Raw genomic sequence first — 50,995 nt, forward strand, 5'->3', positions numbered from 1 at the left:
TTATTATATCATTGGAGTGCACTCCAATGTCAATATATAACTTAAAAATATTAACAGAATTATTATTATAGTTTAATTTATTATAATATTATATCAAATACTTATGTATTATATATTTATATAATTAAAAAGTATTAAATATATATAGTAATTTATTAATTTTTATGCATATTTGATATATTATTAATAGTTGACTTTATAGTATAATTTAGTATAATTTAATATAAAGATTAAACTATGATTTTTATATTAGGAAAGCTATGTCGGGTTTATGTTTTAAAGTATTAGATTGGGATTTCTTTGCCCATAATATAGACAAAAAATTTATATTAGATAATTTAAATGAAAATATAAATATTTCTTACGGAGAAACTAATCCTGATTTGGATTTTATACCAAGAGCACAAAAGAGAAGACTTAGTCAAATAACTAAATTATCATTTGAGGCTGTGAAAGATATCTTAAAAGAAAATGATCAAATTCCTATATTTTTTGTATCAAAATACGGCGAAATAAAACAGCAGTACAATATATCTAAAAAAATAGTTACAGAACATGAAGTTTCTCCTGCCAATTTTAGTTTTTCTGTTTTTAATACAGCAGCAGCACAGCTTACAATATTCTATCATAACCATGAAAGAGCAATTGCTGTTACATGTTATGATAATTTTATTGATACAGCTCTTTTACAGGCTATTTCTTTTTTAAAAACTTCTGAGCATAATAAGGCACTTATAATTATAGCCGATGAAAAACTGCCTGATAGTTATGAAACAATATCAAAAGATACAAACTATTCTTTTGCATTTTCATGTATTATTTCTACGGAGGATGCTAATATAAATATTAATATCATTGACAGCAATATTAAAAAAGATGAAAATTCAATTATAGATTTTATTAAATTTATATCAACAGATACTCCTAATTTAAAATTGGGAAAAATCGAATTAATAAAAGAGTGATTCTATATTTTTATAGATTTATATAAAATAAATTTAAAGGAGATTTATAAAATGAGTATTGAAGAGCAAATAAAACAAATAGTAATAGAGGCGGCAAATTTAGAAGGCATGACAATAGATGATATAGATACTGATGCTCCTTTATTCGGTGATGAATTAGGTCTTGATTCTATAGATGCTTTAGAGATAGGGGTTGCTATAAGAAAGAAATTCAATATAAGTTTTTCGGATATAGAAGAAAATAATAAACAGCATTTTTATTCTGTGGCAACATTGGCTAAATACATAAGAGAAAATTCAGAGCATAAATAATATATGAGAAAATTAAGCAATACAAATTTTTATTTATTAAAAGATTCAGAAGATATTTTTCTTATTCATAAAGAAAATAAAGATTCTGTAAAATATAAAGATTTTATTAATGATATAGTAAGAAGTTTAGAATATATATCTAAATTCAAAGAGGATACCATTACTATATTTATAGAGGATGCCTATAGATTTATTGCAGTTACAGCTGCAGGTTTTATTCTTAAAAAGAAAGTAAATGTACTTAATAATAATAGTCCCAAATATGTTGAAAGCATATTGGATAATTCTATGGTATATATATCTGATGCCAATAAATCAGCTGTAAACTTGGATGAGATGTTTTCAAGCGAATGCAATGATAAATGGTTTGATCTGCTTAAAGAAACAACTATAGATGAAAATATTAATATTAATTTTTATACATCAGGCTCTACTGGATATCCTAAACTTATAGAAAAAACATTAAAACAATTTGAAGCTGAGGCTTTGAAGATAGTTAATCAATTTAAAGATGAGATAGCAGACTCTATATTTTTGTATACAGTTCCTCATTATCATAGTTATGGTTTTGTTTTTGCTATGTTAGTTCCTTATATGCTTGAATTGAAATCTTTAGATAATAGAATTAATTATTTAGAAACTATTAATAATTTTTCTGAGTATAAAAAGATCACTATAGTTACCACTCCTGCTTTTTTAAAGAGAATAGATAAGTCTTCATTAAAAATAAAAGCAGATTGGCATTTATTTTCATCTACTGGATTATTAGAGAAGAAGGTTAATGATCTTGCAAAAGATGTATTCGGTGTTGATGTTACTGAGATTTACGGAAGTACTGAAGCTGGTGCTATGGCTTATAGAAGAAGAAGCGAAAATGAGTTATGGACTAGACTTAGTGTAGTTGAATTAAAAGTTGATGAACAGGGAAGTATAGAATGCTGTTCTGGCTATACTGGGGATAATGTTTGGATTCATGTCGGCGATGTTGTTAATATGAAAAATGAAAATGAATTTGAGCTTATAGGCAGAGAAGATTCTATAGTGAAGATAGAGGGAAAAAGAATAAGCGTACAGCAGATAGACAGGCAAATACTTCAGGATAAGCATTTTAAAGACAGCTATACTATATACTGCAAATCTGACAAAAGAGAATATATAGCATCTTTTATAGTTCTCAGTAATAATGAAAGAAATGCAGAGCATATGAAAAGATATGTTATAGAGTATTTAAAAGGATATTTTGAGAATGTTGTTTTACCCAAAAAGATATATTTTGTAGAGAGTATTCCAAGAACAGAGATTGGAAAAATAGACAGAAAAGCACTTGATGCTGTAATGCAAGGAAATTAAGTTGGATAATTATAAGGACTATGAGATAGAAGAAAAAACTTCCGATATGTTTAGAGTAAAAGTTTTTATAGATGAAAGAATGCCTTATTTTGAGGGGCATTTTGAAAATTTTAAACTTTTACCTGCTATAGCTCAGGTGAAAATTACTCTTGATATATATAGAAGTATTTTTAGCAGAGATCATTCTGTTAAAAAACTTTTAAAATTAAAATTTGTTAATATGATTTTTCCTAATTCTAATATTATTATTGAAGGTACATACTTAAATAATATACTTTCATTTAAAATATATGATGAAGATAAGAAATATTCAGATGGTAAAATTTATTTTGCTTAGAGGTTTTATCTTATGAGTCATTGGAGTGAGGAAAAAGAAATAGGCAATAGGTGGAAAGCATTATTTTCTGCCTTTGTTTACAGAGTATTAGGAAGAACTTTTATTATAATATATTTGATTCCTATTAGTATTGTTTATTTCTTTTATTCTAAAAATAGAATGAAGGCTTCAAGAGAATACCTTAAAAGAATGTCAAAATATAATAAGAAAGTAAAGTCTAATTTAATCTGTTCTTATAAACATCTGCTTTCATTTGTTGTTTCTATTGCTGAGAAGATAGCTGCTTGGAATGGAGATATACCTATAAAAGATTTGATAGTAAAAACTAAAGAAGATTATGATGAAGTTGTTAATTTGCTTAATGATAAAAACGGAATGATAATTTTGTTTTCACATATAGGCAATATTGAACTTTTAAAGGCATTGGCGGTTATAAATGAAGGAAACCCAATTAAGAATTATAAAATAAATATAATAATAGATTCCAGAGTTAATAAAAATGTTAATATATTTATGGGTAAGGGTAAAAATAATTCTTTTATAGATTTTATAGATGCATCAAATATAGGTCCTCAAACTATTATCAGTATAGAAGATAAATTAAATAATGGTGAAATAGTTGCAATAGCAGGAGATAGAACATCAAACAAAACTGATAAAGTTAATTATATAAATTTTTTAGGAGAAGAAGCCCCTTTTCCATGCGGTGCTTTTTTGATACCTATTTTGCTTAAATATCCTGTTTATTATTTTTTTGCTTTAAGAGAAAAAGACAGAATACTTTCAAAGAAATATAATTTTTATATACATTCTTCTAAAATAAAATTAGATAATGAAGAGCTTAAAAACAGAAAGAGAAAGAATGAAATTATATTGGAATTAACAAGAGAATTTGCCTCTATTATTGAACAAAAGGCTATAGAATATCCTTATCAGTGGTATAATTTCCATGATTTTTGGTATAAGGGGAATTAGTTTATGAATAAAAATCCAAACAGCAAGAAAATTTATTTAGAGAATGATTATTATATAAAGCCTTCTTTTTATGATTTAGATCCTATGGGTGTTGTTTGGCATGGCAATTATATAAAGTTTATGGAGCAGGCTAGGGAGGCTATGCTTTCTATTATAGATTATGATTATGATATTATGACTGCCAAAGGTGTTATGTGGCCTATAGTAAAACTGGAAATAAAATATATTAACTCTATTAAATTGAATCAAAAGGTGAGAATACATACGGCTATTACAGAATATTTAAATGGAATGAAAACAGAATATACTTTTTATGATGAAAATAATAAAATAATATCCAAGTCTTCTACATTGCAGATGCCTATAGATTCAGAAACTAGAAAAGGTTTTTTAAATAGTCCTAAAGATTTTATTGAAAGGATAGAAAAGCTTAATAAATTTTAAAACTATTTATATAGATTTTTTACAATTTGAATATTTTTTGTATTTTATATATAAATAGTAATAATTGGATAATACAGCATGAAAAGAATTTATTTGTTTATAATATTAAATTTATTTGTTTATTCTCTTTTATTCAGTCAGATAAATGAAGAATATAAAAATGCTAAACTATTGAAAGGCACATATACTCAAATAGTTACGCAGAAAGGAAGAAATTTTGAATCATCAGGCGATTTTATAATTGCGGGCGGATATGGAATATGCTGGCTTACAAAAGAGCCTAAAGAGTCTATTACAGTTATGGGAGAAAAGAGTGTTGTGCAGATACTTCCTAATGGAAAAAAGAAAGTTATGGCAGATTCAAACAATGCTATGTTTTCTCAAATAGCTAATATAATAAAATCTATATTTACTTATGATGAAAAAACTATAAAAGAATCTTTCAGCCAAAGTATTGAAAATAATATAATTGTTTATACTCCGAAAACTGATGAGCTAAAAAAAATTATGTCTAAAATAGAAGTATCTTTTGCTAAAGAAGGATATATAGAAAAAATAAAGATATATTCTAAAAATTCAAGTACAACAGAATATATAATGAAAGTTTTATCCAAATCAGATACTTTGACTTCTGAGGAGATAAAATATTTTGAGTAATAGAAAGCCTCTTATATTTTTGTGGCTGTTTTTTCATATATTTGCTGTTGTTGTATTTGTAATAAGACATGAGAATATTGCCAAAATAGATACTAATTTTTTATCTATAACTCCAAAATTTCTTGAAGATAAAGATTTTCAAAAACCTTTAGAGGATTTCTTTTTAAAAAATTCAAGCACTGTAAAAATATTTGTAGAAAGTGAAGATTTTGACATTGCTAAAGATAATGCTTTGAAATTAGAAGAATATATAAATGAATTGGATACTAATGTTCAAGTTAATTTGTATTCTAAAAATTATGATGATGTTTTAAACATGATTGTAAAATATAAATATCAGCTTCTTCCAAATGAAATAAGAAATTATTTACTTAATGATGAAGCTTATATTGTATCAGAAAATTCTCTTGCCAATTTTTATTCTCCGTTTTTCATACCTATAGTTGATAATGTAGAAGATGATCCTTTCTTTGTAGTGAATTCCAAAATAAATGAAATTTTAGTATCAGAAAATAATATGGAATCAAGAGACGGCATACAGTTTATTAATTATGATAATAAATATAATGTTTTGCTTAATATAGATATGCCTAAAAAGATAGACAGCGATAATTTTTTTAATAATCTTACATCTTTTTTAAGCACTTTGGAAACTAATGAAAATATAAAAACATATATATCAGGTGTTCCTATTCATACATATTATAGTCAAAAGAGTGCCCAAAGAGAAATTACCATTATATCTATTGTATCTTTAATAGTTATTTGTCTTATGTTTATATTCGTATTTAAATCTGTAAAGCCGTATATTATTTCTATGTGTACAATATTTTTGGCAGGTGCTTCGGCATTTTTATTGTCATCAGTATTTTTCAGCTCTATTCATATATTTACATTTGTATTCGGAACTAGTTTGATAGGTATATCGATAGATCATTCAATACATTTTATAACTGAATGGTACAATGAAAAAGATAAAAAAGAAGTATTAAAAAAAATATTTCCAAGCATGCTTTTAGGTTTTATAACTACAATAATAAGTTATTTATCATTATCTTTAACTTCTCTTACATTATTAAAACAAATAGCATTATTTTCAATATTCGGACTTGTCAGTTCATTTTTAACAGTAAACATAATGTATCCTATTATATTTAAAAATGATAAGAGGGTAATAAAAGATTCTGTTATTAATTTAAGTAAAAATATATTAGTCAGATATGTTAAATTAATTAATACTAAAATAATAGCAGTATTTTTTATAATAGTTATTCTAGTTTCTATATTAACTATACCAAGAATTAAGGTTAATTTTTCTGCTAATCAGCTTTATAGTACACCTGATTTTCTACTTGAAAGCGAAACAGAAGTTTATAAAAGATTAAATACATCTCTTGCAAAAAATATTATCATATCAAGAGGTGATACTTTATCTAAAGCATTACAGGCAGAGGAGAGTATAGGAAACTCTTTTACAAATAATTATATGGCAATATCTAGGGTACTGTATTCAGAGGAAATGCAAAGAGATAATATGAAACTTGTAGAAAAGAAATTAATGCCGCTTTTAAGGACTCAGATAAATTCACTAGATTTAAATGAAAGTTCTTATAATAAGATAATGACAGAGTTCAGCAATGTAAAAAATGAAATTCTTGATATAAACGCAATAATAGATGAACCTAGCTTTAGCGATCTTAAAAAAATTATTGTTACAAATAATAATAAATATTTTCTCATAGCAACAAGCGATTATAATACAAATAATATAGTAAAGTCTGCGAATAAAGATGTTAAAATATTCAATATTAATGAAGAAATAAATGATGCTTTGGATAGTACGGCAAAAACTGCTTTAAAGATGGCAATAATCGCTTATATTTTAATATTTATAGCCATAATGATTTACTTTAATAAAAAACAGGCTTTAGCTATAATTTTGGTTCAAATGATGTCAATACTTATAAATTTGTCTTTGCATTCTATATTTTCAATAAATATAAATATATTTTCAATATTTGCTTTAATACTTTCAATAGGAATATCAATAGATTATGCCATATTTTTCTCTAATAGTGCTGCTGATAAAGAGATAACATTTTTGGCTGTATTTTTGTCTATGATGACAACTGTTTTATCATTTGGAACATTAGCATTCAGCGGATTTATACCGGTAAAATCTTTTGGTTTATTTTTATTTATAGGAGTTTTATCATCATTTATAATTTCTCCTATATTGTTTAAATTTAATAAATTGATAAAGAATGTTTAAATATAGTATATTTCTTATATATTAAGAACTATTTGACATTTTTATTATAGAATTATATACTGAATTCTGAGGTGCATTTATGAGTAATTTTTTATTGGATTTTGGAATTATTAATTGTTTAGCTAGGAACAAAGATGAACTCTACAGCAGATATTTTTTAAATGGAGAATATGGTTTAAAAGAGAATAATGATTATACTAAAAAATTTTTTCTTGGTAAAATAGATAATGACTTTTTTAATTTTGAGCTTGATAACCCTTATAATAATAAAATAAATAAAATGGCTTTGCATGCTTGCAATCAATTGAAGCCTATTATAGATGAAGCTAAAAAAAGATACGGAAAAAATAGAATATCTGTTATAGTGGGAACATGTGAAAATGGAAGCGATGAAACAAAAGATTATATATTAAAAGGCACTGTTTCAGATGAAAAAAGAATACTTGTTATGCAAAGTTTGAATATATGCTGTGATTTTTTACAAAAGTATTTTGATGTAAGCGGCATATCATTTACAATATCAACAGCCTGTACATCCAGTGCTAATGCCATTATTACTGCTGATGAACTTATAAGAAGCAATGTAATAGATGCAGCAATAGTAGGAGGAGCAGATGTTGTAACTGATACTGTTGTTTACGGATTTGATTCGCTTGAGGTAGTTGATTATAATAAGACAAATTCTTTTTCAAAAAATAGAAGCGGAATTAATTTGGGTGAGGGAGCTGCTTTTACAGTACTTGCAAGAGAGAATTTTATTGATTCTAAAGATGCTCTATATCTTAAAGGTTATAACAGCAATTCAGATTCTCATCATATGACTAGTCCTGATATAGAAGGAAATACTACAAGCAAATGTATTAATGATGCATTGAAAAAGGCTGATATGAATATAAATGCTATAGATTATATTAACCTTCATGGTACTGGAACTTTGATAAATGATAAAATGGAAAGTACAACTCTTAATAGAGTCAATGCTTCTAATATATACTGCAGTTCAAGTAAAACATCATTCGGACATACTATAGGTGCTGCCGGTGCAATGGAGCTTGGAGTATGTTTTATTACACTTTCAAGCATGAATAAAGAAAAAATACTTCCTCCTCATATATATGACGGGGAGTATGACGATGGTTTAGATAAAATAAATTTGGTTAATGGAAAAATTAAAGCTGACAGACTCGAAAACTGTATGAGTGTTTCATTTGGTTTCGGCGGAAGCAATACTTGTTTAATAGTTGGTAAATAATTTTGTATGAAAAATAAATATAATTTAAATATACCTCATAAAGGAAAAATGCTTTTAATAGACGGCATTATTGATATTAATTTTGATGATAATGAAATACTTACTTTTTCTGATATAAAAAAAGATAATATTTTTTATGATGATTCAGAGATTGAAGGTATAGATTCATATATATTTACTGAGTATGCCGCACAAACCTCAGCTGCTTATAATGGTGCTTTATCTAATAATACGGATGATAAAAGAGTTGGATTTATTTTAAATATAAAAAAAGCTGATTGTTATATTGATAAAGTAAAATCTAATAATAGAGTTTATATATTTGTAAAAGAAACTTTAAAAGATAATAATATAGCTTATTATGACGGAGAAGTAATTATTTATAATGATGACATTAATAATTTAGAAGAATATAAAACTGTAATTAATAAAGCAGAAAAAGTTATGAACTGTTCTATTATGGCTATGGAAAGTTCAGCAGATAATTTAATAAATGGATAAATTGATGGGAAATAAAAACAAATCTATTTTAATAACAGGTGCTTCCGGAAGTATAGGGCTTGCCATATCAAAAAAGATTATAGCCAATGGTTATGATGCTGTAATGTGCTATAATAAAAATGATTCTTTTATAGATGATATTAAGAATTATGCTAAAGATTATAATGTTAACATAAGATTTCTGAAAATAGATGTTTCAAACAGAGAAGAGTCTAAAAATATTTTATTAAAGGATATTGAGGAAAATTCATCCTATTATGGTATAGTTCTTTCATCCGGCATAACAATGGATAATGCTTTTCCGGCTATGACAGGAGAAGAATGGGACAGAGTTATTGATATAAACCTTAAAAGTTTTTACAACATAGTAAATCCTGTTATAATGCCTATGATAAGAAATAAAAACGGCGGACGCATTATAGCTATAAGCTCTATATCAGGAATTGTAGGAAATAGGGGGCAGGTTAATTATTCCGCTTCAAAGGCCGGACTTATTGGAGCTGTAAAATCTTTGGCCATAGAATTAGGTAAAAGAAACATCACAGTAAACTGCATAGCACCTGGTGTTATAGAAAGTGAAATGATAAATGATGAAATAATAGAACATGCTAAAAACATGATAGCTTTAAAAAGAATCGGCAAACCGGAAGATATTGCTAATGCTGTAAGCTTTTTATTATCAGAAGAGGCAAATTATATTACTAAACAGGTTATCAGTGTAGACGGCGGAATGTTTTAACTTGTATATTTTTTTATAAAGTTATTAATAGTGTCCCAATATAGATTTTCATCAGATAATACTGCTTTTATATGTTCTCCGTTTTTAATTATTAATTTTTCTTTATCTGAACAGCATGCATCATATAATTTATTAACCATATTAGGATTAACTAATGAATCTTTATCCCCATGTATAAAAAGTATAGGCACTTTGGATTTTGACACGGCATTTATTACATTAATATCATTAAATGAAAATCCAAGTCTAATTTTTGTCATAAATGAAGTAAGAGGTATTATAGGAAAAAACGGCAGTTTATATGATATATCAAGCCTTTCTTTAAGCTGCTCTTTAGCACTTGTAAAACCGGCATCTTCTATTATAGCTTTAACATTATCTTCTATATTTTCACAACTGCACATCATAACAGAATTTGCTCCCATTGAAATACCGTATAAAATTATTTGAGAATTTTCATAATTATTTTTTATATATTCAATCCAAGAAAGTATATCCAATCTCTCCAAATATCCAAGCGAGTATATTCTTCCTTCACTGTCTCCATGAGTTCTCAAATCAATCAGTATTATATTAAATCCCATATTATAATATTTTTCTGCAAAATATTTCATATAAGAGCCTCTGCCTTCATAAGGATGAGCTATTATTACATATATATTGCTTTTATCATTTTCTATAATATGAGCATGCAGTTTCATATTATCGCTTGATATTGTATATATATCTTTTTGGCTGTTTTCAAACCATTTTCTTCTGTTTTCTTTAATTTGTTTTTGTTCTTCTGTTTCTTTTTTGTCTTTTTCTTTTCTTTCAAAAAGTTTTTTATTAGTTTTTATAAATATTTTATTTACAAAATGATTTGGTATTATAAAGAATAATACTGCTATTATAATAAATATAATAATACATAAAATAAACATAATAAATAGTTTTGAAATTAAAAGAAATTATATATCTTTATTCATTTTCTTTAGAATCTGTAGCTATGCTTAATCTTGTAAATCCGGCATTTTTAACACTGTCTATAACAGATATTAATACCTGTGTTTTAACATCTTCATCGGATCTTATTTCTACAGGTTTTTCTAATTCACCCTCTGTTTTTGCTAAATCTGCCAAATTAACATCTAAATCTTCAACTAAATACCCATTAATATATTTTTGTCCGTCTTTAGATATTGTTATAACTATATTTTCATTTTTTTCAGCACCTACAGCAGAACTTGATTTTGGAAGGCTTATTTCTATTTGAGGAGTTTCAACAATAGTGGAACCCACCATGAAAAAAATTAGTAAGTTAAATACTATATCTATCATGGGGGTTAAATCTATTCCGCTTTTTATTTCAAATCTTCTTCTGAATTTCATTTATATTCCGCTATTGTTTTTATATAAATTATTGAACATTTATAGTTCTTACATTACTTAGGAAATGCTGACCTTTATATAGAATAGAAATTTTATATTCTCCTTTTCCATATTCTGCCTTAAATGTTCTTCCTAATATACCGTTTCCCATATCTTTTACATCATATATAATATTTCCTATATATGTTTTTCCGTCATCACCTGCTATGCGTGCCTCTTTATCAGCCATTTCAACAGAAATTTTAAAATCAGTGAAAGCAGCTTTATTTAATATTCTATATTTTATAGTTATATCATCTCCATATTTTGCAGTATCTGAGAAGTCTACAGATTCTGCTACTATATCAGCAAATGTTACAGTAACATATACACCTACGCCTCTTTTCACAGCACCAACTCCTATAGAATTAAAATTCTTATTTAAGATATTTTTTTTGCTGTCAGGAGTACTCATCAAATTTTTTACTATAGTTTCAGCAGCTTTTTTATCTGTAAAAGGTATAACATCTAATTTGCCTAAACTTTCGCTTATATTTCCTACCATTTCAGGATATAATTTAACTTGTCTTGCTTTTGAATCTAATCCGTCTAAATCTGTATTACTGAAAAACTTGTTTTTTGCCATATTATCTGCATGATATAATGCTAAAGAATGCAGTCTTTGATTATTTGGCAAAGGAGGAAGCGATACCCTACTTCTTTCTAAATTGATTAATCTCAATACTTCATCTTCAATAGTATTGGCACTTAATATTAGAGTTGATAAAAATATTAATATGATTACAAAATTCAACTTTTTCATTGAAAATCTCCAAATGTTTTATTATTGCTATATAAAAGCATATTTTATAACATATTGTAAAAAAATAAAATAGTAAAACTTTATTTTTAAAGTAATTATTGTAAATAAAAAATTAATTGATAAATCTGTTTAGTATGATATAATCGACTTAATTTAATTATAAATTATGGAGTTATTTTATGAACGTTTTAGTAATCAATTCAGGCAGTTCAAGTATTAAATACCAATTATTTGCTATGCCTGAAGCTAAAGTTTTAGCCAAAGGTTTATTAGAGAAAATAGGAGAAGAGATAAGTGCTTTAAAGCATACAGCAGTAGAAAAAGGAAAAGAAAAGAAATTAGAGCAAAAAGTTCCAGATCATAAAGCAGGTATGTCTTTAATTTTCTCACTTTTAACAGATAAAGAAGTTGGAGTTATATCTGATATGAAAGAAATATCCGGAGTAGGACACAGAGTTGTACATGGAGGAGAATCTTTCAGCAACAGTACATTAATTACAGAAGAAGCTATAAAAGCTATTGAAGATTGCTGCGATATAGCACCTCTTCATAACCCAGCAGGTTTACAAGGTATAAGAGCTTGTCAGGAAATATTAAAAGATGTAAAAATGGTTGCAGTTTTTGATACAAGCTTCCATCAAACAATACCTGAGCATGCTTATATGTATGCAGTTCCTCATGAATGGTATGAAAAATATAAAGTACGCCGTTATGGTTTCCATGGTACTTCACATAAATATGTTTACGGAGAATTCTGTAAAGTTAATAACAAACCTAATGCTAATGTTATAGTTTGTCACTTAGGTAACGGTGCAAGCGTAACAGCAGTTAAAGAAGGCAAATCAGTTGATACTAGTATGGGTTTAACTCCATTAGAAGGTTTAGTAATGGGTACTAGATCCGGAGATATGGATCCTGCAGTTGCTACTTTTATGATGGCTAAAGAAAATAAGTCTGCTAAAGAAATGGATAATATTTTAAACAAAAAAAGCGGTCTTTTAGGTGTTTCAGGTGTAAGTAATGATATGAGAAACTTGGAAGAGGCTTCTAAAACTAATCATAAAGCAGCTTTAGCTATAGATATGTTCTGCTACAGAGTAAAAAAATACATAGGTTCTTATATGGCTGTACTAGGTCATCTTGACGGTATAGTATTTACAGGCGGTATAGGTGAAAATAGTGCATTTATAAGAGGTAAAATTCTTGAAGGTTTAGATGAACTTGGTATTAAATGCGATGCTGATAAAAACTCTAAAGCTAGAGGATGTGCTAACTTTGAAAAAGATGGTGCTGCTATTAAACTCTATGTTATAGCTACTGATGAAGAAAAAGCTATAGCAATGGATACTTATAATATTGCTTTAAAATAATTTAATATAACATTTATAAATAGGGTATCTTTATATTTAAGATGCCCTATTTTTATAACTAAAGGTTCTTATTAATGATATTAAATTTAGATAGTTTGAAAGATTCAATTAATGCTTTAGATAGATCTATTAAAGTTTATAATAAAATTCAAAATGATGATAATGATTTGATTCTGACTGTTAGAGCTGGAGTAATACAAAATTTTGAAATAGCATTTGAACAAAGTTGGAAATTTATTCAACGTTGGCTAAGTCCTGATATAACTAGCGGTATCACTAAAAAAGAATTGTTCAGACTTGCTGCTAAGCATTTACTTATAGATGATGTTGAAAAATGGATTAAATTTAAAGATGCTGGAAATTCTGCTTCTCATATTTATTCTAATGATTTATCCCAAGAAGTATTTAATGAGGCTTTAAAGTTTTTACCTTATGCTGAGAATTTATTAAAGCGTTTAGAGGATAATAATGAATGATCAACTTATCTGAAAATGAAATAAATATAATAAAAGATATTTTGAAAAATCATATATATGAAGGCGAGGTTTATATATTCGGTTCTAGAGTAAGGGGAAATAATAAAAAATTTTCTGATATAGATTTAGCGGTTAATATTAATAGAAAATTATCATTAAGTGAGATTTCAGCAATTAAAGATGATTTCGATGAAAGCGATTTAATTTATACGGCCGATATAATAGATTACAATTCTATAAGTGAAGAATTCAAAAATATAATAGATTCAAATAAAAAAATAATATATAAATCTAATTAATAATTTTGATTATACAATTATATTTTTTTTTCGATACTTAATACAATACTATAATTTTTTAGAGAAGTCTATGAACAAGAATATATTAATTTTTTTATTATTATTAGTTTTTTTAATATCATGCAGCCATGAGCCTAAAGATATATTAAATGAAATTACAATTTCTGTAGGACCAGAACCGCAAACTATTGATCCTACAATAAATTCTGCTATAGACGGCATGATATATACAACACATTTATTTGAAAATTTAACAATAAAAGATGAAAACGGCAATATAATTCCAGGTGCTGCAGAGAGCTGGATATCTTCAAATAATAATACAGTTTATATATTTAATATAAGAAGCAATGCAAAATGGTGCGACGGTGTTCCTGTAACTGCTAATGATTTTGTTTATGCTTGGAGTAGAATAGTGGATCCTAAATCCGGATCATCTTATGCTGTATTTTTGGATGTTGTGAAGAATGCTGATGATATTATGTCCGGAGATAAGGATAAAAATACATTAGGAGTAAAGGCATTAGATGATAAGACTTTGTATGTAGAATTGGAATATCCTGTTCCGTATTTTTTAGAAATGGTTGCACATACTGCATATACTCCTTTACGTGAAGATATAGTAAGTAAAAATGAAGACGGATGGACTTTGAAGCCTGAAACTATGATTGGCAACGGAGCTTTTCAAATTGTACGCTGGGATCATAATTCAAGATTGGTTGTACGTAAAAATACAGATTATTGGAATTATAAAGAGATTAAACCAGATATAATTAATTTTGAGTTTATAGAAGATGCTAATACCGCTATGGCTGCTGTTCTTAATGAAGATATATATTTTTACCATATTACTCCTCCAAATGACAGAGAGAGATTAATTAATGAAGGCATAGCAAGGGTAATACCTAATATATCTCTTTATTTTTATGAGGTAGATCATAAAAAAGCCCCTTTCAATGATGCAAGGGTAAGAAGAGCAATTTCGCTTGCAATAGATAGACAATATATAGTAGAAAATATAATGAAAGCAGGAGAGAGACCTGCTGCTGCTATTGTACCTTATAATGTTAAAGATGTTTATGGAAGCAATGATTTTAGGGATAAAAAAGAAGAATATTTCTCTACAAAGACTAATGATTATCAAAAAAATATAGAAGAGGCAAGAGAATTATTAGCTGAGGCTGGTTATCCTAATGGAGAGGGTTTTCCTGTGTTTGAATTCATAACTAACCCTGGTTTTCATATAACAGTTGCAGAAAGCATACAGGCTATGCTTAAAGATGCTTTAAATATTAATATGGTTATAGTTCAGGAAGAATGGGCTGTACTTTTACAAACTAGAAGAGAAGGTAATTTTGATATGGCAAGACAGGGATGGGTAGGAGGATATAATAATCCTGCTGCATTTTTATCATTGGTAAAGACAGGATATGTTCTTAATGAAGGAAAATACAGCAATCCTGATTTTGATAAAACTTTAATGGATGCTTATATTTCTGAAAGCGATGAAGACAGAAGTATGTATTTGCATAAGGCAGAAGATATAGCTATGAATGATATGGCAATAATACCTATATTTTATTATGCAGGAACAGTTATGCAAAGCCCTAAACTTACTAATGTTATGTATGATGTATTTGGAATACATAATTTTAGTAAAGCAGAAATAATAAAAGATTAATATACAATTATTATATTTGACAAAATAAAATTATATTATATAATATATTTCGTTAAAAGCTCGGGTGGTGGAATAGGTAGACACAACAGCTTGAGGTGCTGTCGGGTAACACCGTGCTGGTTCAAGTCCAGTCTCGAGCAAATTTTAATAATTTTCTTAAATTTATTTTTTAATTATATATAATATTTTTCTCTAAATTTGTCTCTTAATTTCCTGATAGGAATATACCAACCAAATTTTTTTACAAATTTATTTCTTTTATTTGTAAATTTTATAGCTCTTTTTAATCTGCCATATAAAATATCATCATATTTATCTAAATAAATATCTGAAGTTAATGCGGTAGAAACTAAAAATAAATATTTATCAAAATAATAGTTATTAGAAACGTACTCTAATATATTGAAGTCTTTTTTCTTAATTATTTCTATAGTTATAAAATCTTGCTCTTTACCTTCTCTTTGAATCTGAGAAATTTCACAAGTAATTTCACCTATGTCTCCAATAATATCATTAATATTTATTTTAATGTCTTTATTCCATAAAATGGCATTATTATTTTCTACATCTACATTAAATTGATGTAAACCAAGATATTTTTCAAATTGTGCTTCATTTCTATGATGTTTTAAAATAATTTTTCCATTTATTTTAACTACATGTAAAAAGTTGAAAATGGAATTCATAGGTAAAAAAGAATGATCTAAAGCATTTTGCATATGAACTTCATCAAAAAAATTTGCTTTATATTTTTCATAGAGTCTTTCAGATAAACAAAATTCTGTTTCTACTATAGGTGTTTTATTGTATTTATTTAATAAAAATCTATAATATTCTGCTAATGGATCGCATGCATAAATAATAACATCTTTATTAGGGTTTAATACAGTTATAGGTCCACTTCCAACATCTAAAATTTTTTTTGCATCACTAGAATGTTCTATCTTACTTTGTTCTATTTTATTACCAACATAATAATTCCAGTAATCATTTGACATAGCCCATTCCCAGAATCCTACTTCACTTCCTATACCATCTAACCATCTATAAAGAAATTTTTTAAAGTTATCTTCATTTATATCAAACATTTATGTACTCCATTATTTAAAATAAGAAAAAGCAAAAAAATATTTAGCCTTATAGGATTAAGGTTAATATAATAATTGTATTTAGCGATAATGTTATTTAAATTTGCGATGCGATGCGATGCGATGCGATGCGATGCGATGCGATGCGATGCGATGCGATTTATATAACATATGAATTACCTCTTTATGATATTCAATTTAGTATATATATAAAAGTTATATTTGTCAATCATATTTTATATGATTGAAATTATAGATTATTTTCATTTGTTTCTATTTTATTTACTATTACTTTATCTATTCTAGCACCGTCCATATCAACAATTTCTAAATTTAAATTTTTCCATTCAATAGATTCACCTTCTGATGGAACATGCTGCATAAGTTCAAGTATTAATCCGCTTATTGTATTATATGTATTGGATGCATTTTCATCTTCTATTTCAAAATATTCTAAGAAATCGTATATAGGACATTGTCCGTCTACAAACCATCCTCCGTTTTTTCTTTTCTTTATATCTTTGCTTTCTTTACCTTCTGATACAGAACCAACTAATGCTGAGAATATGTCGCTTTGAGTTACCATACCGTCTATATTTCCAAACTCATCCGATATAAGACCTATTTTAGTTTTATTCTTTTTCATCTCTTCAAGCACTAAATATACTTCCATATTGTTATGGAAATAATTAGCTTTTTTAACAAATTTTTCTATTTTTGCCTTTGCTGTATTTAATTTGTCAAATATATCTGTTACTCTAACAACTCCTATAATATTGTCCAAATTATTATCTACAACGGGATAAGCTGAGAATGAATGCTTGGATACAATTTTTTTAATTTCATCATTGCTCATATTAATATCTAAGAATACTATATCGCTTCTATGAGTCATTATTGATTCAATTTTTCTGTCTCCCAAAAAGAATGCTCTTTCTATAATATCCTGTTCTATATCTTTTACTTCTCCGCCTTGTCTTCCTTCTTCTATCATTGATTTTATTTCTTCTTCTGTTACAGGGCTTTTATCATCTTTTATTCCTAAAACTCTTGAAACTATAGATGCACTTTTTGATAATATCCAAACAAACGGACCGCCTATTTTTGAAAGTATAGTCATTGGACTTGCAACAACTTTTGCTATTTTTTCAGGCATAACCATTCCTATTCTTTTAGGTACAAGTTCTCCGAATATTAAAGTTAAATATGTTACTAATGCTACTACTATTACTTGTGCTATTATAGGTGCATACGTTTGCGGTATATGAATTTTTGTAAGTATATTTGAAAGTTCTTTTGCTACAGTATCTCCTGAATATATACCTGTTAATATACCTATAAGAGTTATTCCTATTTGTATTGTGGATAGAAATTTATCAGGGTCATTTGCAAGAGATAATGCTGCATCTGCTCCTTTATTTCCTTCTTTACTGTCTTTCATTAATGATGTTTTTCTTGCTGAAATTACTGCTATTTCGGACATGGCAAATATGCCGTTTAAAAGTATTAACACTATTATTATTATTATATCCATTATATTTTATCCTTATATATAAAAATTTTATTTAAAATGCTTCTTATTAATGATTGTATTTTATGTTTTCTTATATAATAAAATAGAGATGTATATTTTTTTAGATGTATCTTTATATAAAAATGACAAGTATCGAAAGTATTATCTCCTAATAAAAACTAGGAGTTTTAAATAATTAAACCGCTGCATAAGATATTTATTTAAATCCTATTAATGTTTGTGTATATAGTTATAATATAATACAAATATTTAAAAATTACAAGATATAATATAAATATTTTTTACAATTTAGATTAATAGTAAAATATGTTTAATTAATAGTGATCTTTTTTATTAATCCTGTAGGAAGTTCCGGTATATATATAGTATCATTAGTTACATCTATATCAGCAGCACCTCTTAATGAACCTTCTATTTTTTCTAATTGTTCTTTTGTATTTAAATCAAATGAATATATTGATGCATTAGTTCCGCCTTCTCCCCAATCTGAAACATATAGTTTATTATTATATACAGCTGCACCGTCTAATCCGCCTGCACCTATTATAAAATCAACCCATTTATCTAAACCGCTTCCGTCTGCATTAAAAGTATATATATATCCGGTATTTTCTGCTCCCATAAATCCATTCGATACAACATACAGAATACCATTGTCAAATGCTATGCCGTTAGCACCATAAACATTATCTACAGTGTTTATAATAGAAAGTGATGAATTATTTTCTATTTTTATTATATATACTTTGCTGCTTCCTGTATCTGTAACTGCTATGGTTTCATTATCTATTGCTGCTATATCATTTAATAATTTAGCATCTTCTATAGTGAATCTTGTTATTATTGTATTATCTTTAACATTTGCAAGAACTATATTTCCAGGCAATCCGTTATCTCCGTCCTGATCGGCGATTGCAATAATATCATCTGTTATAAAATAAAATCCTCTAGGAGCATCCAATTCTCCTTCAAAAAGTTTTATAGGATTAGAACCATCTTCATTAACACATAAGAAAAATCCGTCTCTTGTTTTATCAGCTTCTCCAATATTTGAAATATATAATTTGCCGTTTCTTAGTCTAATGCTTTCAGGAGCAGATGTACCTTCAGCATTTATTGTTACAGCTTCCTTTTTATTGGCATTATATTCAGAAACTTCTTCTGTATTATTATTTGAACATGAAATAATAAGAATAGAAAATAATAATGCGATAATTTTATTCATAATTAAACTCCTTAGTCTTAATTTATATTATTTTTGGTATATATCAATATAAAAAATTAAAATTATTTTATTTTTGACATTTAATTTATATAAAAAAGAAAAAGACTTTCAATTAAATAATCGAAAGTCTTAATCTTATATTATATATTGGAGGCTAAAATTTATGTATGTCTATGTTTTTCTCTAATCTCTCCAATTCATCTTTTAAAAACTCTTTCCATTTATCCGGTCTGAAAATAGGGGAGGTTATGAATATATCCTTATCACCTCTTCCGGACATATTAACTATTATAACATCATCCTTACTATAATTTTTTGCATATTCAATAGCTTTAGCGCCAGCATGAGCACTTTCTAAAGCAAATATAACTCCTTCATTCCTTGCAAATTCTTTTACAGCATTAATTGCTTCTTTATCAGTAGCATAAGTAAACTCTATCCTTCCTGATTCTCCTAAATATGCAAGCTGAGGTCCAACTCCAGGATAATCCAGTCCTGCAGATATAGACATAGTTTCAGATATCTCTCCATTTTCTTTTAAAATGAATTTACTCATATAACCCTGAGCAGCAACATCTTTAGCATAAGGATTTTGCATTCTAATAGCATTTTCTCCTAAATTCATGCTTATTCCGCCGGCTTCTACTGCTATTAATTTAGGACTTTCTTTTTCAATAAAAGGTTCAAAGAAACCTATAGCATTAGAACCTCCTCCTACGCATGCTATCATAGCTTTAACATTCAAATTCTTTTCCTGTATTTGCTTTTCTAATTCCCTTCCTATTACAGATTGGAAAGTTCTTACAATATCCGGATACGGACTAGGTCCTACAGCACTTCCAAGAAGATAATGCGTATCTTTCAAATCTTTAACCCAATCTTCTAAAGCTACATCAACAGCATCTTTAAGGCCTCTTCCTCCTCTTGTAACCGATATTACATTTGCCCCATATAATTCCATAGATGCTACATTAGGCTGCTGTCTTTTTACGTCAATTTCACCCATATAAATTGAGCATTCCATTCCTAATTTAGCACATGCTGCAGCGGTGGCAAGCCCATGCTGTCCTGCCCCTGTTTCTGCTATAATCTTTTTCTTACCCATTTTTTTAGCGAGTAATGCCTGTCCTATAGAATTATTGATTTTGTGTGCCCCTGTATGTGCAAGCCCTTCCAGCTTCACATAGATTTTTGCCCCGCCTATTTTTTCAGATAAATTTTTTGCATACATTAAAGGTGTAGGTCTTCCTATAAAATCGGCTCTTAGTTCTGCAAGTTCTTCTAAAAATTCTTTATCATTGATATAGTGTAAAAATGCGTTTTCTAATTCAATTAATAATTTTTCTAATTCTGCAGGTACAAATCTTCCCCCGAATTTACCAAAAAAACCCTTATCGCTATTTTTCATTTTATTAATCCTCATTAAAGTTATTTTTGTTAGTAGCATTACTTTATATAGTAATATTACCATATAATTATAATTTGTCAACAATATTTTTAAGTTTTTTATTTTCATTATTAAAAAATAGTTTATAATAAAATCAGCATATATCGGAGTGATAATTAATGATAAAAGATAGAATAGACAGTATGTTTGTTCAAGCTAGGTTTTATTTTAATTTAGAGAAATATTCATCTGCTTTAAGAATATACTCTAAAATAATTAATTATTTTGAGAATTATGATAAAGTATTAGACAGTAATTATAGAGATAGATATTTTGCCCGTGTATGTTATAAAAAGGCTTTAACTTTATATTATCTAAATAGATATGAAGAGTCTGTAGAATATTATAATAAGGCTATAAATATTAATCCAATATATGAAAAAGCTTTTATTAATAAAGGCATTATATTGGCAAAGTTAATGGTATTTGATGCGGCATTAGAAGCATTTAATGCTGCAATAGAAATCAATGAAAGATCTGAGATATCTTATTTTAATATAGGTATAATATATTCCAAACTTGAGAGATATGAAGATGCATTATATTCTTTTAATAAAGCGGCAGAATTAGGATATGATTATGCATATTTGAATGTTGCTATTATTTTAGAGAGACTTGGAAGAATAGATGAGGCATTTAATATTTATGATAAAGCAATTAGTATAAATAAATCATTAGAAGTAATTTATTTAAATAAGGCCGGATTGCTTGTAAATATTGGAAAATATCAGGAGGCTATAAAATATCTTGATAAAGCATTATCAATATTGAATAATAAAAATTCTAAAGGTGATACCATTATTAAAAATAAAGAACATATAGAATATATGGAAATGGGCATAATAGAAGATGATACTATATATGATAGAATATACTTTTTAAAATCTGATGCATTAATAAATTTATCTCAATATGATTATGCTTTAACTTTACTTTTAAATATTAAGGAATCAAGTTCTGTTAATATATTTTATATAATATCAAGATTTATAGAATATATACCAATAGAAAAACTTATTAACATAATACTTGGAGAAGATAGTTTTTGGGTTGAAGAGAAAGAGGAATATTTTAATTTTATAGTAAGAGATATTGAAAATAAGGATAGAATAAAATTAAAAAAATTGTGGATACTTCAGTATATATTTTTATATTTAATATCTGTGAAGGATTATGATAAAATTAATGAAATATCTCATTATACAAGTATAGAAGTATTTAATGAAATGGCATTTGATAGAAGATATGATAATATAAAAGAGTTTTATCAAGATGATAATAATATAAGTCTTAAAAAAAATAAATTAAGAATGACTAGTGTAAAAAATGCCAATGATCCTAAAGAGGGTAAAATATTAATGCAATTGCTTAGAAATAATAACGTAAATTCTAAATATGCAAATATTAATAACTTTATAGCATTGCAGACATCATTCAGCAGATGCAAAGACTCTCTGACTATGTACAGGCTGTATGGTAAATACGATAATAAAGAAGGAACAGGATGCTGTTTAGTTTTTGATAAATCTTTTTTTGACACTTCTTTTAATAACAGAGGATCCGGAATACTTTTTTCATTTTCTTATGATAAAAATAATTATTCAAATATTGAGCTTTATGATGAGCAAACATTGCCTTTATATTTTGTTTTATATTATAATTTCAAAAGAAATGAAATAGTTTTTAATCCATGCGAGTCCGATTATGATAATTTAATTATTGATTTAAATAAAAATTATAGTGTTTGGAATCATGGGGATAAATTTTATGATAAATTAAAAAATAATATAGGATATGTATTTTGTTCAATATTTAATACTATCAAAACTTTTAATGCAGAAGAAATATCATTATCTTATCAGCTGCTTATGAATATACAATATTTAATAAAGGATTCTTCTTTTATAGAGGAGCAGGAAATGCGTATTATACAGTTAGTTGAATACGGAAGCAATCCTCTTCATATTGATAATGAAATGAAGCGTTCATATAAGAATTATCTTTATATATTTGATAATAAAGCATTAAAAGAAGTAATACTTGCTCCTAAAGTAAAAGATGCAGATTTCTTAGTTGAAAAGTTTAATGACAGACTTGCCAAAGCAACAAGCATATATAATTCAAAAAATATTAAAAATAAATATAAGATAAATGTGTATATTTCAACTTCTCCTATATCTTGACAAATACTTATTAATAATTATAATTTTGCAAAAAAATATATAGGATATGTATTATGAAAAAAATTATTTTTGTTTTATGCTTAATTTTATCAATATTTGCTGTTTCATGCGAAAAGGATAAAAAAGCTATTGATAAATTAACTGATAAGGTTAATGAAACAATAGACGATGCTTCTAAAGCAGCACAGGATGCTGTAGAAAAAGCAGGAGATACTACAGGAGATGTTTTAGATGATGCTTCTAAAGCTGTTGAAGATGGAATTCAGGATGCTTCTAAGGCTGTTGAAGGAGGAATGCAGGATGCTTCTAAAGCTATAGAAGAAGGCGTTGATAAGGCTAAAGAAGAAATATCAAATGCTGTAAATTAATAGTAAGTTCTATAATAGAAAATTATTGGCATGTTGCATTTTATTTATTAAATTGTAGTTGCCAATAGTTTTCATCATATATTGTAAGAAATTAATATTTTGGATTTATAATTTTATGTCAAAGAAAATTGCTTTAGTTGTATGGAGTAAAACCGGTAATACTAGATTAATGGGTAAAGCTATAAAAGAAGGTGCTGAGTCTAATGGGGCAGAGGTTGAAACTTTTAAGGCTTATAATTTTGATATTGATGCAGTTAAAAATTATGAATGCATAGCTTTAGGATGTCCTGCTATGGGAGCAGAAATTTTGGAAGATACGGAATTTCTGCCTATGTATGAAAATGTTAAACCATATTTGAAAGATAAAAAAGTATTTATATTCGGTTCTTACGGATGGGGTGACGGAAAATGGATGAGAGATTGGCAAGAAGATGCAGTAAACAATGGTATTACATTGTTTAGAGATCCTATTATAGCTAAAGAAAAACCAACAGATGATATATTAAATGAGCTTAAAAAAGTAGGCGTGGATTTAGCTAAATCTTAATTTATTTTCCTCTGCTGAAGAATGATTTAATCATAAGAAATGCCCCCATAGCAGCCAGTACTATATTCGGGAACCACATTGCTATAACAGGAGGTATAGTCTTTCCTCCAGCTATTATTTCTGCTGCTGTTATAAGTATATAATATATAACTACTACTATAACTGATAATCCGAATCCAAATCCTTTTCCGCTTCTTTTACCTACAATACCTAAAGGTGCTCCTATTATAACCATAAAAAGACATGCTGCTGGTATTGATAAGAATTTATGAAATTCTATATAATAAAAATATGGAACAGCCTCTTCTATAGCTTTTTGACGTATAGAATTTATTTCTGTTTTATTTGTGGTTATATAAGCATTAGAGAATGTTATTAAAGACATACTGTTAGTGTCAATATTTTGATATGCATTGTTAATAATTCCGTTTATTTGCTGATCCACGGATTTATTAGCTTCGATTTTTGCTTTTTTCATTTTAGAACGTATTTCCCATGAAGGCATTTCTCTTAGTCCTCTTTCATGAGAAGTTAATGTGCTTACATTTCTTACAATATTAATATCCATAGAATCAAATACTGTATAATCATTTGTTACAAAACCATAATTAGGCATTTCCTGCACTATACCGTCATATAATGTTAAAGTAACAACTCTTGAATTGGCTTCATTATTTTTCCACAATCCATATTTAGCAGTTATAACCCTTTTATTATCACTTGATCCGTCATATATAACTACATTTGATATACTTTTATCATCGGCATATTTAGCACCTATTGACAGATTCATATCGCTTATCTTTGAAAATTCTAATTTACCTACAGCAATAGAAGGACTTATATTAACCATATATGATATTAATGCCCTATATCTATAATTAGATTCACTCATAACAACATTGTTAAAAAATAATGAGAAAAGAAATGTTATAACTCCAAGTATTATTATAGGTACATATATTCTCATATGCGGGAAACCTAAAGCACGCATTACTATTATTTCATTATCTGAGGATAGTCTACCATAACTTATTATGCTTGCCATTAGTATTGACATAGGTATAGTTATAGCTATATTAAATGGAAGCATGTATACAAATACTTCCAATGACATAAATAAAGGAGCTCCATTATTCATAATAAGCCTTATCAATTCAGGCAGTAATTGTATTACAAATATGAATGTAAAAAATAATATCCCAGCTAAGAAAGGACCTATAGTTTCTTTAATTACGTATTTATTAATTTTTTTCATGTTTATATATAGCTAATAATAGTTCCAAATAATAATATTGCCAATGATATATAAATTAAATAATCACATACTATAGGAGTAATTAAAACCAACAATGCTTTAAATGAACTTTCTATATTAAATGAATATTTAATATTATTAAACATCATAATAATATAATATAATCCTAATATAAAAAACATTATAAACTGTATAAAGTAAAGAGAAGAAAACCTTCCGCATAATAAAGTTATAGGCAATATAAATATAAATATACCGTATAAACCAAAACAGTTATTTATGAATGTTTTAGTATTATTGCTGTCAGCATTCTTAAAAAATACTGATACTGTTAAGTTAATAATAGATATTTTTACTATATTTGATATTGCTATATATGCTGCTATACCAAAAGTAAATATAAATAGATTTAGTATATTGGATCTATTATTAATTGAATATATTGCAGATATTGATATGCTTAGAGAAGCTAATAAATATATTAATATTGAATATTCAAAATTAATAGATTTTTTTATAGCTTCTTTAGGTTTTAATAAGTAATAATATATAGCTTCATATATTTTCATTAATTTTCTCCAATATAATTTGGAATATAAATATACATAGGCACACCTATATATTTAGTATTCATTATTTCTTCATAAGGTATAGGCAATGAAGATTTAGGTTTTACTATATCAGAAACATTAGCAAGAAATAAATTTAATACATTGTTTTTTGTTTCCGGCTTTTTTATTATATAAGGTTCTTCATCTTCTATACCGCCAATTTCGGCAGCATCTTTTATAGCATCCTGTAATGTACCTATTGAATCTATAAGTCCTATTTCTAATGCTCTTTTACCGCTGAATACTCTTCCGTCAAATATATTATCTCTGTCTCCTTTTATTTTATCTCCTCTTGATTGTTCAACAACATTGGTAAATTGAGCAACAAATTCTTCTGTCATGCCCTGCCAATATTCCAATTCATCCTCTCTAGGCTCTCTGAAAGGGGAAAGAGAATCTTTATTTCTTCCGCTTTTTATAGTGTACATTTTAACGCCGTATTTATCCATTAGTCCGGAAACATTGAAGAATTGGGATATTACCCCTATGCTTCCTGTTAAAGTAGATTCATTAGCGTAGATTTTATCAGCTATCATTGATATATAATATCCTCCGCTTGCTGCCATGCTTCTAAATGATGCAACTATTGGTTTAGGATATTTTTCTTTTAGATTCTGCAAATATTTCAATGCCTCTTCGCATGAAGTTAATGAACCTCCTGGACTGTCTACTTGAAGAACTATAGCTTTTACTTTATCGTTTTTCATATAGTAGTCGAAATCATCCATTAATTCTTCTGTTACAGATGGAAATTCTATGCCAAGATTTGTTTTTCTTTTTACATGAGTTATTATGCCTGTTAAATCAATTACAGCTATACCGTCTTTTAATGATGTTTTATTAGGCAGTGTACTGGAAGATATTATTACTGATTTATTTTCAGGCTTTAAAAATATACTGAGCATTCCGGTAATTATTGAAATAATTATAAGTGCAAAAAATATTAACTCTCTTTTACTTTTTTCTTTTTTTGTTTTACTCTCTTTACTGATGATATTTTCTTCACTGCTTTCTTCTTTATAGTTTTCTTTTTCTTCTTCGTATGACATTGATTTTTTTCCTCCATTATAGTTAAATTATTTATATTATCCAGTGCTTCTGTTTTTTTATTTTCTTGATTATCGCTTTCTATTGTTTCTACATAAACATTATCTATATATAAACATACGAATATTACAGGTTCTCTTCCTATAATTTGAATAAACTTCTTTCTTAAAGCTTCTCTTACTTCATATTTGATTGTAGACGGAGTTCTTTTATTTCTATCAAGAAGTTTTCTTACAGCTTCTGTAGCAGATTTTGTGCCTTCTTCTATAAGCTGTTCATTTTTATTTATTAATCCTTCTTTTTCTCCTCCGTTATATGTGAAGCCTTTGCTTTCTAAATCTATTTTTATATCATAATGTCCTGTTTTATTTTTCTTTGCTACAACATTAGCTACAACAACACCATTTAAAGACAATTGCTCTCTGTCATGGAATATGCTTTCTTCCAAATCTCCTACACCCTTGCCATCAACATATATATTTCTTATTTCTATAGGTTCAGCTAATTTCGCTTCAAGGGTTTCATCTATTTCCAGTACATCTCCGTTATATAATAAAAATCCTTTAGTATCAAGTCCGTTTAAGTTTTCAACAAGCTTTATATGAGTTATTAAATGTCTCTTTTCTCCATGAATAGGTATGAAATATTTAGGTTTTACTAATCTGTACATTAATTTTAAATCTTCGCTTGAAGCATGCCCGGATACATGAAGAAGTTTTTTATCTTCTCCAACCATTTTTGCCCCAAGGTCAAATAAATTATTAATCATTCTTGTAACAGCCATTTCATTGCCAGGTATTACACTTGATGAAAATATAACCATATCTCCGTCTTCTACTTTTATATGCTTATGAGCTTCTGCTGCTATCAACGATAATGAAGAATAAGGTTCTCCCTGTGTTCCTGTGGTAATGCATACTACTTTTTCTCTAGGATATCTATTTATTTTATCTATTGGTATTACTATATCATAAAGGTTTAAATATCCCATTTCTTCAGCTATTTTTGTATATTTGATTAAGCTTCTGCCGGAAAATGCAACATATTTATTATTTACTTTTGCTGCTGTTACTAAATCCTGTATTCTTTCTATACTGCTTGCAAATACTGCAACAATAATCATTCCGTCTTCATAAGCAAATAACGGCGTCATTGTATTTTGAACAACACTTTCGCTCATAGAAAAACCATCTTTTTGACAGTTTGTTGAATCGGCAAGCATTAAAAGCACACCGTTTTCCCCATATTCAGCAAATTTATATAAATCTATGAATCTGTCAGTAGTAGGGTTTAAATCTATTTTGAAATCTCCTGTATGTATTATTACGCCAAGAGGTGTTGTGATTGCTACGCCTACACCATCAGGTATACTGTGATTTACTCTTATAAACTCTATATCAAAATTCATTCCTAATTGTATTTTATTTCTAGGCTCAATTTCAAATATTTTGATATCTTTATATTCATTTTTATAATCGTTAAATTTAGCTCTTAAAAATGCTATAGTTAATCTAGTACCATATATTGGAATATCTGGAAATTTTCTTGAAAAATGAGGTATAGCTCCAATATGATCCTCATGTCCATGAGTAAGAATTAATCCTATAACATTTTTATCTTCTAAATATGAAGTATCCGGTATCACATAATCTATTCCAAGCATGTGATATCTTGGAAACATAAAACCGCAATCAACTATTAATACTTCATTTCCATATTCTATTAGAGTCATATTCATACCAATTTCCTGAACTCCGCCAAGAGGTATGATTCTTATTTTATCTTTATTACTATTATCCATTAAATACTACTTTATTATTCTAAAACAAAAATTACATTAATATCATTTTATTTTAACTATAAAAAAGTATTAAGTCAAGTTATAATTTATATCTATATTACTATATATGGTTTTAAAAAGGTAATCAGATTACTTATCCATTTATTTGATTATTATTTTCTTCTTTTTGACTGCTTATATTTTTCAATATACTTTTTATTTCAAAAGGTGTTAGATTTTTATTTTTTTCTTTTAGTAAAGCAACTATTCCTGATATATGAGGAGCAGCAAAGCTATTTCCTATCATCATCATATATGAATTATTAATCCAAGGTACTTTTATATATATTCCTCTGGCTAAAAATTCTATACAGTTGCTGTATCTATAATAAAATTCATATTGATCATCGCTTTCTATTGCTTCTACTGCTATTACAGGAGATAATATAGAAGGTATGCTTGGTATAGGGTCATTATTGGCAGCAGCTATTAATGTTCTGTTTTCATAGTATGCTCTGTCTAATAAAGTATAGAAATTACTTATATATGTTTTATTGGTAGTTCCTAAACTCAAATTTATTATATCCATTTTGTTTTCTATAGCCCATTCCAATCCTTTTAAAAATACGTCAACTTGTCCTGATAATTTATTGCCCAAAACCTGTATACTGTAAAGTTCTGCATCTTTTGCAATAGAATGTATTATGCCTGCACAAGCTGTACCATGTCCGTATTGATCAAAACCTTTATAATCTTTTAATACAACTTCATCGTTTTCATATTCTATAACAACTCCTCCTTTTACAGCATCGCTTCCTTTAAATACGTCATGAGATGCTTCTATACCGCTGTCTATTATTCCAATCTTTACTCCCTTGCCTGTCAAATCTTTCAGCATATCTTCTTTATCTATATTAAAAATATTAGAACTCATAAATTATTTCCTTGATAGTTTTTTTTCTAAATGAGATAGATAATTGCTTAAAAATAGTTTGCAGAAATTTAACTCTCTCATCTATATCACCTATCTTATTTAATATTTCAGATATTTTTAAATTTTCCTTTAATAATGGGTTATTTGTATATGATGATAGATCTTGTTTTATTTCTTCTTTTTGTTCATCTGATATATTTTTTATGGCAGAAACAAAAATTTCTCTAATGTTTCTATCTGTATAACTATCTTCAATTACAATAGAAGCTATTTTTGCAAAAGAATATAAATGATGCATATCAAGCTGTGAAAAATGAGTATCATCTTTTTTATTTATAACTTCTAAAACGCCGATAACATCATCTTTTATTTTTATTGGAACTATTGCTATATCGTCTATTTGTATATTAACAGTATCTTCTGTGTCATGCAAAGCAGCACTTACAGATTTGTACATTTCTTTATTTTTAGATACATCGGCAATATTTAAAGCCTGTCCAGATATAAATACGTTTCCTGTGATACCTTTTCCTATAGGTACTTTAAAGCTATTTACTTTTTCATTATTAAAAGTTTTATATGCTTTTAATTCTAAATATTCTCTGCTTTTATCAAGCAGCAATAAATGTCCTGCCTTTGAATCTGTGATAGAAACAGCGGTCTCTATTATTTTATTAAAACATTCCTCCTCTTGTTTTGAAGAAGTAAGCAAAAGTGCAAAATCTATTTGCTTAATCAAAGAAAAAAAATCTGACTTTTCCATTTTTTATTATACCTTTATTATTAAAAATATAAATTAATATTATACTATGATTTATTTTTATATATAATATATATTATCATTATTAAAATTAAAACTATAAAGTTTATGTATTTGAATGTAAATATCAATTTAGATGTATTTAGTCATAATAATTTGTTCTTGCAATATCATATTTGTAGTTAGGTTTGCGTTTATATTAAAATATTTTCAGCTATTTATTTGTTGTTTTAATACTGAATATTTGGAATGTATTGAGTATTTTCTAAGTCAGAGATTGTAGGCAGTTTTTCCCATCTATAAAAACTTTTTCTAAGTTTCAAGAGATTACAAAACTATTTATACGATTTATTATTTTCGTCTAAATGTATATATCTTATAATTATATATGATTTATTTATTTGTCATTGATACCCCAAAAATATTAATAAATATAATAGGAAACTATATGATTTTATTACTTAATTTGGTTATGCAGTCTTTTATTTTATTGTTATAAACGGATCTTATTTTTTCTAAAGTATGATCTGATATATTATGTTTTGTTTTTATATCTTTTATTTTTATTTCTTTATTCAAAAAAGAAAAAACATATTCTTTATATATTGGGAAGCTATCTTCTATATCTTCTCCGTTTTTATTTTTTACTTTTATTATATTTGATAGTCTTTGATTACACATATTACATTTTTCACATACAATATTCATACTTTGTTTTACAATTGCATCAATAAATAAGAATAGTCCTTCTTTATATTCTTTATACAAGTCATTTATATCATTATCAGTAATTGGTATATCAAATAATTCATCTATAAATTCTTTTGATTCATATTTTGTATTTACTTTATTATTTTTCTTTCTAAAAAAATCTGTGACTCTTGAATTTATCATTATAAATATATATCCATCTAACTGATCATATCCATTTTTATCAAAGCCATTTTCTATTTTATTCAATAGCTCCATATATATATCCTGCATTATATCATTAGCGTCTTCAAAATTTCCTACTTTAGAATATATTTTATATATGTATGATTGGTGATTTCTATCTATAGAATCAATTAAATCTAATATTTTCCACATAATTTAATAACTTTTACCTATTTTTATATTTTATAAATGAGTTTAATTTTTTCTTTTTAATAAGAAATAAATCTCTTATTTTATCAAGAAGTCTATAATTAAGAATAAAGCTTCCTGATATGTTTATATTTTTATATAAATTTAAGACATATATGGTGATTGGATGATTCATAAAATAACCCTTATAAATACATAATTCTTTTTTTAAAAATCAGATTTTTTTAGCAGAAAAATCCAATCTTTTTCATAAAAAAAATCTTCAATCTTTAAATTCGAACAAAAAATACCATTAAATGTGCACAATTTTAATTTTTCTTTGTTTGTTAAATTAACCATAAATAAATCTGAAGTAATATTTTCCATACATTCTATATTTCCTGTAACATATAAATTTGGATTATCAAAAGTTAAATATACAGGCAGATCAGAATCTATGTAATTTAATTTAATAGAGAAATTTTTACTGAAACCTACAACTTTACTATTTTCTTCAAAATGTTCATCTTCTTCAACTCTTTCATGTAATACAAAATTATTAGTAGGTATGGAAAAGCATATTATATCGTTTATTTTTAGATGTTTTTTTAGATAATTATAAGTTATATCTTTTATGATAGAAAATTTATTATCCGCAATAAAGTCATTGGATTTATCATTATTAGAAGAATCTATTATGATTTTATCGAACATAGTTAAATTATTCTTGTCTGTATGTTTTTGTTTGAAAATATTGCTAAAATATTTCATTATTTCCTCTATAGTCTTTTTATTGTCTTCCATAGTACCTTCTATTTAATATAATATACGTAAATTTATTATTGTTATTTGTTTTTTTATTATAAAAAAATATACTTTTATTGAAAAAAATATTTAAAAAACTTATTTTCTTCGTTTATATATTATTTTTTATTCTTTTTCAATATTATTCGCTTTAGTTTATTTTATTAATTAACTTATAAATTAACAAAATAAATAAGATTATATTAGTTTTATGTATATATGCATTATAATAGAAAATAGAAATAAAAAAATATTAAATATCTAATTTTAATTTTATTTATAGTATAATAAAATTGTAATAAAAAAGGTATTGTTTATGAATATAGATTATATTATTGATGAGTATATAAAAGAGGCATTAAAAAATAATGATATTGATGCCGTAGTTTTATCCGGTTCTAAAACAAGTTTGATTAATGATAATATGTCTGATTATGATATATATGTTTATTCTAAAAATAGAGTTGATATAAATACCAGAAATAAAATTGCTGAAAAATATTCATCTTGTTATGATATAGGAAATGATTATTTTGAGCATGGAGATGAATTAATATTAAAAGAAAATGGTATATGTTTGGATTTTATGTATAGGGATTTATCTTGGATAGAAGGAGAACTTAATTATGTATGGAGAAATTTTAATTCTAAAATAGGATATACTACTGCTTTTTTATACAATATTAAGCATTCTAAAATACTTTATGATAAGAATAGATGCTTTCAGTCTTTTCAGGAAGAATTAAATAAAGAATATCCTGATAGATTAAAAGAGAATATAATAAATAAAAATTATAATGTTATGTATGCTAAAAAAACATCATCTTTTTATGAACAATTAGAAAAAGCTGTTATGCGTAATGATATTATAAGTATTAATCATAGAATTACTGCTATATTATCATCATATTTTGATATTTTATTTGCATTAAATAAGGAATTTCATCCCGGAGAGAAGAAGCTTGTAGAATATGTATTAAAATTATGCGATAATATACCGGATAATTTTGAAGAAAATATAAAAAGTATACTATTTAATGATTATAATAAAGATAGTAAAAATATTTTAGAAAAAGCAAAAATTCTTATTGAAAATATCGCAAAAATTTGTAAATTATAAGCTATATAATATTGATTAATAATTATCTTGAAAATAATTTTATGATGTATTATAATATAAAAGTTAATTTTAACAATAGGAATAATTAATGGAGAATCTAGAGGAACTTCATAATACATTAAAGAATAGCATAGAAAATGCTAATACCCAATCAGATATAGATGATATAAGGGTTAATTACTTAGGACGTAAAGGTAAAATTACAGAGCTTTTGAAAAATCTTTCATCTATAGAAGATTTAGAGCAGAAAAAAGAATTTGGTAAAAAAATTAATGAGATAAAAAACTATTGTGAAAATTTTTTAGCTGAAAAGAAAAATATAATATTAGAAAGAGAATTTCTAGTTTCTTTAGAAAAAAACAAAATAGACATAACTATGCCTGGAAGGAGACCAAAGGCAGCCAGTGTTAATTTATTAACAAGTGTGGAAGAAGAAATAGTATCTATTTTAACAGAAATAGGTTTTAGAGTTGTAGAGGGTAATGAAATAGAGGATGATTTTCATAATTTTGAAGCTTTAAATATACCTTATTATCATCCTTCAAGAGACAGCCATGATTCTTTCTTTATTTCTAAGGAGCATGTACTTAGAACTCATACATCAGGTATGCAGATAAGGACTATGCTTGAAACTCCTCCTCCTATAGCTGTAGTTTCTCCTGGTAAATGTGCTAGAAGAGATGCCATAGATTCAAAACATTCTCCAGTATTCCACCAAGTTGAAGGACTTATGGTTGATAGCGGAATAAGTTTTAATGATTTAAAAGGTGTATTAGAATTATTCTGTAAAAAGATGTTTGGGGATAAAACTCAAATAAGATTAAGACCGGATTATTTTCCATTTGTAGAGCCAGGTGCTGATTTAAGTGCTACATGTGTAATATGCGGAGGAAGCGGATGTAAAACTTGCGGAGGCGAGGGATGGCTTGAACTTATGGGAGCAGGTATGATTCATCCTAATGTATTTAAACATGTAGGTTATGATATTAATAAATATACTGGTTTTGCTTTCGGTATGGGTATAGAACGTGTTGCTATGATAAAATACGGTATAACTGATATTAGAATGTTCTATGAGAATGATATAGATTTCTTGAAACAGTGGTAATCATATTAAAATAAGTTTTTTATATTAAGTTGAGGATATAATAATGAGAGTTCCATTAAGTTGGCTTAAAGAATTTGTTAATTTAGATGGTTTTAGTGTAGAAGAAATTGCACAAAAAATAACACTTGCAGGAAGTGAAATTTCATCAATAGAGACAACAGGAGGAGATATACCTGGGGTTATCATTGGTAAAATAACATCTGTTCATAAACATCCTGATGCTGATAAACTTAGCGTATGTAAAGTTGATGTCGGCGATGATGTATTATCAATTGTTTGCGGAGCTTCTAATGTAAGAGAAGGCATATATGTTCCTGTAGCTATGATAGGTGCTAAACTTCCTAATGGACTCACTATAAAGAAAGCTTCTATAAGAGGTTTTGAAAGTAATGGTATGATTTGTTCAAGAACTGAGCTTGGATATGATGAAATAGAAGGTGTATATGGAATTTGGATATTAGATGATGGTATAGATAAAGTACATGCTGATAAAGAAAATATTTTAGGAAATTCTTTATCCACTATAGTAGGAAGTACAGATCATATATTTAATGTTGAAATTACAGCAAACAGAGGTGATTTAGTTAGTATAATAGGTTTTGCCCGCGAATGTTCTTTAGTATTGGAAAGAAGAGTAAGCATACCGCCTGTTAATAGTTATGATGCTGCTGGAGGAAATATAGATATTACTATAGAAAATCAAGATAGCTGTTCTAAATATATTGGAAGACTTATTAAAGATGTAACTGTAGGACCTTCTCCTGATTGGATGCAGAAAAGACTTAAAATGTGCGGAATTAATCCTATAAATAATATAGTTGATGTTACAAATTATGTTATGCTTGAATATGGTCAGCCTCTGCATGCTTATGATTTTGATAAAATAAAAGATGGTAAAATCATAGTTAGAAATGCTAAAAATGGAGAAAAAGTAAAGCTGTTGGACGGAAGAGAAGTTGAGCTTACAGATGAAGTTTTAGTAATAGCTGACAGTGAAAAGCCTGTAGGTGTTGCCGGTGTTATGGGCGGTGATAGTACAAAAATTGAGCCTGAAACTAAAAATATATTAATAGAAAGTGCATATTTTGATCATATAGCAGTAAAAAAATCTACTATTGCTATAAATACAAAAACGGATGCTTCATACAGATTTGAAAGAGAAATAGATCATACTTTAACTCTTGCTGCTTTAAATAGAGTTGTTGATTTAATAGTTACTTTTGATAATTCATGTAAAATAGCTTCAAGAGCCAAAGAGGTTAATGTTAAACAGCTTGAAGCTAATAGAATAGTGTTTGACTGCGGACTTGTAAAAAGATATTTAGGTCTTAATATGAATAGAATGGAAATATCTTCTATATTTAAAAGGTATGGTTTTAAGGCAGCAGCACTTGGCGAGAATAATTTGAAGGTAGATATACCTTTTTACAGACATGATTTATCTATAGCTGAGGATTTAATAGAAGAGATTGCAAGAGTTTACGGTTATAATAATATAGAATCAAATGTACCTCATATAAAATGTAATCCTATAAATACGGATTATAAAGAGCTAAGTTTTATAAAACATAGAATGGCTTCTTATGGTCTTTATGAAACTAAGCAGTATTCTATGGGTGATAGTAATATATTTAAGGCTATTGGTATTGATGAGGGAAAATTAATAAAAGTTGTTAATCCTCTTACTAGTGAAATGGATGTTTTAAGACCTACTACTTTAGCCTCTCTTCTTAACAGTGTTGTTTATAATCAAAATCATAGACATAAAAATGGTGCTTTATTTGAAGTTGGAAATATATTCTATAAAGAGGGAGAATCTTTTGTAGAAGAGAAGCATCTTTCTGCTGTTATGTTTGGACTTTATCAGGAAAAATTATGGAATAAAGAGCCTAGAGTTTATGACTTCTTTGATATGAGCGGTGTTGTAGAAGAGCTTTTGATTAAGGATTTAAAATGTTCTGATTATAATTTAATTCCTAAAGAACATAATTGGTTCATACCTACTATGTCTGCTGAAATAGTTATATTCGGAGAGAAAATAGGAATTATTGGAAAGATTCATCCTAAATTATTAAAAATATTTGATATTGATTCTGATGTATATTTCTTGGATATTGATATTAGAAAAACATTGAAGCTTATTAAAGAGAGAGTTAAAAAGCCTAAATTAAAAGATATAGGAAAATATCCGGCAGTATTTAGGGATTTAGCTTTAGTTTGCAGTAGAGATATAGAATTCAGTAAAGTTATTAAATCTATAAGTAAATTCGACAGTATAGTGCAGAATGTTAGTGTTGTAGATAGATATATAGGCGAGCAGGTTGAAGAGGGAAAGCAGTCAATAGCTATATCTATTACTTATTATGATCCTAATAGAACTTTAAGAGAGGATGATATTAATTCTACAGAAGCATCATTGCTTGAAATGTTGAAAAATAGATTTGATATAACTTTGCGTTCTTAAAAAATAATTATTGGATTGATATTATGGAATATGATGTAGTTTCTTGGGCAGATATAGATGATGCTGTTGAAAGTTTAGCTAAACAGATAGAAGAGTCTAATATTCATTATGAGGTAATATACGGACTTGCAAGAGGCGGTCTTGTACCTGCTGTTATGCTTTCTCATAGACTTAAAATTCCTATGGTTCTTAATATGGAAGAAGTTTGGAGATTAAAAGTAAAAAATAAAAATTCTCTTATAGTTGATGATATTTCTGATACAGGGGAAACTCTAAGATATTTTGATGATCAGAAATTTGATATAGCAACTCTTTTTGTAAGAGAACATACAAGTAAAATAAAGCCGAAATACAGCTATAAAAATATCAATCATGATAATTGGCTTTTATTTCCTTGGGAAACTAAATCTTCCAGTAAATAAAAATATTTAATTGAAAATTCTAATTTTCAAATTTAATTGTTCATTTATTATTAAAAAAATTATATATTGATTTTTGGAATAAAATAATAAAATTAGTATCATTCTATTTTCTGTTATATATTAGAATTCTATGATTTTCACACATATAAATTACTTTTTATTATATTATAAAATACTTTCTTCATTTTTTATATTAAAAAACAAAGAAAATATTTTTAATTATTTAATATTTTTGAATAATTAAAAATATTAAAATTATTTATAATAATATATTATATAATTTTTTTTATGTATTATATATATTGAAGCTAAAAATATAGGTATATATACTACATATATAACAAATATTTATTATTTTTATAATTTAGATATCGATTTTTACTCTTGTTTAATATGAAATCTAATAAAAAAAATAAAAATAAAATATAAAATTACTTGAAAATGAAATTATTTTTGATTATACTGTAATCATATTAAATAAAATATTTGTTTTTAAGAATAAAATATGAATAATAATAATGATATTTTTGTAAAGATTAATTTTATATTGCCAACTTTACCTAAAGCTGAGAAGTTAATAGCAAAATATTTACTTGATAATTATGAAAATATAAGAAATATGAATTTGCTTACATTGGCACAGGAAATAGGCAGCAGCGACACATCTATAATAAGATTTTGTAAAAGATTAGGATATGATGGATTTTCAAGTTTTAAACAATCATTTCTTGAAGCTGTTATAGATAGCAGTCAAAATATTACTCAAGAAATATCTCCCGAAGATTCAATTATAGATATTTTAAAAAAGGTTATTAATGATAATATAAAAACATTAAATGATACTTTGGCATTATCATCTGATAATTATCAAAAAGCATTGGATGCTATTATTAATGCTGAGAATGTACATTTTTTTGGTGTTGGGGATGCCCATATTGTAGCAGAGTTTGCTTTTAGAAAATTTTCAAGAATAGGTTATAAATGTTCTGCTTATACAGATGTTGATTTGCAGCTTATTACATCTAGTTTAATGACTAATAGAGATGTAGCTGTAGCAATATCTTATTCAGGTGCTTCTAGTAATATAGTGAAATCTATAAAAATAGCTAAGGAATGTGGAGCTACTACTATATGTTTAACGCATATGAATAAATCATCTATTTTAAAATATGTTGATATACCAATATATATATCAGCATCAGATTTTACAGTCGGCAGAGATATAGTTTCAAGAAGGGTAGCAGATCAGGCTATTATAGAAGCATTATATTTGGGGGTGGTTACTAAGTCTAATAGAAATTATGACCAGTTCATTAAAAAGACAGAGAAAGTAATCAATATAAATAAAATATAAATTATAGAGGTTTGTCATGATTAGAGATATAGCAGCGGGTATAGATTCTTCTACACAGTCATGTACTGTTGTTCTAAGAAATTTGTCAGATGGTAAAATAATAGCTGAATCTAGAGCAAAGCATATGCCAACCTATCCTCCATGCAGTGAGCAGCTTCCTGAGGATTGGTGGAATGCATTAATAGAGTGTTTTAATAATTTGAAAGAATATTTGTCTAGAATAGCTTGTATAGCTGTAGGAGGGCAAGGTCATGGTCTTGTTATTTTGGATGAAAATTCTAATTCATTAAGAAAAGCTAAATTATGGAATGATACAGAATCTTCTAAAAATGCAGATGATATAAGAAAAATAATAGAAGATAGTTATTGGGAAAGTCATACAGGATCTATACCATGGCCGGCATTGACAATATCGAAACTTGTATGGACAGAAGAGCATTATAGCGATATTTTGGAAAAAGCAAAATATATAATGCTTCCTGCAGATTATTTGATTTTTAAACTTACTGGCAATTTTGTTACAGAAAGAGGCGGAGGATCAGGTACAGGATATTTAAATCCTTATACTAATGAATATGATTATGATGTATTAAAAAAATGTCTTAAAACTGATATAAGCAGTAAACTTCCAAAAATTTATCCTTCAAATTCTATAGCTGGAGAAGTAAAATTTATAGATGAACTTAAAGAACTTCAAGGTGCTATTGTAGGAATGGGTACAGGCGATAATATGGCAGCAGCAATAGGATTAAATTGTAAAGAATGAGATACAGTAATATCTATAGGTACTAGCGGAACTGTATATTCTGTAACAAAAAAAGCTATAAAAAATTCATATAATGGTATGCTAAATTTATATGCTGATGCAACAGATAGATTTATGCCAATGTTTACAACATTAAATTCATCAAAGGTTACAGATGCTTTTAGAAGAATTTTACACGTATCTTTTGAAGAATTTGATAATTTAGCATTACGCGATAAATTGGATAATGGATTAAATTTGGTTCCTTATTTAGATGGAGAGCGTTCACCTAATCTTCCTTTAGCTTCAGGATTTTTTACAGGTATGAGAAGCGATATTTCAAGAGAGAATATAGCAAGTACAGCAGTAAAAGGTGTTGTTTGCAATTTACTAGAAGGATTGGATATATTAAAAAGTGTAGGAGTAGAAAATAATGGAAAAATAATAGTTACCGGTGGCGGATCAAAGAGTACAGCATATAGACAATTTTTATCAGATTTATCATCGAAAGATATTTATACTTGTCAATATGTAGAGACAGTAGCTGCCGGTGCTGCTTTGTATGCTGTAAGTTCTTATAAAAATATTGATATACAAGAATTAATGGATGAATGGGCTTTAAATATAGATAAGGTATCTTCTCCAAGAGATGTTGATTTTCAATCTATAAGAGAATCATATAATTTTTATGCTAAAAAATATGAGGAGTGTATTTATGGAAAATAAGAAATTAAAATTACCAAATGAAACAGGAATAGCCGTAGTAATGCTTTTGGTATTATTGGTTGGATTTATTGCAACACCTAATTTTTTAACAGTTTCTAATATTTTAATATTATTGCTTAATGGATCAGTAATATGTTTCTTATGTTTAGGACAGACATTCGTATTGCTTACAGGAGGTATAGATTTATCAACAGGTTCTATAGTTGCAATGACATGTGTTTTGGCTGCTGTATTTATGGAATATCTTCAATTAGCATGGTATGTTGCTGTTATTTTAGTATTAGCAATTGGGGCATTTACTGGATTTGTTAATGGGTTTATTATATCAAAAACTAAGGTTCCTCCATTTATAGTTACTTTTGCAATGCAGGGGGTTGCTGCTTCAATTCCTCAAATTATTACAAAAGCAAATTCCATAAGAGTTACAGATACTGCTTATAGCTTTATAGGTCAGGGAAGAATTTTTTCAATACCTTTTCCTGTTATAGCTTTAATAATTGCTGCTATAATATCTTCATACTTTCTAAAAAGAACTGTAAAAGGTGTACATATATATGCTGTTGGAGGAAATGCTGATTCATCAAGATTAGCAGGTATTAATATATCTAAAACAATTATGCTTGTTTATGCTATTAGTGGGTTATGTGCAGCATGCGGAGGTTTAATATATGGTTCAAGATTAATGGTTGGATATCCTACAGGGGAAGAGGAGAAGAATTATTTTTCTCTATAGCAGGTGCTGTTGTAGGAGGTGTTAGCTTATTTGGAGGTATAGGGACAATACTAGGTGCTATGATAGGCGCTGTTATGATAGCTTCCATATCAAATTTAATGAATGTTATGAATGTAAGTGCTTATTGGCAGCCTTTAGTGATAGGAGTAATTATTTTGATAGGTGTAATTATAGACACTACAAAATCCTTTGACAAAACAATATTCAAAAAGATATTCAAAAAAAATAATAGTTAATTATTAACTTTTATTAAAAATAATAATTTTAAGGAGATTTATATGTTAAAAAAGGCAGCATTATTTTTTCTAATAGGTGTTATGCTAATATCTTGTAATAGAGGAGGTGCTTCTGATACTTCTGCTCAAAAAGTTGTAGGAATAAGTCTTCCAAATATTACAAATCCATATTATGTAACCATGAAAAAAACTTTTGAAGAATACGGGGCTTCAAATGGATTTACAATTAGAGTGCTAATAGCAGATAATGACGACGCTAAACAGCTTTCACATGTTCAAAGTTTTATAGAACAAAAGGTAGATGCTGTTGTATTGAATCATGTTAGTTCTGGTCCTGGTGTATCTCAAATATTAGAGTTAAATAAGGCTAATATTCCTGTATTTACAATTAATATATTACCAGATTCAGATGGTATGAAAGAGCAAAATGCTGTTATGATACAGGGTATACAAACAGATCAAGAAGCTGGCGGATATTATATTGGTGAACAATTAATAAAAGATATGGGTACTACAGCTTCAATTATAGTTGGTATTGTAGGAGAACCAACTTCTATTTCTGCTATGGCTAGAGATACAGGTTTTGAAAAAGCCGCTTCAGTTAATCCTAATTTCAAAGTAGCTGCTTTAGTTAATGGTAAGGTTGAAGAAACAACTTCTCTTAAAGTTACTACTGAGATGCTTCAGGGTAATCCTGATTGAATGTAGTATTTGCTGATACAGAGCCTGCTGCTCTAGGCGCTGCTGCTGCTATATCACAATTAGGATTAAAAGATAAAGTAAAATTATATGCTTTTGTAGATAAAGCAGGTGTTCAATTAATACAAAAAGGGGATATAATTGCTGGTGCTATACAAGAGCCTGATAAATTAGCTAGATTGGCTACAGACAGTGTTAAAAAATATTTAAGTGGTGATACTAATAATATCGAATATATATTAAATAGCCCTCCTTTATTAGTAAACAAAGATAATGCGGCTGAAGTTTTACCATTTGCGTATTAATTATTTTGGGAGGAATTATGTTAGATTCTTATGATGCTTGCAATATAATAAAAGAATATTCTGGGGTAAGAATTTTACATGGCATAAATTTTAGAATACAATCTGGTACTATTCATGGTTTATTTGGACATAATGGAGCTGGGAAATCTACTTTATTAAAAGTGATGGCTGGAGTTGAAAAACCTGAAGATGGTACATTGCAATTAAATGGAGAAACTATTACATTATCTTCTCCACAAGTTGCTTTGTCTTCTGGAATAGCTTGTGTTTATCAAGAGCTTAGACTTATACCTGATTTAACTGTTATGGAAAATATATTTTTAGGAAGAGAATTTGGAAATAAATTTGGTATTATCAATGAAAAGTATATGCTTGAGTATTCTAAACAATTGCTGGAGAAACATAATATAAATGTTAATCCAAAAGAGTATGTAAAGAATCTAACACATCCAATAAAACAAATAATAGAAGTTATAATAAATTTGGATAGAAAAGCTAAATTTATTATATTAGATGAGCCTACAACAGCACTTGAAAGTAAACAGTCAGATATTTTATTGAAAGATGTTCAAAAGATAGTAAGAGAAAATAATATTGGAGTTGCAATAGTATCTCATAAAATAGATGAAGTTTTACCATATTGCGATGAAGTATCTGTTATGTCTGGCGGAAAAATGCTGTTTAATGCTAAAAGCGGTAATTTTTCTAAAAAAGATATTGTTTATTCTATAATAGGAAAAAAGGAAAATGAAAAAGAATTGATATATAGTAAAACGGATAATGAATTTAATATTGATTATACTAAACCTTTTTTGGAAGTAAAAAATTTATCAACTTTAAAATTAAAGAATATAAATTTAAGATCTTACAAAGGAGAAATCTTAGGAATTTATGGATTAGTTGGATCTGGAAGAACTAGTTTTTGTCATACTATGTATGGTATTTATAAAGCAGATTCTGGAGATATATTAATAGATGGCAATAAATATGAACCTAAGGATCCTTTGCATGCTATAAAAACTGGAATATCATATTTAACTGAAGATAGAAAACATTTTGGTATTATTCCTTTAATGTCGGCTATTATAAATTCATCTATAACTTCTTTGCAAAGATTTAGTAATGGATTTAATTTGAATTATACAAAATTAGATAAGCAAATATTAAATACATTAGAAAAAATTCAAATAAAAGGAAATGTTTATAATAGTATTAAATCTTTATCTGGAGGAAATCAGCAAAAGGCATTATTGGCTAGAATAATAGAAGAAAATTCAAATTTATTGCTGTTGGATGAACCTACGAAAGGTGTTGATTTAGGAGCTAAGGCTGATATTTATAATATAATAAGATCATTAGCTAAATTAGGTAAATCAATAATTATAGTTTCAAGTGAAGAAGAAGAATTAGTAGAAACTGCTGATAGAGTCATAATATTTAAAGATGGTCAATGCAGAGATATTGTTTTAAAAGGCAGTGATATTACAGTTACTAATTTAAGAGAATCAGTATTTTAATAAAATAATAAAAGAGGATATATTTATGAATAAAAATAGAAAAGATATTATAGATTATGTATTAAAAGCAGAAAGTGACAGTATATTAGAAGTATTGAATAATTATGATGAAAAAGTTTTAGATTCAATAGTAGATGCTATAATGAATTGTAAAGGCAAAATTATTATTTCCGGATGCGGAACTTCAGGGGAAGCTGCTAAAAAAATAGCTCATACACTTTCATGTACAGAATGTCCTTCAGTATTTTTAAGTCCTTCTGATGCAGTTCATGGAGGATTGGGATTAGTTCAAAAAGAAGATATAGTAATATTATTGTCTAAGGGCGGAGAAACAATGGAATTAACATCTATGATTCCAGCTATAAAACAAAAAAAATCACTTTTAATAGGAATAACAGAAAATGAAAATTCTTCTCTTGCAAAAGAGAGTGATATATTCTTTAAATTGAAAATTTCAAAAGAAGCTGATGATTTTAATCTTTTAGCAACTTCAAGTATTATTGTATTAATAGCTATATTTGATGCTGTAATAATTACAATTATGAAAGAAAAAGGTTTCTCTAAAGAAGATTTTAGTTTAATACATCCTGGTGGTGCTGTAGGAAGAAAACTTACAGGAAAAATTTTATATTCTGACGAGAAAATATAATGTCTGATTTTTCTTTATCAATATTTTCTTCAAATCATAATAATATGCTTGATTCATTAAATGAAGCTAAAGAATATAATGTAACATATTTGCATTTTGATGTTATGGATGGGAAATTTGTGCCTATGACTGGATTAAGTATACATGATTTAGAATACGTCATTGATTATACGAGTATACCTATAGATGTTCATTTAATGACTTATAATCTGAAAGAAACTGTAAGAGAATTTTCAAAATTTGATTTGAATTCTATAGCAATACATATTGGAGTAGAATCATATAATAATACTATAGATATTTTGAAGTATATACGAAGTTCTGGGATAAAATCATCAATAGCGATTTCTCCAGAAAATGATATTTTGGAAATAGAAAGGTATTTAGGTTTTATTGATGAAATTCTCATTATGACTGCAAGACCTGGTATTAAAAATAGTGCATTCATAGAGGATAGTTTTGAGAATATAAATAAAGCTTCATATATTTTGAATAATAGTAATATAACTATATCTGTTGATGGAGCATTGGATATAGATAAAGCTTTTAAATGTATAAATAATGGAGCTGGTAAAGTTATTATGGGAAGGTGCTTTTATAATAGTACAAATAAATTAGATTTAGTAAATAGTGTTATAAATAAATAATAATTAATTGTTAAAATTTTGAAATTTTTGCTGTTATTTTATATAATGTAATTATGAATCAAGAAATTAAAAGCTATATATATGATAAATTAAAGCGTATACCTGATAAATCTGGTGTATACTTTATGAAAGATATTAATTCTGCCATAATTTATATAGGTAAGGCAAAATCTCTAAAAAAAAGAGTATCATCATATTTTAATAATTCTAATAAAGATGCTAAAACTACAGCACTTGTTGATCATATAAGGGATATTGATTATATATTGACAGAAAATGAAGTTGAAGCTTTGATATTAGAAGCTGAGATGATAAGAAAGCATAAGCCTCATTATAATATATTGCTTAAAGATCAGAAATCATTTCCATTTATAGCCATCACAAATGAACATTTTCCAAGAGTTATTAAAGCAAGAAATGTTATAGATAAAGAAAATGCAAGCAAATATAAAAAATATTACGGACCTTATGTTGCTGCTGAGAAAGCAGATAATATAGTTAAGTTTATAGTTGATAATTTTAAATTAAGAAGATGTAAATATGATTTTCCTTTAAAAAGACCCATAAGACCTTGTCTTTATCATCATATAGGAAAATGTACAGCTCCTTGTGCCAATTTAATTAATGAAGAAGAATATGATAAAACAATAGAAGAAGCCATTATGGTGCTTGAAGGGAATGTTGATGAACTTGTTGCTAAACTTAAGCAAGATATGTTTCAGCATGCCGAAAAATTAGAATTTGAAGCTGCAAAAGATTTAAGGGATAAAATAGATTTGCTTAAATATATAACTGTAGAACAGAGCATATATATTCCTGAAAGCGATGATATAGATATAATAGGTGCTTATGGAGAGAATGGTAATTATATAATAGTTATTTTATCTGTTAAAGGAGGAAAACTTATAGACAGGAAAACTTTCAATATGCAGGCTGCAGAAAATATCGAAGATGATTATTATGATGATAAAAAGGTATCAAAATATTCTGAGGTTATATCTGCTTTTTTTACACAATATTATACTCATGCTAATCTCATACCTTCCTCAATATCAACTGATTTTCCAATTATAGATGCTGATGTTATAAAAGATTATTTAAAAAAAATATCAGGAAGAGATGTTGATATTAAATTGGATAATACTAAAAAAGGTCTTATGGATATAGCAAATGAGAATGCTAAGCATTTGTTTAAAGAAAAGGCACTTGTAAGAGAAATACCTTTAGGAATAACAAGACTTCAGGAAATATTTAAATTGAAGCGTGCTCCTACTATAATAGAATCATTCGATATAGCACATATTCAGGGAAGCTATACTATGGCTGGAATGGTTAGATTTGTTAATGGAGTATCAGACAACAAGAATTACAGAATATTTAATATGAAAACAGTTACAGGAATAGATGATTTTGCTTCTATAAAAGAGGCTGTTTATAGAAGATATAAAAGACTTAAAGAAGAGAATCTGACATTTCCAGATTTAATATTAATAGACGGAGGACGCGGACAGCTTAATTCTGCTATAGAAGCATTGAAAGAGCTTGATATAAAGGGGCAGCCTATAATGGCACTTGCTAAAAAATTTGAAGAGATATATTTGCCTAATAGAGATAAACCTGTTCAGTTAAATGATAATGAGCCTGCAAGACTTTTTTTACAGAAAGTTAGAGATGAAACGCATAGATTTGTTAATACAAGTCATGGAAAGAAAAGAAGCAGAGAAATGGTTAAAAGCGAGCTTGAAAATATTGAAGGGCTTGGTAAAAAAACTATAGAAAAATTATATGCTCATTTTATCAATATTGATAATATAAAAAGAGCTTCATTAGAAAGTATACGTAATATACCTGGTATAAGTTATAAAGCAGCTAATAATATATATAATCATTTTCATGATGCATAATATTATTCTAATTCTGTTTCTATTACAACATTATATTCATTTGAAGTATAGCTTTCCTCTAATATATATGCATTATTTGTTAATTTAATGGCATTATCAGCTTCTATTCCGGAATCTATTAATATGTTATATAAAGATTTATAAGCTCTTTTTAAGGCATTTTGAGTGAGTATTTGTCTTGTATAAGCACTTAAATTTTCAGTAATTTCTATAGAGGCATTTGCTCTAAAAAATTTTTCTTCTACAGAGCCTTCTTTTTTTATGAGTTTTAAAGCCTCTAATGTCTTTTCATATATTGAATCATCTTTAACTTTTATTTCAGTGTAAAAATTATTATTTTTTTCATATTGTTTTATATTTGCTATGTCTTTATTATCAAAATCTATTAAATTTTTATCTTTTAAATGTACAGCAACCACATTGAAATCATTTCTATTTATTGATTGAGCTGTCTGTTCTGCTATAGAATAGTATATGCTGTCTATTGCTTTTGATTTGCTGGCATCATAATTTAAATCGCTGTATGATTTTGAATATAATATTCCTTTTTTAACATTGCTTTTTGAACATGATACTGTTATAATTGATAGAAATATAAAAAATATCAATAAAAAATTTGTATTGTTTTTTTTCATAGTTTATAATAGGTTATCCTTTAATATATTAATTATTTTAACTTAATAATATTAATAATTGTAAAAAATGGAGATTATATATTGAAAATAAAATTAATTATTTTATCAGCATTGTTTATTGCAATTTTCACTTCATGTGCTAAGCAGGAAGATAATTTTCTTGAAGATATGGCATCTTTGGATAAATCTTATATTGATGCTCTTTTAAATATTAGAGATTCAAATAATTCTAACGGAAAAGAAGTTATAGAGAAATTTATAATAGTATGGGATGATTTCAAAAATAAATACTATAATGTTAATATAGAAGATCCTCAATGGAAAGCAGACTTTGACAGTTTGCAGGACATATTAATACGTTCTCATTATTATATATCCAGCGGAGAAGATGAGAGTGCCGGATACTCCATAATGCATGATATAAAATATGTTTTATCGGATTTGAGAAAAAGAAATAATGTAAATTGGTTTTTTGATAATTTAAATTCTATATATAAAACTGCATTTAGAATGTATGAATTATCAAAAATATACGGTTCTTCTAATACTGTACTTACTCAGGAAGAGGAAGAGAAGTTATTGGTTGTTTATTATTTGCTTGATAATGCCACTAAAATGACAATATCAGAATTTGATAAAAGTAATATTCATCTGCTTCATTTATCTCAGGAACAGCTTGGGACTTTAAGACATAATATAGAGACTATAGATGATTTAGTTAAGTCTATAGGAGAGAATTTATTTTCAAAAAGATATGATACTATTTATAATATATCAGATAATATTTTAAATATTTATTTTAATTCACTGCAGATAATAAGAGGGTAGGTTTAATTTGCTTAAAGGATTTTGTATTGTTAATAAACCTATTGGAATAACATCTTTTGATACTATAAAAAAAATAAAAAAACATTTTAGAGAAGAATATAATATAATAGAAAAAAGAGTAGGGCATGTAGGAACATTGGATCCTTTTGCAGACGGAGTTTTAATACTAGCTTTTGGAAGATATACTAAACTTTTTTTCTTATTTGATGACATGCCTAAAGAATATATTGCTGAAGGCGTATTTGGTGAAAGCAGAGATACAGATGATGTAGAAGGAAAAGTTTTGTCTGTATCAGATTATAAAAATATATTAAGTTTTGAAGAATTAGATAAACTTATAAAAACAAATTTTTCTGGAAATATTATACAAAAACCGCCTATATATAGTGCCAAAAAAATAAACGGTAAAAGGGCTTATGATATGGCTAGAGCTAATGAAAAATTTGAATTAAAAAGTGTAAATGTATGCATTAATAATATTGAGCTTCTCGAATATAATTATCCATATTTCAAAATAAAAACTTCTGTAAGCAAAGGTACTTATATAAGGTCTATTATTAGAGATATAGGCATTATTACAAATAATCTTGCATATACTAAAAGTCTTACAAGATATTCTATAGGCGAATATAATATAAATATGGCTTATAATATAGAAAATATAAATTGCGATAATATACTTTCTTTTTCTGATATGTTTAAAGATTTAGATAATGTTGTTATTAAAGATAAAGAAACAGTAAAACAAATACTATGCGGCAATACTAAAATGATTGAATCTATAGAGATAAAAAATAAATATTTAGTTTTGAATGATGAAAATAATAATTTAATTGCTGTTATTACAAATGATTCTGATAAAAAAAATACCTATTCATTTATAAATATATAATAAAAAAATAAAGCAAAGATTATTAAAATCAATGCTTTATTTTATTTATTTAAATTTTTTATATTATTTGTTTAATAATTCATGAGCATAAGCCATTTTGAACATAGATACTTCGTCAAACTGCTTAGTTATAAACTGTATACCTATAGGCATATTGTTTTTATCTACACCGCAAGGAACGCTCATTGCAGGAAGCCCAACCAAGTTTATATTAGAAGTATAACTGTCAGCTAAGAAACTTAAAGCACTGTCAGTTTGATCTCTTGTGCCTAAAAGACCAGCAGTTACAGGAGATGAAGGAGATATTATAACATCAACATTCTTGAATGCATTATCAAAATCCATCTGCATTAATTTTCTTACTTTTAAAGCATGCTGATAATGGCTGTAGAAGAATCTTTTACCAGTCATTAAAGTTCCGAATAGTATTCTAGCCCTAGTTTCAAAAGCAAGTCCTACGCTTCTTGAAGTATAATAATATTCATCTAAATTGAAATCGCCTTTAGGGTGATAACCGTATCTTATTCCGTCATATCTTCCCATATTTGATGCTACTTCAACGGCCATAACAGCAGTATAAACTCTTGAACCATATTTAGCATTAGGAAGACTAATATCAACTATTTCAGCGCCTTGATCTTTTAATTTTCCAATAGCATCCATTATATTTTCTTTTACATCATGTGCTATTAAATCTGTATCATAATACTCTTTAGCAAGTCCTATTTTCATACCTTTAATATTACCGTCTAAAGCAGAAACATAATCAGGAACAGGAATATTTAATGTTGTAGACTCTTTAGGATCAAAACCAGCTATAACTTTAGTCATTAAAGCAGCATCTTTAACATCTTTAGTTAATGGTCCTACTTGATCCAAACTGCTTGCCATAGCTATACATCCAAGTCTAGGTACTCTTCCATAAGTAGGCTTAACACCAACTATTCCGCAGAATGATGCAGGCTGTCTTATAGAACCTCCTGTATCGCTTCCCAAAGCTCCAAAAGCAAAGTTAGCAGCAACAGCAGCAGCAGAACCGCCGGAAGATCCTCCTGGTACATGATTTCTGTTTATAGGGTTTCTAGTTATGCCGTAATTGGAAGTTTCTGTAGTTCCTCCCATAGCAAATTCATCCATATTAGTTCTGCCTATTATAATAGCTCCGTTATCTATTAATCTTTGAACTGTAGGAGCTGTATAAGGTGCTTTATAACCTTCAAGCATTTTTGAAGAAGCTGTCATTAAATGATCTTTATAACATAGATTATCTTTAATGGCTATAGGAACACCTAATAATGGTAAATCCTCTCCATTGTTTATTCTATCCTGTGCTTTTTTAGCTTGTTCTAATGCTTCATCTTTAAAAACTTCAAGATAAGCGAATATTTTATCTTCTCTTTTATCATCAGCTTCTATTTTTTTTATAATAGAATCAACTAATGTAGGAGCATCTATTTCCTTATTTTTTAATTTTTCTCTTATTTGAATTATAGTTAATTCATTTAACTCCATAGTAAAAAACCTCTTGAACAAAAATATAATAAAAGTTATTAATTT

At 27.0% G+C, this 50,995-nt stretch carries 52 protein-coding genes and 1 tRNA gene; 36 read left to right on the forward strand and 17 right to left on the reverse strand.

What is annotated here, in order from left to right; translation table 11 throughout:
* Positions 1 to 260 precede the first annotated feature (260 nt).
* From Q0J90_RS07530 to fabG, 11 genes are all read left to right on the forward strand, one after another.
* A complete protein-coding gene (locus Q0J90_RS07530) occupies positions 261 to 965 on the forward strand; it encodes a beta-ketoacyl synthase chain length factor (protein WP_297277322.1) in 705 nt (234 codons plus the stop codon).
* Positions 966 to 1,016: 51 nt separating this feature from the next.
* Positions 1,017 to 1,277 (forward strand): phosphopantetheine-binding protein, encoded by a 261-nt coding sequence (locus tag Q0J90_RS07535; RefSeq protein WP_297208043.1) that lies wholly within the window; start codon positions 1,017 to 1,019, stop codon positions 1,275 to 1,277.
* A 3-nt stretch (positions 1,278 to 1,280) separates the two neighbouring features.
* Positions 1,281 to 2,627, forward strand: a complete 1,347-nt coding sequence (locus Q0J90_RS07540; RefSeq protein WP_297277323.1) for an AMP-binding protein — start codon at positions 1,281 to 1,283, stop codon at positions 2,625 to 2,627.
* Position 2,628: 1 nt separating this feature from the next.
* Positions 2,629 to 2,964, forward strand: a complete 336-nt coding sequence (locus Q0J90_RS07545) for a 3-hydroxyacyl-ACP dehydratase (RefSeq protein ID WP_297277324.1) — start codon at positions 2,629 to 2,631, stop codon at positions 2,962 to 2,964.
* Positions 2,965 to 2,976: 12 nt separating this feature from the next.
* A complete protein-coding gene (locus tag Q0J90_RS07550) occupies positions 2,977 to 3,939 on the forward strand; it encodes a glycosyl transferase family 2 (protein ID WP_297208040.1) in 963 nt (320 codons plus the stop codon).
* A gap of 3 nt (positions 3,940 to 3,942) precedes the next feature.
* On the forward strand, positions 3,943 to 4,383 hold the full coding sequence (locus Q0J90_RS07555; protein WP_297277325.1) for a thioesterase family protein: 441 nt from the start codon (positions 3,943 to 3,945) through the stop codon (positions 4,381 to 4,383).
* A gap of 78 nt (positions 4,384 to 4,461) precedes the next feature.
* Positions 4,462 to 5,040 (forward strand): outer membrane lipoprotein carrier protein LolA, encoded by a 579-nt coding sequence (locus Q0J90_RS07560; protein ID WP_297277326.1) that lies wholly within the window; start codon positions 4,462 to 4,464, stop codon positions 5,038 to 5,040.
* Positions 5,033 to 7,312 (forward strand): MMPL family transporter, encoded by a 2,280-nt coding sequence (locus Q0J90_RS07565; RefSeq protein WP_297277327.1) that lies wholly within the window; start codon positions 5,033 to 5,035, stop codon positions 7,310 to 7,312. The genes Q0J90_RS07560 and Q0J90_RS07565 overlap by 8 nt, the downstream gene beginning before the upstream one ends.
* 79 nt (positions 7,313 to 7,391) lie before the next feature.
* On the forward strand, positions 7,392 to 8,564 hold the full coding sequence (locus Q0J90_RS07570; RefSeq protein ID WP_297277328.1) for a beta-ketoacyl synthase N-terminal-like domain-containing protein: 1,173 nt from the start codon (positions 7,392 to 7,394) through the stop codon (positions 8,562 to 8,564).
* A gap of 6 nt (positions 8,565 to 8,570) precedes the next feature.
* Complete coding sequence (locus tag Q0J90_RS07575; RefSeq protein ID WP_297277329.1) at positions 8,571 to 9,065, forward strand: 3-hydroxyacyl-ACP dehydratase; 495 nt, start codon at positions 8,571 to 8,573, stop codon at positions 9,063 to 9,065.
* Entirely contained in the window at positions 9,058 to 9,804 is a 747-nt protein-coding gene (gene fabG, locus Q0J90_RS07580; RefSeq protein ID WP_297277330.1) for a 3-oxoacyl-ACP reductase FabG, read from the forward strand. The genes Q0J90_RS07575 and fabG overlap by 8 nt, the downstream gene beginning before the upstream one ends.
* Here fabG and Q0J90_RS07585 read toward each other — a convergent pair.
* Genes Q0J90_RS07585 through Q0J90_RS07595 form a run of 3 tightly spaced genes read right to left on the reverse strand, consistent with a single transcriptional unit; the run spans position 9,801 to position 11,977 of the window.
* The gene (locus Q0J90_RS07585) at positions 9,801 to 10,727 is read right to left on the reverse strand and encodes an alpha/beta hydrolase (protein WP_297277331.1); all 927 of its coding nucleotides are present in this window, start codon (positions 10,725 to 10,727) and stop codon (positions 9,801 to 9,803) included. The genes fabG and Q0J90_RS07585 overlap by 4 nt on opposite strands.
* Positions 10,728 to 10,764: 37 nt before the next feature.
* On the reverse strand, positions 10,765 to 11,175 hold the full coding sequence (locus Q0J90_RS07590; RefSeq protein WP_297277332.1) for a biopolymer transporter ExbD: 411 nt from the start codon (positions 11,173 to 11,175) through the stop codon (positions 10,765 to 10,767).
* Positions 11,176 to 11,203: 28 nt separating this feature from the next.
* Complete coding sequence (locus Q0J90_RS07595; protein ID WP_297277333.1) at positions 11,204 to 11,977, reverse strand: CAP domain-containing protein; 774 nt, start codon at positions 11,975 to 11,977, stop codon at positions 11,204 to 11,206.
* A 179-nt stretch (positions 11,978 to 12,156) separates the two neighbouring features.
* Here Q0J90_RS07595 and Q0J90_RS07600 point away from each other — a divergent pair, with 179 nt between their 5' ends.
* The 5 genes from Q0J90_RS07600 to Q0J90_RS07620 all read left to right on the forward strand — a co-directional run bounded on the left by Q0J90_RS07600 (position 12,157) and on the right by Q0J90_RS07620 (position 15,943).
* A complete protein-coding gene (locus Q0J90_RS07600) occupies positions 12,157 to 13,347 on the forward strand; it encodes an acetate/propionate family kinase (protein WP_297277334.1) in 1,191 nt (396 codons plus the stop codon).
* A 74-nt stretch (positions 13,348 to 13,421) separates the two neighbouring features.
* Positions 13,422 to 13,823 (forward strand): HI0074 family nucleotidyltransferase substrate-binding subunit, encoded by a 402-nt coding sequence (locus Q0J90_RS07605; RefSeq protein WP_297277335.1) that lies wholly within the window; start codon positions 13,422 to 13,424, stop codon positions 13,821 to 13,823.
* Positions 13,820 to 14,122: a nucleotidyltransferase family protein gene (locus Q0J90_RS07610; RefSeq protein WP_297277336.1), complete on the forward strand. Its 303-nt coding sequence runs from the start codon at positions 13,820 to 13,822 to the stop codon at positions 14,120 to 14,122. The genes Q0J90_RS07605 and Q0J90_RS07610 overlap by 4 nt, the downstream gene beginning before the upstream one ends.
* Before the next feature lie 70 nt (positions 14,123 to 14,192).
* The gene (locus Q0J90_RS07615; RefSeq protein WP_297277337.1) at positions 14,193 to 15,803 is read left to right on the forward strand and encodes a peptide ABC transporter substrate-binding protein; all 1,611 of its coding nucleotides are present in this window, start codon (positions 14,193 to 14,195) and stop codon (positions 15,801 to 15,803) included.
* A gap of 58 nt (positions 15,804 to 15,861) precedes the next feature.
* A tRNA-Leu gene (locus Q0J90_RS07620) sits at positions 15,862 to 15,943 on the forward strand.
* Positions 15,944 to 15,976: 33 nt separating this feature from the next.
* On the opposite strand, the gene Q0J90_RS07625 is transcribed toward Q0J90_RS07620, so the two are convergent.
* From Q0J90_RS07625 to trpB, 4 genes are all read right to left on the reverse strand, one after another.
* Positions 15,977 to 16,891: a hypothetical protein gene (locus tag Q0J90_RS07625; RefSeq protein ID WP_297277338.1), complete on the reverse strand. Its 915-nt coding sequence runs from the start codon at positions 16,889 to 16,891 to the stop codon at positions 15,977 to 15,979.
* Between the two features lie 250 nt (positions 16,892 to 17,141).
* On the reverse strand, positions 17,142 to 18,425 hold the full coding sequence (locus Q0J90_RS07630) for a hemolysin family protein (RefSeq protein ID WP_028329429.1): 1,284 nt from the start codon (positions 18,423 to 18,425) through the stop codon (positions 17,142 to 17,144).
* Between the two features lie 310 nt (positions 18,426 to 18,735).
* Positions 18,736 to 19,650, reverse strand: coding sequence for an ATP-binding protein (locus Q0J90_RS07635; protein ID WP_297277339.1), 915 nt, complete (start codon positions 19,648 to 19,650; stop codon positions 18,736 to 18,738).
* Between the two features lie 154 nt (positions 19,651 to 19,804).
* The gene (trpB, locus tag Q0J90_RS07640) at positions 19,805 to 21,058 is read right to left on the reverse strand and encodes a tryptophan synthase subunit beta (protein ID WP_297277340.1); all 1,254 of its coding nucleotides are present in this window, start codon (positions 21,056 to 21,058) and stop codon (positions 19,805 to 19,807) included.
* A 158-nt stretch (positions 21,059 to 21,216) separates the two neighbouring features.
* On the opposite strand from trpB, the gene Q0J90_RS07645 reads away from it, so the two are divergent.
* The 3 genes from Q0J90_RS07645 (at position 21,217) to Q0J90_RS07655 (ending at position 24,195) form a co-directional block, all read left to right on the forward strand.
* Complete coding sequence (locus Q0J90_RS07645) at positions 21,217 to 23,280, forward strand: tetratricopeptide repeat protein (RefSeq protein WP_297277341.1); 2,064 nt, start codon at positions 21,217 to 21,219, stop codon at positions 23,278 to 23,280.
* Between the two features lie 53 nt (positions 23,281 to 23,333).
* A complete protein-coding gene (locus Q0J90_RS07650) occupies positions 23,334 to 23,648 on the forward strand; it encodes a hypothetical protein (RefSeq protein WP_297277342.1) in 315 nt (104 codons plus the stop codon).
* 115 nt (positions 23,649 to 23,763) lie between these two features.
* Entirely contained in the window at positions 23,764 to 24,195 is a 432-nt protein-coding gene (locus tag Q0J90_RS07655; protein WP_297277343.1) for a flavodoxin domain-containing protein, read from the forward strand.
* A 1-nt stretch (position 24,196) separates the two neighbouring features.
* Here Q0J90_RS07655 and Q0J90_RS07660 read toward each other — a convergent pair whose 3' ends face one another.
* The 8 genes from Q0J90_RS07660 to Q0J90_RS07695 all read right to left on the reverse strand — a co-directional run bounded on the left by Q0J90_RS07660 (position 24,197) and on the right by Q0J90_RS07695 (position 32,454).
* A complete protein-coding gene (locus tag Q0J90_RS07660; protein ID WP_297277344.1) occupies positions 24,197 to 25,453 on the reverse strand; it encodes an LptF/LptG family permease in 1,257 nt (418 codons plus the stop codon).
* A 2-nt stretch (positions 25,454 to 25,455) separates the two neighbouring features.
* Positions 25,456 to 26,022: a hypothetical protein gene (locus Q0J90_RS07665; protein WP_297277345.1), complete on the reverse strand. Its 567-nt coding sequence runs from the start codon at positions 26,020 to 26,022 to the stop codon at positions 25,456 to 25,458.
* Entirely contained in the window at positions 26,022 to 27,113 is a 1,092-nt protein-coding gene (gene sppA, locus Q0J90_RS07670; protein WP_297277346.1) for a signal peptide peptidase SppA, read from the reverse strand. Before sppA ends, Q0J90_RS07665 begins: the two co-directional genes overlap by 1 nt.
* The gene (locus tag Q0J90_RS07675; protein ID WP_297277347.1) at positions 27,008 to 28,912 is read right to left on the reverse strand and encodes a ribonuclease J; all 1,905 of its coding nucleotides are present in this window, start codon (positions 28,910 to 28,912) and stop codon (positions 27,008 to 27,010) included. The genes sppA and Q0J90_RS07675 overlap by 106 nt, the downstream gene beginning before the upstream one ends.
* A gap of 133 nt (positions 28,913 to 29,045) precedes the next feature.
* Complete coding sequence (locus Q0J90_RS07680) at positions 29,046 to 29,825, reverse strand: S8 family serine peptidase (RefSeq protein ID WP_297277348.1); 780 nt, start codon at positions 29,823 to 29,825, stop codon at positions 29,046 to 29,048.
* On the reverse strand, positions 29,815 to 30,588 hold the full coding sequence (locus tag Q0J90_RS07685) for a GAF domain-containing protein (RefSeq protein ID WP_297277349.1): 774 nt from the start codon (positions 30,586 to 30,588) through the stop codon (positions 29,815 to 29,817). Before Q0J90_RS07685 ends, Q0J90_RS07680 begins: the two co-directional genes overlap by 11 nt.
* 441 nt (positions 30,589 to 31,029) lie before the next feature.
* Entirely contained in the window at positions 31,030 to 31,674 is a 645-nt protein-coding gene (locus tag Q0J90_RS07690; protein WP_297277350.1) for a sigma factor, read from the reverse strand.
* Between the two features lie 204 nt (positions 31,675 to 31,878).
* On the reverse strand, positions 31,879 to 32,454 hold the full coding sequence (locus Q0J90_RS07695) for a hypothetical protein (RefSeq protein WP_297277351.1): 576 nt from the start codon (positions 32,452 to 32,454) through the stop codon (positions 31,879 to 31,881).
* Between the two features lie 316 nt (positions 32,455 to 32,770).
* On the opposite strand from Q0J90_RS07695, the gene Q0J90_RS07700 reads away from it, so the two are divergent.
* From Q0J90_RS07700 to uvrC, 15 genes are all read left to right on the forward strand, one after another.
* Positions 32,771 to 33,574: a DUF4037 domain-containing protein gene (locus Q0J90_RS07700; RefSeq protein ID WP_297277352.1), complete on the forward strand. Its 804-nt coding sequence runs from the start codon at positions 32,771 to 32,773 to the stop codon at positions 33,572 to 33,574.
* Positions 33,575 to 33,662: 88 nt separating this feature from the next.
* The gene (pheS, locus tag Q0J90_RS07705; protein WP_297277353.1) at positions 33,663 to 34,682 is read left to right on the forward strand and encodes a phenylalanine--tRNA ligase subunit alpha; all 1,020 of its coding nucleotides are present in this window, start codon (positions 33,663 to 33,665) and stop codon (positions 34,680 to 34,682) included.
* A gap of 43 nt (positions 34,683 to 34,725) precedes the next feature.
* Positions 34,726 to 37,146: a phenylalanine--tRNA ligase subunit beta gene (gene pheT / locus Q0J90_RS07710; RefSeq protein ID WP_297277354.1), complete on the forward strand. Its 2,421-nt coding sequence runs from the start codon at positions 34,726 to 34,728 to the stop codon at positions 37,144 to 37,146.
* Between the two features lie 23 nt (positions 37,147 to 37,169).
* The gene (locus tag Q0J90_RS07715; protein WP_297277355.1) at positions 37,170 to 37,568 is read left to right on the forward strand and encodes a phosphoribosyltransferase; all 399 of its coding nucleotides are present in this window, start codon (positions 37,170 to 37,172) and stop codon (positions 37,566 to 37,568) included.
* 505 nt (positions 37,569 to 38,073) lie between these two features.
* Positions 38,074 to 38,922, forward strand: coding sequence for a MurR/RpiR family transcriptional regulator (locus Q0J90_RS07720; protein ID WP_297277356.1), 849 nt, complete (start codon positions 38,074 to 38,076; stop codon positions 38,920 to 38,922).
* A 16-nt stretch (positions 38,923 to 38,938) separates the two neighbouring features.
* Positions 38,939 to 39,688 carry an FGGY family carbohydrate kinase gene (locus Q0J90_RS07725; RefSeq protein ID WP_297277357.1) on the forward strand — a complete coding sequence of 250 codons (750 nt, stop codon included), beginning with the start codon at positions 38,939 to 38,941 and terminating at the stop codon, positions 39,686 to 39,688.
* Positions 39,689 to 39,703: 15 nt separating this feature from the next.
* Positions 39,704 to 40,393: an FGGY-family carbohydrate kinase gene (locus Q0J90_RS07730; protein WP_297277368.1), complete on the forward strand. Its 690-nt coding sequence runs from the start codon at positions 39,704 to 39,706 to the stop codon at positions 40,391 to 40,393.
* Positions 40,383 to 41,126: an ABC transporter permease gene (locus Q0J90_RS07735; protein WP_297277358.1), complete on the forward strand. Its 744-nt coding sequence runs from the start codon at positions 40,383 to 40,385 to the stop codon at positions 41,124 to 41,126. Before Q0J90_RS07730 ends, Q0J90_RS07735 begins: the two co-directional genes overlap by 11 nt.
* Positions 41,045 to 41,362 (forward strand): hypothetical protein, encoded by a 318-nt coding sequence (locus Q0J90_RS07740; protein ID WP_297277359.1) that lies wholly within the window; start codon positions 41,045 to 41,047, stop codon positions 41,360 to 41,362. The genes Q0J90_RS07735 and Q0J90_RS07740 overlap by 82 nt, the downstream gene beginning before the upstream one ends.
* A gap of 42 nt (positions 41,363 to 41,404) precedes the next feature.
* Positions 41,405 to 42,064, forward strand: coding sequence for a substrate-binding domain-containing protein (locus Q0J90_RS07745; RefSeq protein WP_297277360.1), 660 nt, complete (start codon positions 41,405 to 41,407; stop codon positions 42,062 to 42,064).
* Positions 42,061 to 42,366 carry a hypothetical protein gene (locus tag Q0J90_RS07750; protein WP_211232582.1) on the forward strand — a complete coding sequence of 102 codons (306 nt, stop codon included), beginning with the start codon at positions 42,061 to 42,063 and terminating at the stop codon, positions 42,364 to 42,366. Before Q0J90_RS07745 ends, Q0J90_RS07750 begins: the two co-directional genes overlap by 4 nt.
* Positions 42,367 to 42,383: 17 nt before the next feature.
* Positions 42,384 to 43,883 (forward strand): sugar ABC transporter ATP-binding protein, encoded by a 1,500-nt coding sequence (locus Q0J90_RS07755; RefSeq protein WP_297277361.1) that lies wholly within the window; start codon positions 42,384 to 42,386, stop codon positions 43,881 to 43,883.
* 25 nt (positions 43,884 to 43,908) lie between these two features.
* On the forward strand, positions 43,909 to 44,532 hold the full coding sequence (locus Q0J90_RS07760; protein ID WP_297277362.1) for an SIS domain-containing protein: 624 nt from the start codon (positions 43,909 to 43,911) through the stop codon (positions 44,530 to 44,532).
* Positions 44,532 to 45,179, forward strand: coding sequence for a hypothetical protein (locus tag Q0J90_RS07765; RefSeq protein WP_297277363.1), 648 nt, complete (start codon positions 44,532 to 44,534; stop codon positions 45,177 to 45,179). The genes Q0J90_RS07760 and Q0J90_RS07765 overlap by 1 nt, the downstream gene beginning before the upstream one ends.
* Before the next feature lie 53 nt (positions 45,180 to 45,232).
* Positions 45,233 to 47,083 carry an excinuclease ABC subunit UvrC gene (uvrC, locus tag Q0J90_RS07770; protein ID WP_297277364.1) on the forward strand — a complete coding sequence of 617 codons (1,851 nt, stop codon included), beginning with the start codon at positions 45,233 to 45,235 and terminating at the stop codon, positions 47,081 to 47,083.
* A gap of 2 nt (positions 47,084 to 47,085) precedes the next feature.
* On the opposite strand, the gene Q0J90_RS07775 is transcribed toward uvrC, so the two are convergent.
* Positions 47,086 to 47,718, reverse strand: a complete 633-nt coding sequence (locus Q0J90_RS07775; RefSeq protein ID WP_297277365.1) for a hypothetical protein — start codon at positions 47,716 to 47,718, stop codon at positions 47,086 to 47,088.
* Positions 47,719 to 47,799: 81 nt separating this feature from the next.
* Between Q0J90_RS07775 and Q0J90_RS07780 the strand changes: the two genes are divergently transcribed.
* Positions 47,800 to 48,546: a hypothetical protein gene (locus Q0J90_RS07780; protein ID WP_297277366.1), complete on the forward strand. Its 747-nt coding sequence runs from the start codon at positions 47,800 to 47,802 to the stop codon at positions 48,544 to 48,546.
* Between the two features lie 7 nt (positions 48,547 to 48,553).
* Positions 48,554 to 49,438, forward strand: a complete 885-nt coding sequence (gene truB / locus Q0J90_RS07785; RefSeq protein WP_297277367.1) for a tRNA pseudouridine(55) synthase TruB — start codon at positions 48,554 to 48,556, stop codon at positions 49,436 to 49,438.
* A gap of 63 nt (positions 49,439 to 49,501) precedes the next feature.
* Here truB and gatA read toward each other — a convergent pair whose 3' ends face one another.
* The gene (gatA, locus tag Q0J90_RS07790; protein ID WP_028329459.1) at positions 49,502 to 50,950 is read right to left on the reverse strand and encodes an Asp-tRNA(Asn)/Glu-tRNA(Gln) amidotransferase subunit GatA; all 1,449 of its coding nucleotides are present in this window, start codon (positions 50,948 to 50,950) and stop codon (positions 49,502 to 49,504) included.
* Positions 50,951 to 50,995: the final 45 nt, after the last annotated feature.

This window comes from uncultured Brachyspira sp., assembly GCF_944390595.1.
GTDB lineage: Bacteria > Spirochaetota > Brachyspiria > Brachyspirales > Brachyspiraceae > Brachyspira.

Bases quoted from the DNA above. Each gene is read 5' to 3' on its own strand.
- Q0J90_RS07585 (WP_297277331.1), bottom strand. From the start codon at position 10,727: ATGTTTATTTTATGTATTATTATATTTATTATAATAGCAGTATTATTC.
- pheS (WP_297277353.1), top strand. From the start codon at position 33,663: ATGGAGAATCTAGAGGAACTTCATAATACATTAAAGAATAGCATAGAA.
- Q0J90_RS07690 (WP_297277350.1), bottom strand. From the start codon at position 31,674: ATGTGGAAAATATTAGATTTAATTGATTCTATAGATAGAAATCACCAA.
- fabG (WP_297277330.1), top strand. From the start codon at position 9,058: ATGGATAAATTGATGGGAAATAAAAACAAATCTATTTTAATAACAGGT.
- gatA (WP_028329459.1), bottom strand. From the start codon at position 50,950: ATGGAGTTAAATGAATTAACTATAATTCAAATAAGAGAAAAATTAAAA.
- Q0J90_RS07680 (WP_297277348.1), bottom strand. From the start codon at position 29,825: ATGAGTTCTAATATTTTTAATATAGATAAAGAAGATATGCTGAAAGAT.
- sppA (WP_297277346.1), bottom strand. From the start codon at position 27,113: ATGTCATACGAAGAAGAAAAAGAAAACTATAAAGAAGAAAGCAGTGAA.
- Q0J90_RS07745 (WP_297277360.1), top strand. From the start codon at position 41,405: ATGTTAAAAAAGGCAGCATTATTTTTTCTAATAGGTGTTATGCTAATA.
- Q0J90_RS07760 (WP_297277362.1), top strand. From the start codon at position 43,909: ATGAATAAAAATAGAAAAGATATTATAGATTATGTATTAAAAGCAGAA.
- Q0J90_RS07570 (WP_297277328.1), top strand. From the start codon at position 7,392: ATGAGTAATTTTTTATTGGATTTTGGAATTATTAATTGTTTAGCTAGG.
- pheT (WP_297277354.1), top strand. From the start codon at position 34,726: ATGAGAGTTCCATTAAGTTGGCTTAAAGAATTTGTTAATTTAGATGGT.
- Q0J90_RS07625 (WP_297277338.1), bottom strand. From the start codon at position 16,891: ATGTTTGATATAAATGAAGATAACTTTAAAAAATTTCTTTATAGATGG.
- Q0J90_RS07720 (WP_297277356.1), top strand. From the start codon at position 38,074: ATGAATAATAATAATGATATTTTTGTAAAGATTAATTTTATATTGCCA.
- Q0J90_RS07655 (WP_297277343.1), top strand. From the start codon at position 23,764: ATGTCAAAGAAAATTGCTTTAGTTGTATGGAGTAAAACCGGTAATACT.
- Q0J90_RS07660 (WP_297277344.1), bottom strand. From the start codon at position 25,453: ATGAAAAAAATTAATAAATACGTAATTAAAGAAACTATAGGTCCTTTC.
- Q0J90_RS07615 (WP_297277337.1), top strand. From the start codon at position 14,193: ATGAACAAGAATATATTAATTTTTTTATTATTATTAGTTTTTTTAATA.
- Q0J90_RS07665 (WP_297277345.1), bottom strand. From the start codon at position 26,022: ATGAAAATATATGAAGCTATATATTATTACTTATTAAAACCTAAAGAA.
- Q0J90_RS07675 (WP_297277347.1), bottom strand. From the start codon at position 28,912: ATGGATAATAGTAATAAAGATAAAATAAGAATCATACCTCTTGGCGGA.
- Q0J90_RS07715 (WP_297277355.1), top strand. From the start codon at position 37,170: ATGGAATATGATGTAGTTTCTTGGGCAGATATAGATGATGCTGTTGAA.
- Q0J90_RS07600 (WP_297277334.1), top strand. From the start codon at position 12,157: ATGAACGTTTTAGTAATCAATTCAGGCAGTTCAAGTATTAAATACCAA.
- Q0J90_RS07765 (WP_297277363.1), top strand. From the start codon at position 44,532: ATGTCTGATTTTTCTTTATCAATATTTTCTTCAAATCATAATAATATG.
- Q0J90_RS07535 (WP_297208043.1), top strand. From the start codon at position 1,017: ATGAGTATTGAAGAGCAAATAAAACAAATAGTAATAGAGGCGGCAAAT.
- Q0J90_RS07530 (WP_297277322.1), top strand. From the start codon at position 261: ATGTCGGGTTTATGTTTTAAAGTATTAGATTGGGATTTCTTTGCCCAT.
- Q0J90_RS07630 (WP_028329429.1), bottom strand. From the start codon at position 18,425: ATGGATATAATAATAATAATAGTGTTAATACTTTTAAACGGCATATTT.
- Q0J90_RS07555 (WP_297277325.1), top strand. From the start codon at position 3,943: ATGAATAAAAATCCAAACAGCAAGAAAATTTATTTAGAGAATGATTAT.
- Q0J90_RS07595 (WP_297277333.1), bottom strand. From the start codon at position 11,977: ATGAAAAAGTTGAATTTTGTAATCATATTAATATTTTTATCAACTCTA.
- uvrC (WP_297277364.1), top strand. From the start codon at position 45,233: ATGAATCAAGAAATTAAAAGCTATATATATGATAAATTAAAGCGTATA.
- Q0J90_RS07590 (WP_297277332.1), bottom strand. From the start codon at position 11,175: ATGAAATTCAGAAGAAGATTTGAAATAAAAAGCGGAATAGATTTAACC.
- Q0J90_RS07575 (WP_297277329.1), top strand. From the start codon at position 8,571: ATGAAAAATAAATATAATTTAAATATACCTCATAAAGGAAAAATGCTT.
- Q0J90_RS07605 (WP_297277335.1), top strand. From the start codon at position 13,422: ATGATATTAAATTTAGATAGTTTGAAAGATTCAATTAATGCTTTAGAT.
- Q0J90_RS07645 (WP_297277341.1), top strand. From the start codon at position 21,217: ATGATAAAAGATAGAATAGACAGTATGTTTGTTCAAGCTAGGTTTTAT.
- Q0J90_RS07635 (WP_297277339.1), bottom strand. From the start codon at position 19,650: ATGAATAAAATTATCGCATTATTATTTTCTATTCTTATTATTTCATGT.
- Q0J90_RS07650 (WP_297277342.1), top strand. From the start codon at position 23,334: ATGAAAAAAATTATTTTTGTTTTATGCTTAATTTTATCAATATTTGCT.
- Q0J90_RS07725 (WP_297277357.1), top strand. From the start codon at position 38,939: ATGATTAGAGATATAGCAGCGGGTATAGATTCTTCTACACAGTCATGT.
- Q0J90_RS07610 (WP_297277336.1), top strand. From the start codon at position 13,820: ATGATCAACTTATCTGAAAATGAAATAAATATAATAAAAGATATTTTG.
- Q0J90_RS07560 (WP_297277326.1), top strand. From the start codon at position 4,462: ATGAAAAGAATTTATTTGTTTATAATATTAAATTTATTTGTTTATTCT.
- Q0J90_RS07700 (WP_297277352.1), top strand. From the start codon at position 32,771: ATGAATATAGATTATATTATTGATGAGTATATAAAAGAGGCATTAAAA.
- Q0J90_RS07550 (WP_297208040.1), top strand. From the start codon at position 2,977: ATGAGTCATTGGAGTGAGGAAAAAGAAATAGGCAATAGGTGGAAAGCA.
- Q0J90_RS07775 (WP_297277365.1), bottom strand. From the start codon at position 47,718: ATGAAAAAAAACAATACAAATTTTTTATTGATATTTTTTATATTTCTA.
- Q0J90_RS07695 (WP_297277351.1), bottom strand. From the start codon at position 32,454: ATGGAAGACAATAAAAAGACTATAGAGGAAATAATGAAATATTTTAGC.
- Q0J90_RS07540 (WP_297277323.1), top strand. From the start codon at position 1,281: ATGAGAAAATTAAGCAATACAAATTTTTATTTATTAAAAGATTCAGAA.
- Q0J90_RS07735 (WP_297277358.1), top strand. From the start codon at position 40,383: ATGGAAAATAAGAAATTAAAATTACCAAATGAAACAGGAATAGCCGTA.
- trpB (WP_297277340.1), bottom strand. From the start codon at position 21,058: ATGAAAAATAGCGATAAGGGTTTTTTTGGTAAATTCGGGGGAAGATTT.
- Q0J90_RS07685 (WP_297277349.1), bottom strand. From the start codon at position 30,588: ATGGAAAAGTCAGATTTTTTTTCTTTGATTAAGCAAATAGATTTTGCA.
- Q0J90_RS07740 (WP_297277359.1), top strand. From the start codon at position 41,045: ATGCGGAGGTTTAATATATGGTTCAAGATTAATGGTTGGATATCCTAC.
- Q0J90_RS07755 (WP_297277361.1), top strand. From the start codon at position 42,384: ATGTTAGATTCTTATGATGCTTGCAATATAATAAAAGAATATTCTGGG.